Origin of the sequence: Nostoc sp. (assembly GCF_036917415.1) — a bacterium.
Lineage (GTDB): Bacteria > Cyanobacteriota > Cyanobacteriia > Cyanobacteriales > Nostocaceae > Nostoc.
On the sequence record NZ_JBALDJ010000120.1, the window covers coordinates 1 to 43,704 of the forward strand.

General features: G+C 40.2%; 42 protein-coding genes and 1 pseudogene. 25 read left to right on the forward strand and 18 right to left on the reverse strand.

The window, feature by feature from the left end; genetic code table 11:
- Positions 1–1,023, reverse strand: a 1,023-nt coding sequence (locus V7K41_RS29365; protein WP_334853970.1) for a M66 family metalloprotease, incomplete at its 3' end; no start/stop codon positions are given.
- A gap of 718 nt (positions 1,024–1,741) precedes the next feature.
- Positions 1,742–1,927, reverse strand: coding sequence for a hypothetical protein (locus tag V7K41_RS29370; RefSeq protein WP_334853972.1), 186 nt, complete (start codon positions 1,925–1,927; stop codon positions 1,742–1,744).
- Positions 1,928–2,272: 345 nt separating this feature from the next.
- Here V7K41_RS29370 and V7K41_RS29375 point away from each other — a divergent pair, with 345 nt between their 5' ends.
- The 4 genes from V7K41_RS29375 to V7K41_RS29390 all read left to right on the forward strand — a co-directional run bounded on the left by V7K41_RS29375 (position 2,273) and on the right by V7K41_RS29390 (position 8,656).
- Positions 2,273–4,393: a pentapeptide repeat-containing protein gene (locus V7K41_RS29375; RefSeq protein ID WP_334853975.1), complete on the forward strand. Its 2,121-nt coding sequence runs from the start codon at positions 2,273–2,275 to the stop codon at positions 4,391–4,393.
- Positions 4,394–4,920: 527 nt separating this feature from the next.
- On the forward strand, positions 4,921–6,435 hold the full coding sequence (gene crtD, locus V7K41_RS29380) for a C-3',4' desaturase CrtD (protein ID WP_334853976.1): 1,515 nt from the start codon (positions 4,921–4,923) through the stop codon (positions 6,433–6,435).
- Positions 6,436–6,603: 168 nt separating this feature from the next.
- Positions 6,604–7,710 (forward strand): saccharopine dehydrogenase family protein, encoded by a 1,107-nt coding sequence (locus V7K41_RS29385; RefSeq protein ID WP_334853977.1) that lies wholly within the window; start codon positions 6,604–6,606, stop codon positions 7,708–7,710.
- A 556-nt stretch (positions 7,711–8,266) separates the two neighbouring features.
- The gene (locus V7K41_RS29390; protein ID WP_334853979.1) at positions 8,267–8,656 is read left to right on the forward strand and encodes a hypothetical protein; all 390 of its coding nucleotides are present in this window, start codon (positions 8,267–8,269) and stop codon (positions 8,654–8,656) included.
- 143 nt (positions 8,657–8,799) lie between these two features.
- Here the strand turns inward: V7K41_RS29390 and V7K41_RS29395 are convergent, their stop codons facing one another.
- The gene (locus V7K41_RS29395; RefSeq protein ID WP_334853981.1) at positions 8,800–10,098 is read right to left on the reverse strand and encodes a cation:proton antiporter; all 1,299 of its coding nucleotides are present in this window, start codon (positions 10,096–10,098) and stop codon (positions 8,800–8,802) included.
- 801 nt (positions 10,099–10,899) lie between these two features.
- Between V7K41_RS29395 and V7K41_RS29400 the strand changes: the two genes are divergently transcribed.
- Both V7K41_RS29400 and V7K41_RS29405 read left to right on the forward strand, forming a co-directional pair.
- Positions 10,900–11,169 carry a hypothetical protein gene (locus V7K41_RS29400; protein WP_334853982.1) on the forward strand — a complete coding sequence of 90 codons (270 nt, stop codon included), beginning with the start codon at positions 10,900–10,902 and terminating at the stop codon, positions 11,167–11,169.
- A 541-nt stretch (positions 11,170–11,710) separates the two neighbouring features.
- The gene (locus V7K41_RS29405) at positions 11,711–12,082 is read left to right on the forward strand and encodes a hypothetical protein (RefSeq protein ID WP_104909380.1); all 372 of its coding nucleotides are present in this window, start codon (positions 11,711–11,713) and stop codon (positions 12,080–12,082) included.
- Between the two features lie 121 nt (positions 12,083–12,203).
- Here V7K41_RS29405 and V7K41_RS29410 read toward each other — a convergent pair whose 3' ends face one another.
- From V7K41_RS29410 to V7K41_RS29420, 3 genes are all read right to left on the reverse strand, one after another.
- Positions 12,204–12,602: a nuclear transport factor 2 family protein gene (locus V7K41_RS29410; RefSeq protein ID WP_334853984.1), complete on the reverse strand. Its 399-nt coding sequence runs from the start codon at positions 12,600–12,602 to the stop codon at positions 12,204–12,206.
- A gap of 100 nt (positions 12,603–12,702) precedes the next feature.
- Positions 12,703–13,851 carry a glycosyltransferase gene (locus V7K41_RS29415; RefSeq protein ID WP_334853986.1) on the reverse strand — a complete coding sequence of 383 codons (1,149 nt, stop codon included), beginning with the start codon at positions 13,849–13,851 and terminating at the stop codon, positions 12,703–12,705.
- Positions 13,852–13,914: 63 nt separating this feature from the next.
- Positions 13,915–15,084, reverse strand: coding sequence for a glycosyltransferase family 4 protein (locus tag V7K41_RS29420; RefSeq protein ID WP_334853988.1), 1,170 nt, complete (start codon positions 15,082–15,084; stop codon positions 13,915–13,917).
- A gap of 530 nt (positions 15,085–15,614) precedes the next feature.
- Between V7K41_RS29420 and V7K41_RS29425 the strand changes: the two genes are divergently transcribed.
- Positions 15,615–17,912, forward strand: a complete 2,298-nt coding sequence (locus V7K41_RS29425) for a hypothetical protein (protein WP_334853990.1) — start codon at positions 15,615–15,617, stop codon at positions 17,910–17,912.
- Positions 17,913–18,334: 422 nt separating this feature from the next.
- On the opposite strand, the gene V7K41_RS29430 is transcribed toward V7K41_RS29425, so the two are convergent.
- Positions 18,335–18,619, reverse strand: coding sequence for a DUF2470 domain-containing protein (locus V7K41_RS29430; protein ID WP_334853992.1), 285 nt, complete (start codon positions 18,617–18,619; stop codon positions 18,335–18,337).
- Between the two features lie 368 nt (positions 18,620–18,987).
- Here V7K41_RS29430 and V7K41_RS29435 point away from each other — a divergent pair, with 368 nt between their 5' ends.
- Positions 18,988–19,743 (forward strand): metallophosphoesterase family protein, encoded by a 756-nt coding sequence (locus V7K41_RS29435; protein WP_334853994.1) that lies wholly within the window; start codon positions 18,988–18,990, stop codon positions 19,741–19,743.
- A gap of 182 nt (positions 19,744–19,925) precedes the next feature.
- On the opposite strand, the gene V7K41_RS29440 is transcribed toward V7K41_RS29435, so the two are convergent.
- A complete protein-coding gene (locus V7K41_RS29440) occupies positions 19,926–20,789 on the reverse strand; it encodes a M48 family metallopeptidase (protein ID WP_334853996.1) in 864 nt (287 codons plus the stop codon).
- 189 nt (positions 20,790–20,978) lie between these two features.
- Positions 20,979–21,152, reverse strand: coding sequence for a hypothetical protein (locus tag V7K41_RS29445; protein WP_334853998.1), 174 nt, complete (start codon positions 21,150–21,152; stop codon positions 20,979–20,981).
- Positions 21,153–21,181: 29 nt separating this feature from the next.
- Between V7K41_RS29445 and V7K41_RS29450 the strand changes: the two genes are divergently transcribed.
- Positions 21,182–21,715, forward strand: coding sequence for a DUF4330 domain-containing protein (locus tag V7K41_RS29450; RefSeq protein WP_334853999.1), 534 nt, complete (start codon positions 21,182–21,184; stop codon positions 21,713–21,715).
- Between the two features lie 148 nt (positions 21,716–21,863).
- Here V7K41_RS29450 and V7K41_RS29455 read toward each other — a convergent pair whose 3' ends face one another.
- The gene (locus V7K41_RS29455; protein ID WP_334854001.1) at positions 21,864–22,760 is read right to left on the reverse strand and encodes an alpha/beta fold hydrolase; all 897 of its coding nucleotides are present in this window, start codon (positions 22,758–22,760) and stop codon (positions 21,864–21,866) included.
- A 596-nt stretch (positions 22,761–23,356) separates the two neighbouring features.
- Here V7K41_RS29455 and V7K41_RS29460 point away from each other — a divergent pair.
- Together V7K41_RS29460 and V7K41_RS29465 are read left to right on the forward strand one after the other, a co-directional pair.
- Positions 23,357–23,959 carry a hypothetical protein gene (locus V7K41_RS29460; protein WP_334854002.1) on the forward strand — a complete coding sequence of 201 codons (603 nt, stop codon included), beginning with the start codon at positions 23,357–23,359 and terminating at the stop codon, positions 23,957–23,959.
- A 186-nt stretch (positions 23,960–24,145) separates the two neighbouring features.
- A complete protein-coding gene (locus tag V7K41_RS29465; protein WP_334854004.1) occupies positions 24,146–24,919 on the forward strand; it encodes an armadillo-type fold-containing protein in 774 nt (257 codons plus the stop codon).
- A gap of 91 nt (positions 24,920–25,010) precedes the next feature.
- Here the strand turns inward: V7K41_RS29465 and ftsE are convergent, their stop codons facing one another.
- Positions 25,011–25,757 carry a cell division ATP-binding protein FtsE gene (ftsE, locus tag V7K41_RS29470; protein ID WP_334854005.1) on the reverse strand — a complete coding sequence of 249 codons (747 nt, stop codon included), beginning with the start codon at positions 25,755–25,757 and terminating at the stop codon, positions 25,011–25,013.
- Between the two features lie 202 nt (positions 25,758–25,959).
- Positions 25,960–26,715, reverse strand: a complete 756-nt coding sequence (locus tag V7K41_RS29475) for a WecB/TagA/CpsF family glycosyltransferase (RefSeq protein WP_334854007.1) — start codon at positions 26,713–26,715, stop codon at positions 25,960–25,962.
- Between the two features lie 422 nt (positions 26,716–27,137).
- Here V7K41_RS29475 and V7K41_RS29480 point away from each other — a divergent pair, with 422 nt between their 5' ends.
- From V7K41_RS29480 to V7K41_RS29490, 3 genes are all read left to right on the forward strand, one after another.
- Positions 27,138–27,857, forward strand: a complete 720-nt coding sequence (locus tag V7K41_RS29480; protein ID WP_334854009.1) for a response regulator transcription factor — start codon at positions 27,138–27,140, stop codon at positions 27,855–27,857.
- Between the two features lie 163 nt (positions 27,858–28,020).
- Positions 28,021–29,694, forward strand: coding sequence for a SpoIIE family protein phosphatase (locus tag V7K41_RS29485; protein ID WP_334854011.1), 1,674 nt, complete (start codon positions 28,021–28,023; stop codon positions 29,692–29,694).
- A gap of 3 nt (positions 29,695–29,697) precedes the next feature.
- The gene (locus tag V7K41_RS29490; RefSeq protein ID WP_334854013.1) at positions 29,698–30,123 is read left to right on the forward strand and encodes an ATP-binding protein; all 426 of its coding nucleotides are present in this window, start codon (positions 29,698–29,700) and stop codon (positions 30,121–30,123) included.
- Positions 30,124–30,365: 242 nt separating this feature from the next.
- Here V7K41_RS29490 and V7K41_RS29495 read toward each other — a convergent pair whose 3' ends face one another.
- A complete protein-coding gene (locus tag V7K41_RS29495) occupies positions 30,366–30,797 on the reverse strand; it encodes a ketosteroid isomerase family protein (RefSeq protein WP_334854014.1) in 432 nt (143 codons plus the stop codon).
- Positions 30,798–31,035: 238 nt separating this feature from the next.
- On the opposite strand from V7K41_RS29495, the gene queG reads away from it, so the two are divergent.
- Together queG and V7K41_RS29505 are read left to right on the forward strand one after the other, a co-directional pair.
- Entirely contained in the window at positions 31,036–32,010 is a 975-nt protein-coding gene (gene queG / locus V7K41_RS29500; protein ID WP_334854016.1) for a tRNA epoxyqueuosine(34) reductase QueG, read from the forward strand.
- Positions 31,985–32,620: an HAD-IA family hydrolase gene (locus V7K41_RS29505; protein ID WP_334854018.1), complete on the forward strand. Its 636-nt coding sequence runs from the start codon at positions 31,985–31,987 to the stop codon at positions 32,618–32,620. The genes queG and V7K41_RS29505 overlap by 26 nt, the downstream gene beginning before the upstream one ends.
- Before the next feature lie 269 nt (positions 32,621–32,889).
- Here V7K41_RS29505 and V7K41_RS29510 read toward each other — a convergent pair whose 3' ends face one another.
- Positions 32,890–33,267, reverse strand: a complete 378-nt coding sequence (locus tag V7K41_RS29510; RefSeq protein WP_334854020.1) for a hypothetical protein — start codon at positions 33,265–33,267, stop codon at positions 32,890–32,892.
- Between the two features lie 217 nt (positions 33,268–33,484).
- Here V7K41_RS29510 and V7K41_RS29515 point away from each other — a divergent pair, with 217 nt between their 5' ends.
- A complete protein-coding gene (locus V7K41_RS29515; RefSeq protein WP_300412130.1) occupies positions 33,485–34,015 on the forward strand; it encodes an orange carotenoid protein N-terminal domain-containing protein in 531 nt (176 codons plus the stop codon).
- A gap of 65 nt (positions 34,016–34,080) precedes the next feature.
- Here the strand turns inward: V7K41_RS29515 and V7K41_RS29520 are convergent, their stop codons facing one another.
- Positions 34,081–34,845 (reverse strand): ABC transporter ATP-binding protein, encoded by a 765-nt coding sequence (locus tag V7K41_RS29520; RefSeq protein WP_334854022.1) that lies wholly within the window; start codon positions 34,843–34,845, stop codon positions 34,081–34,083.
- Between the two features lie 474 nt (positions 34,846–35,319).
- On the opposite strand from V7K41_RS29520, the gene V7K41_RS29525 reads away from it, so the two are divergent.
- The 6 genes and pseudogenes from V7K41_RS29525 to V7K41_RS29550 all read left to right on the forward strand — a co-directional run bounded on the left by V7K41_RS29525 (position 35,320) and on the right by V7K41_RS29550 (position 38,070).
- Positions 35,320–35,775, forward strand: coding sequence for a helix-turn-helix domain-containing protein (locus tag V7K41_RS29525; RefSeq protein ID WP_334854024.1), 456 nt, complete (start codon positions 35,320–35,322; stop codon positions 35,773–35,775).
- A 56-nt stretch (positions 35,776–35,831) separates the two neighbouring features.
- The gene (locus tag V7K41_RS29530; RefSeq protein WP_334854026.1) at positions 35,832–36,335 is read left to right on the forward strand and encodes a helix-turn-helix domain-containing protein; all 504 of its coding nucleotides are present in this window, start codon (positions 35,832–35,834) and stop codon (positions 36,333–36,335) included.
- A gap of 32 nt (positions 36,336–36,367) precedes the next feature.
- The gene (locus tag V7K41_RS29535; RefSeq protein ID WP_334854028.1) at positions 36,368–36,772 is read left to right on the forward strand and encodes a transposase; all 405 of its coding nucleotides are present in this window, start codon (positions 36,368–36,370) and stop codon (positions 36,770–36,772) included.
- Between the two features lie 28 nt (positions 36,773–36,800).
- On the forward strand, positions 36,801–37,514 hold the full coding sequence (locus tag V7K41_RS29540; RefSeq protein WP_334854030.1) for an IS630 family transposase: 714 nt from the start codon (positions 36,801–36,803) through the stop codon (positions 37,512–37,514).
- Positions 37,515–37,609: 95 nt separating this feature from the next.
- Positions 37,610–37,870: pseudogene (locus V7K41_RS29545) on the forward strand (transposase); the annotation flags it as partial.
- 14 nt (positions 37,871–37,884) lie between these two features.
- Positions 37,885–38,070, forward strand: coding sequence for a hypothetical protein (locus V7K41_RS29550; protein ID WP_334854032.1), 186 nt, complete (start codon positions 37,885–37,887; stop codon positions 38,068–38,070).
- A 74-nt stretch (positions 38,071–38,144) separates the two neighbouring features.
- On the opposite strand, the gene V7K41_RS29555 is transcribed toward V7K41_RS29550, so the two are convergent.
- Entirely contained in the window at positions 38,145–38,975 is an 831-nt protein-coding gene (locus tag V7K41_RS29555; protein ID WP_334854034.1) for a hypothetical protein, read from the reverse strand.
- Positions 38,976–39,201: 226 nt separating this feature from the next.
- Complete coding sequence (locus tag V7K41_RS29560; protein WP_334854036.1) at positions 39,202–40,596, reverse strand: hypothetical protein; 1,395 nt, start codon at positions 40,594–40,596, stop codon at positions 39,202–39,204.
- Between the two features lie 610 nt (positions 40,597–41,206).
- Here V7K41_RS29560 and V7K41_RS29565 point away from each other — a divergent pair.
- Together V7K41_RS29565 and V7K41_RS29570 are read left to right on the forward strand one after the other, a co-directional pair.
- Entirely contained in the window at positions 41,207–41,383 is a 177-nt protein-coding gene (locus tag V7K41_RS29565; protein ID WP_334854038.1) for a hypothetical protein, read from the forward strand.
- Between the two features lie 73 nt (positions 41,384–41,456).
- Positions 41,457–42,347, forward strand: coding sequence for a hypothetical protein (locus V7K41_RS29570; protein WP_334854039.1), 891 nt, complete (start codon positions 41,457–41,459; stop codon positions 42,345–42,347).
- A 133-nt stretch (positions 42,348–42,480) separates the two neighbouring features.
- On the opposite strand, the gene V7K41_RS29575 is transcribed toward V7K41_RS29570, so the two are convergent.
- A partial coding sequence (locus V7K41_RS29575) for a hypothetical protein (protein ID WP_334854041.1) occupies positions 42,481–43,704 on the reverse strand: 1,224 nt, incomplete at its 5' end.

Sequence of the window (43,704 nt, forward strand, 5' to 3'; positions counted from 1 at the left end):
GACTAAATCATCTTTCCCATCTGCGTTAAAATCGCCGACTAGCCATTTTTGAGTATCCCAAAACCCACCTTGGCCAGTTGCCCAGCGCTGGATATCAAAACTCTCACCATTAGATAAATGAGTATCGATACTAGCTAGACCGCCATCATTGAAGACGTTGACTAAATCATCTTTCCCATCTGCGTTAAAATCGCCGACTAGCCATTTTTGAGTATCCCAAAACCCACCTTGGCCAGTTGCCCAGCGCTGGATATTAGGAAAGTTTAGAGTACCACTGATAAAGTACTGCCCCAAACTGCCGTAATCCGTGTAGCCAGTTGAAAGAGGATTTTCTTTTCCTATACCATCAATTTTGAGGTAATAATTTCCAGCAACGACATTTGTTGTAATACTTGCAGATAGTAAATCTGTTGGATTGGACGATGCAATTAAGGTACCAGCAGAATTGTATAGCTCTGCCAAAATGTCTAAGTTTGGCCCTCGACTAAAAGGATTCACTGTCAAGCTAATCAGACCAGTATCTGTGACAAAACTATAAAAATCTATATCTGTATTGCGCTCAATGATGCCACTATCACTGATAGACGTACCAGAAATGGTTAGTGGCTTTGCTGTCGCAATTGTATCACCACAATCATCGGCTCGGTAGGTAAACCCATTTTGGGTCGTAATAATTTGCAAATCATTCTCAGTATTGTTAGCAGAAGCATACTCGCCTTTACTCCACTGGACTAGCTCGTCGTAATACCCCAATCCCATGATCGGTCTCCAGCCAGTCTCTCCACTACCATGTCCATAGTAGTATTCTTCAGCGGGGGTTATTTGTCCATCATGCTCAAGCCCCAGCGTATGACCTACTTCATGAGAAATAATATTAATTCCCCCAATAAATGCACTAGACCAAACGACAAATTCACTGTCTCCATGTTCTCCAATCACATAAGCATGAACGTCTTGTTTGGCAACATTCAGTCGCTTTCCAAGTTGATATTTCAGTCTGGCAGTATCAAGAACAGTTCCCAAACCGAAAATTAGGTTTTCTGTGGTGGAAGTAGCGATGTCTACAACGGGCTACGCCTACGCAATAATCCGCGTAAGTACATCCACTCTTCTTGCTAACGATAAGTACGATTGAATTCGGTGCAACTCGATCCAATTCTTTGAGCGTCAAACGTATAATCTGTGCATTGTCGCTCAATGTATCTAATTGGTAAGTAGAGAAGTGGATAGTAGTCTTTGTATACTATATAGGGGAATAAAGACAGCGATGACGTGGTATGAATGTAAGCAATGCAGCGCCTGATCGTAACGTTAAGTTGATACCAATGGTCACTGCTCACACGTGCAACTTAAGCCGAAAACTATATCAGACAGGCGTTTTGTAAATCCCTCACGCCCTCATCCCCTAACCCCTTCTCCCAAGGGAGAAGGGGAATTGAATGTCTAGCTCCCCTCTCTCTTGGGAGAGGGGCTGGGGGTGAGGGCAAAATGTTTTCACCAAGCGGGTTTAGTGTTAAGTTGACACCAATGGGCACTGCTGTGCCCCTATACATCGTGATGTAATATTGTACAGCTAGAACGATTTACCAGCCTTGGAGAAATTGCAGGGGAAGAAGTTTTGAGTGAGTTGTTTACTTTGTATTCAGAACCAGTGAGTGATTCGGCTGAATTCGGTCAAAACATTAAGTTGGCAAGTACAACTTGATAGCGCATACTTTGCTTCGCCTAGAAAAGCATATCTTTAATTTAACTCTCCTGTAAGTTGTGAAACCGCTCCTATAAGTTCAGGAGCTGCTCCGGTAAATTCGGGAGCTACTCCCATAAGTTCAGGAGCAGCTTCCATAAGTTCGGGACCTGCTCCCGTAAGTTGTGAAACCGCTCCCATAAGTTTGGGAGCTGCTCCGGTAAGTTTGGGAGCTGCTTCCATAAGTTCAGGAGCTGCTCCCGTAAGTTTGGGAACCGCTCCCGTAAGTTGTGGAACCGCTACAGTTGCAATATTGATAACTACAGCTTAAGTATAGTGACAGCAACTTAAATATTGCTGATGATTTAAGCTTTCAAACGTAAGGCGTAAGGGTGCACAGTTATGCTCTTATACCGCGTATTGCATCCAAAATTTTTGTATTTTCTTTATTTCGCCAAAATCCGAAATATTGCACAGCAAACTTGTATAAAATCTCAGTGATACCAATTCTCTAAAATCTGTCACCAAATTCAAACCCCCAAACCCAGATTTAATCTGACTTTCTTAATTACGAATTAGTACACAATTATGCCGCCAGACTACTCCGGTCAAAATCTTCGAGGTCGCTCTTTTACAGGTCAAGATTTGACTGGAGTCAACTTTAGCAAGGCAGATATTCGAGGAGCAAACTTTACCCAGGCTATTCTCAAAGATGCTAACTTCACGGGTGCTAAAGCTGGCCTACAGATACATTGGGTAATTAGATTGCTAATAATATTACTCTTATTATCAGCATTATCAGGATTTGCTTCGGAGTACGTTATATACGGACTGTATTGCTTGATTGACCCTAGTCAACCTTATACAAGAACGGCTAGTATCGCTACTTTAGTAGTACTTGTATTTTTCTTTTATCTGACTATTTATAAAGGTTTAGATATATCTCTAAACATATCAATCTTTGTTAGTGCGATCGCTAGTTCCGTTGTCACCGCTACTATTAGCACCACTGTACATCTTCATGGTAACAACATGAGCAATGGTGTTTCATTTGCTGGTGCTGTTGCTGCTGCTATTGTTGATGCTGGCGTTATTGATGGCGCTATCATTATTGTTGGTATGAATAAAGTCAATATTTATAATTTTGTTAGAGTTGCTTTTATTGTCGGTTTTGCTGCTTTCTGTAGTTCCAATGTCGTAAGTGAAACAAGAGATAAAATTGATATTTTGTCTTTTCGTACCGTAACTGGCATAACGATCGCCTTTCTTATGTCATTAAGTATTTATATCGCATGGAATGCAATGAAAGGAGATGAAAGATATGACTTGATTCATAAAATAGCAATAGCCTTTGCAGCTACAGGTGGAACCAGCTTTTATAATGCCAATTTAACAAACGCTGATTTTACTGGTGCAACTCTCAAAAATACAGATTTCAGAGAAGCAAACTTGACACGCACTTGTTTTTCCAAAGTCAAAAAACTTGACTTTGCCAGACTTGACAATACTATATTAACTAATCCAGATGTTCTTAAGTTACTGGTCACGGGCAATGGTAGGGAAAAGTCTTATATTGGTGCTAACTTTAAAGGTGCTAACCTCAACGGTGTTAATTTAACACAAGCAAATTTAAAAAATGCTGATATCAGTCAAGCCACCTTCCAACAAGCTTGTTTAGAGTGGGCAAACCTAACTCTAACTCAAGCTGTTGGCACTAATTTTACTAACGCTCACATGACTGGTGTTTCTGTGGAAGCATGGAATATTGAAAGTACAACTCTGTTAAATAATGTAGATTGTCGCTTTGTTTATCTTTTAGAAAACTCCAAACTTGGAACTGATGACCGAGAACGTCGTCCCAGTAGTGGCAAATTTCAACCAGGAGAATTTACTAAGCTGTTTGAAGAGGTTTTAAATACTGTTGATTTAATTTTCCGTAATGGCATTGACTGGAAAGCTTTTGTTCAAGCCTTCCAAACAGTGCAAGACCAAAATGAAGACACAGAATTAGCTCTACAGAGTATTGAAAATAAAGGTGATGGCGTAGTAGTCGTTAAGGTCGGTGTACTTGTTGATACCGATAAAAAAAAGATTCATAGCGACTTTACCCAAAATTATCAACTGGCACTGCAAGCTGTAGAAGAAAAATATAAAGCACAATTACAAGCTAAAGATAATGAAATAGTTATCTATCGCCAACAAAGTGGAGAGATGGCAGAGATTGTAAAATTACTAGCCAATAAGCCAATTAATGTTCAAGTTGACAACAAAGTTGAGAATAAAAATATGACTAGGAGTAATGATGCCAGCCGCAAAATTGAAATTGGCAGTGTTGGCAGAGACTTTAATGCCAGTGGACAAGCTTTGAATTTGGGTGATATTAGCGGTAAGGTAACAAATACCATCAATGAATTAGCAGCGTCTCCCGAACCTGATAAACCGGGAATTAAGGAATTGTTGACGCAATTGCAAGCAGCAATTGAGGCTGATACAAACTTAGCTCAAGAAGATAAAGCTGAGGCATTAGAACAAGTGAAAGCTTTAGCAGAAGCCGGGAAAAGCCCTCAAGAGGGGGCGATGCAAAAGGCGGCGAAAACGGCTATAAAGATTTTAAAAGGGACAATTTCTAGTTTACCCAGTGCTACAAAGTTGGTTGAACAATGCAGCAATCTATTGCCGTTGATTTCAAATTTTTTGGGTTTAGGGTAATCCACCCGTGATTCACTTTTACCTCACTTCCATTCCTCTCTCCTCTTAGGCTACGGTGTACATACAAGTCTGAAACAGTTTAATCATCTGGTTTAAGCCTAAGTTTTACCCCTCCCTAACCCTTCCCTTTCCAAGGGGAGGAAACTGTATTTCTAGTTTCCCCCCTTAGAAAGGGGGGATTAAGCAGGGTGGTTTCATACAAGCAAAGAAAAATTAAAACTGGGTTTCAAAGCCTCTCCCCCCGTGGGGGAGAGGAATGGAAGTGAGGGAAAAAGCCATGCCACTTTCACGAGAAATCAAGACTTATGTATTTTTCTTTTTTCGTATGAAACCACCCTGCTTTCTAAGGGGGGATTAAGGGGGGTAATTCGACTTGTGTGTACACCGCAGCCTAAAAGGAGAGAGGCTTTGAATCTTACTCCCCTTCCCTTATAGGCTATCCATTACCCACATCTTTATAGGCACAGAGGCCGCAGAGAAGCTAAAATTATAAGTAAAAGTATTAAGAATTTTAAACAAAATAATCAATGTCCAGCATTTCTCTTGACAAAAGTAACTCTCATGTCGTGATTATCGGTGCGGGCATAGGTGGACTGACTGCTGGAGCATTATTAGCTCATAGAGGTTACAGTGTCTTAATTTTGGATCAAGCCCTCGTACCAGGAGGCTGTGCTTCCACTTTTAAACGCCAGGGATTTACCTTTGATGTGGGAGCAACTCAGGTGGCGGGGTTGGAACCAGGGGGAATTCACCACCGGATTTTCTCAGAATTGTCAATAGATTTGCCACAAGCAACGCCTTGCGATCCTGCTTGTGCGGTGTATTTACCAGGGGAAACTACACCCATCAACGTTTGGCGCGACCAAGAAAAATGGCAAGAGGAACGACAAAAACAGTTTCCTGATAGTGAACCGTTTTGGCAGTTGATGGCAACTTTATTTAATGCTAGCTGGGAATTTCAAGGACGCGACCCGGTACTACCGCCGCGTAATTTATGGGATTTGTGGCAGCTAACTCAGGCGGTGCGTCCAAGTACATTAATTACCGTACCCTTCACCTTGTTTACGGTAGGAGATGCTTTACGGTTATGTGGGCTGGGAAATAACCAGCGACTGAGAACTTTTTTGGATTTGCAGCTGAAACTATACTCTCAGGTAGATGCAGACGAGACAGCATTACTTTATGCAGCCACAGCGTTGAGTGTATCCCAACTGCCCCAAGGATTGTTTCACCTCCAGGGAAGTATGCAAGTATTAAGCGATCGCTTGGTACAATCCCTAGAGAGAGATGGCGGCAAACTATTGATGCGCCACACTGTAGAACAAATCAAAGTAGAAAACGGCAAAGCCAGTGCTGTTGTCATTAGAAATCAGAAAACTGGCGAAGTTTGGACAGAAGCAGCCGACCACATAATTAGCAACGTCACCGTGCAAAATTTGGTGGAGTTATTGGGAGAAGAAGCGCCATCTGGATATAAAAACCGGGTGGAAAAACTGCCCCAAGCATCGGGTGCTTTTGTGGTGTATTTGGGTGTAGATGCCAGCGCGATTCCGCCTGAATGTCCTCCCCATTTACAATTTCTGTACGATGCTGATGGCCCTATTGGCGAGAATAATTCCCTATTTGTTTCCGTCAGTCATCCTGGAGATGGTCGCGCCCCGGAGGGGAAAGCGACAATTATCGCTTCTTCATTTGTCGATCCTGCACAGTGGTGGCAGACTGAAGATTATGAAGGACTAAAACAAAAGTTTACCCTGCAAGCGATCGCTCATCTTGCTCAATACTTTTATCTCAAACCAGAAACGATTATTTATCAAGAAGCCGCAACACCGCGCACCTTTGCCCATTTCACAGCTCGCGATCGCGGTATAGTTGGTGGTATTGGTCAAAGAATTCCTACCTTTGGCCCCTTTGGGTTCGCTAATCGTACACCAATCCAGAATTTGTGGTTAGTTGGTGACTCCACCCATCCAGGGGAAGGTACTGCTGGGGTGAGTTATTCGGCGCTAACGGTAGTTAGGCAAATTGAAGCGCAAATGTAGTATTGACTCAAGTTAGTTTTGATAAGGACTTTAGTCCTTACTACAAACTTGTTTACAACTATTTAGATAGAGCAGAAATTTTATTAAATATTATAAATCATACTTATAACCGATTGTAAACAGGACGCAAAACTGATGAAATAAAGTTAGTGTTGCAAATCTGGAGTAATGACAGACAGCGTTTTAATTCTTGGAGGACGAGGGCGGGTTGGTAGCAGTGTTGCCGAGGATCTAGCTACCCATACGCAAGCACAAATTACGATTACTGGACGTTCTGCGGAGTTTGGGAAGGCTGTGAACTTGTCTTCGGGGGGACAAGTGCAGTTTTTGATCTTAGACTTGGCAGAAGTTGACAAGTTGCGAGATGCGATCGCAAACTCTAACTTAGTCATCCATTGTGCTGGACCATTTCACTATCGAGATACTAATGTTCTCGAAACCTGTATTGCTGAAGGCGTTAATTATTTAGATGTCAGCGATCATCGTTCCTATACTAGCAAAGCTCTTAATTATCATGAAAAAGCTGCTGCTGCTGGCGTGACAGCAATTATTAATACTGGTATTTTTCCTGGTATTTCTAACAGTATGGTACGCCAGGGAGTTGAACAATTTGAGCGACCAGAAAAGATCCATTTAAGTTATTTGGTTTCGGGTTCTGGCGGTGCTGGGATTACAGTGATGCGGACAACTTTTCTAGGGTTGCAGTATCCTTTTGAGGCTTGGATAGATGGAAAATGGGAAATAGTCAAGCCTTACAGTGAAAGGGAAGTAGTTGAGTTTCCATCTCCATATAGACACAGCGGAGTTTACTGGTTTGATATGCCAGAAACCTTTACACTGCCCCATGCATTCCCATCAGTGAAAACTGTAATTACTAAGTTTGGCTCTGTTCCAGATTTTTATAATCATCTAACTTGGATTGCGGCGCACGTTTTTCCCAAGTGGTTAATGCAGCGTCGTTACATGATTGAATTTCTGTCTCATGTCAGCCATTCAATGACAGATGTAACTAATAATTTTAGTGGAATTGGAGTAGCAGTTCGTTCTGAGGTTACAGGGCAGAAAAATGGTGAAACAGCCGTTTATTGTTCAACTGTAGTGCATGAAAATACAGCTGTGGTTTCTGGTTGTGGCACAGGTAGTATTGCCCAATTATTGCTAGAAGGTAAGCTCAAAAAACCCGGAGTTTTTCCTGTAGAAGAAGCATTAACAACAAATTTATTTGAAGAGGTAATGCAAAGCCGAGGAATTAAAATTAATCACAGTTGGTCATAAGTGTCTATCCGATAAGAAAGTAAAATATCAGTCTACTTGAGTAGACTTGAGCTATTAGTCCAGAACTTGATTTCTGGACAGTATGTTAGAGGTTGTTTTAAAAGTAGTTAGCTGTAATTTTAATCACATTATTACCCCCCTTAATTTCCCCTTGTAATGGGGATAAACAAGAAAAATCCGGTTCCCTCCCCTTGTAATGGGGAGGGTTAGGGTGGGGTAAAAAATATTTGATAGATCAATCATGACTTTTCAAACAACCTCTTAGTAAGCACAACAATTTGGGGCTATAGCGATTCTCATTTTAAAGAGGTACACGGGTAAGATTACATAATTTAGTGCTACTACTAAATCATTTGTGAACAACGAGATCCCCGACTTCTCTAAGAAGTCGAGGATTTTAGTCTTGTGAATTAAGATTACTATAACTAAAAATTAATATACCTTGAGGTAGAAGAAAGAACTGTACCTAAACACTTAGGATGCCTGTGAGCCTAAGAGATTTAATCTATCTTAATACCTAAAAAGGCTCATAACAAAAGACTAGGAGGTTTTTTTCATGCAAAAAATTCTATTAACTTTAAAACAAGCATTTAGTTCAAGCTTTTTGGTTGTTAGCTTGATGGTTTTCATCAGCTTGACAGGTTCCTTCATTTTTGTTCAGCAAAATAGTTATGCAACTACTCTTGAAGAATTAAAACTAATACCTCCAGAGTATAAACCAAATTCTGAAGAAAGAATTAATCGTGCTAACGAATACGATCCAGGTGTTGGCATTCAAGAAGAAGACAGACAACAAGCTTATGAGCAAGCAATAAAAGATTCAAAGAATCTTAATACTATAGAGAAGACTTACGAAAGAAATTTGAAGGCTGAACAAGAACAAAATCCCCCAGAAAGTTTTGGTGAAAAAGCGAAAGAAGTTATTGAAAAAGTGACAGGTAAATAGGGAATATAGACCTAACCAAACCCCTTTCCTACAAAGAAAGGGGAATTTAGAACTTAAAGCGCCTCTCAGGTTTGGAGCAAGTTCAAAAAATTAAATTGTAGCGGCTTTCAAGACAGTCGCTACATAATACAAAAAAAATGTTTTTACTCAAATTCATCTATTGTGGTGGGAGAAGTAGTATTTTTCTTATTAGCAAAATTGCGCTCATACCACTTCATTAATGGAGTTGCACTAATGCCATGCACAATTACTGAGGCTACAATAGTAGTGTAAGTTATCCAAGCAATTTGTTCGGCTGCTTCACCTTTCAAGCCATGACCAAAGGCATAGGCTAGATAATATAAAGAACCAACTCCGCGAATACCAAACCATCCAAATAATAACCGAGTTCCTGGGTGTAAGGTTCGGCGGTGTGAATCTAGAGGACGTTTACCTATTGTACTAATCCAAACTCCTACAGGTCTGATTATTAAGAATAACAAAATTATCACTAACACAGATTGCATAGCATAATTAAGCATTGGTTTCAATAATAATATTGAACCCAATAGTAAAATTGTCCCAACTTCTAGCAGTTTTTCGACTTGCTCAACAAATTCTAATTCTGCTAGCGGTTTTTCAGAATTTCTGTAACTGCGTTGGACAACTAAGCCAGCAACAAATACCGCCAAAAACCCATAGCCATTAACCATTTCTGTTAATGAATAAGTTATTAGAATTGTGCTGATAGCAATAAAGTCTTCCATTAACTCATCGGCAGGACGGCGTTTTTGGATTTTTTGTTCAATCCAAACTATAGATTTGGCAACAACAATTCCCATAATAATGCCTACTGCGATCGCCCATATTAAATCAACTGTAATCCACTGTTGAAACCAGTTACCCCAGTTATCATCTTCTAAGGCATGAATGCCAAAATAAACGAAGGGAAAAGCTAAAGCATCATTTAACCCACCTTCAGAAGTTAAACCAAATCTCAACTCATCTTGGTCATTTATACTGGTCAGTTGTACTTCTGATGCTAATACTGGATCGGTAGGTGCGAGAATTGCTCCTAATAAAATTGCTTCTTCCCAATTCATCCCTAAAAACAATTTACCCACAGCAGCCAGAGCAAAAATTGAAATTGGCATCAGAAATACAATCAATCGCACTGTAATATCCCAAACACCCAACTTTAGAGGACGAACAATTCTTAAGCCGCAGCTAAATACAGAAATAATTACGACAAGTTCTGTTATTTTCTCCAGCAGTTCGGAGTTAAAAATGTCATCTCGACGTAATTGAATTAGCCCTAAGCCATAAGGGCCTAGAAAAATACCAACCAGTAGGTAGATAATCGCAAAAGAAAGGGGTAAGCGAGTAATCCAACCTGACCCTAAAGTTACCATCAGCAAAAGTAGACCAATCACAAATAGGTCAATAATATAGATATCTACCATATAGCGATTTACATAAATATAAGGTGTTGCTCTGTAAGCTTAGTTGCAATAGCTTTGTATTAGAATTTACCTATGGGCAGATTTTCTGGGATTAGAATTTAGAGGCACCACCAAATTGAAGAAGAAAGGAATAGATAAATTTGGCCTTGGCTTTGCCCATCGTAGAAATTGCCCTTTGATTATTTATTAGAAGTCTTTTAACTAATCGAATATGGCACAGAAATATCGCTCAGACACACCTATACGCTTTTACGAATCGTTTATAAGCTAAACGACATCTAGTTTGCATATCCAAAATTTATATAACTCTTGTGGCGTAGGCCGAAAAGCCTACGCTAATTATGCAACTTAAATGTGGAACAGCTTAATCGTGTCCGGTTAAAGACTTATGATTAATATCATGTTCGGTTAAACACTTATAATATCTGTAGGTTGGGTTGAGGAACGAAACCCAACATTTGATCCTTGTTTATGTTGAGTTTCACTGGTGTTCAAACGCCACTTGCTTCAAGCCGGGGAACCCGTCCAACGCAGTAGCTCCCCAACCTACATTGATAGATTTTATTACAAGTAATAACCCGAACTTGATATAAGACCGTAGAGGAGAGTGATTTTTGGGCTTTCTGCATAGATTCGGGAATATAGCTAATTACCAGACATGATATATTTCCTACTTTCTGACTCAGATATCGCCTAATTTAGTACAAATATACTATAATAGGTATAGCGTTCACAAAGCCTAGCTAAATGCATAATGGCTCTGTGAAAACCTTCTGGAAGATGGATTCAAGGGTTAGTTCGATGATGAAGCATTATATTCTCAACCTCAATCCGACTGCCAAGCATGAATGGGATCGGTGTATTTTACGTGACCCGCTGACTGCCAAACGCCCAGACATTGCTAAACTCATTGCCGAAGCGGTTGGTGCTGATACAGGTAGTTATTTGGTCAGCGTGAATATTGAAGTTCAAGTTTTGCAGGAAGCGGCAGTACCTCAAGCCGAACAACTCTCGCTTTCATTTCCAGAGGTGAGTGTGCCCTCACAACCACAACTGCGGGAAGCAGCTTGAGCTACAGTGCAGAATTTAGCAGAAAATAATAAGCCTGCTTATGCAGGCTTACTTTGTTTTTGTTACCCGCAGACTTCAGTCTGACGGCTAAATAAGTCATGGGTATATGGGCGGACTTAATCTTAAAAGATAAAATTAATGGTGTTATTCAAAAGACATCTCCAGAAATTAATGACGATCTACATTCATTTTCACTCTTATGTCCAAAGCTAATTTGAAAAGCTTAAAAAATTGGCTATACAGAATATATATGATGAATGAGGTTTAAGTTTAAAATTTTTTGAGAGTTGATTTGAATTTGATTTCCGCTAAAATTTAGGAAAATGACTATAAACAATTAGGGTAAAATAATTGCCATACCTGCACTTCAGACATCACTTTTTTTCCCCTAATTCAGTATATTTGGACTATAATATATATATAGCTTCCACCAAGCTGAGTTAAGTGTAAAACTGCTCTGTGACAGCCTTTTGGTAAATGGATTCAAGGGTTGGTCTTATACTTAAATACTACATTATTGACCTTAGAGGAAAATTATTAAATGATGCAACTGAGTCATTATCCAGCTGCGATCGCACAAGCTGCCCAACGGGCTAATGAAATAGACTCTCAGTTGATGGCAGTGCAGCACCAAGTTAACCGATTTGAAGGGAATGCAGACCGCACAGCCGCCTTTGAGATGGATTTGAAAAATGACGCTCAACGCAAGGCTCGTCGCTTTGAGGTGCTGCTTGTGAATCAGGAATATCAAAAGGCAATAGACACCCAGATTCGATTAACTGTCGATAAAGCAAATGCCATCGCTCATTTGGAATATCTGCGTAACCAATTTAGTGTAGCTAAGTTGGAAGCAAGATTAGCGATCGCTCAACAACTCTCTGATTTTGAATCTCGTGAATTAGTTGGTTTATAGTCACACCCATCAACCTCTAAATTCAACTCCTGATCTTTACACACATCTGTCAAATCTCTTGCTTGGTAACTATCCTGCCTCGGAATCAACTCCGAGGCTAAGTCATAGTATTAGGTTGCAGTTATGTATACAGGGGTGTTGTATCAGTATAGAGTCTAACCGAAGTTACTAAGCCTGTTTGGTGGCGATCGGTGATAGCTACCGCCCTAACTGTCATGACCTTTTGATCGTTGCGTTTGTAATGATTTAAGGCTTCAAGGACAAAAGACGATTCGGTGCCGTAAATATTCAGTAAGTCGTGAGTCAAGGTATCGAAGGTAATCCAGTACTCAGAAAGACTTTGTAAAATGGCAGCCTTACCCTGGATAGGAGGATTATTGTTAGATTGCATAACACAATCATCTGCCAGAAATGTGCCGTAAACTTCTATATTTTTAGTATCAATAGCCTGCAAGTAGGTGAGATACCACTCGTAGGTATTGGGTGAAAGCTGGTTAATTGTAAGCCTATCGGTTTTCATGAGTCACTTATCCTTGCCACCTAACGAATTGGATTATCTCACGAGCGACTCATAACACTTAAACTTTGGAGTCTAGATTATATATTCATGAAGTTCTTAACTAATTACTATTAAATTTACTTACTAATAATTTAGCAATGTAATCATTAATTACTGTCATATCAAAACGCCCACTAGCACTAATCCTGGCATTCTTGGCTATAGTTGCAGTTATTTCCGCCTCCTGTAAACAAGTGCTAATTACTTGTGCAAGTTCTAGGGGTTCTCCTGGTGTGACTAGAAAACCATTAAGTCCATGTTCTACTAATTCCATTACACCCCCGGCTTTTACTGCAACTACAGGTTTTTCACATAACATCGCCTCTACAATCACTCTACCAAAGGGTTCTGGCGAAGTAGAGGTATGTGCCACCAAATCACAAGCTGCCATTAACTGGGGAATATCAGAACGAAATCCTAAAAATTTGACGCGGTTTTCTAATCCCAGTTCCTTAACTTGTTGGTGTAACTTTTGGACATAATCTTGTTCACCAAACAGTGCATCACCCACTAAAATTGCTATCACATTATGCGGACATTTAGCAAGGGCATCAATTAAAATATGCTGGCCTTTCCAAGGTGCAAGACGGCTAAAGTGTCCAACCACAAATTTTCCTTCTAATCCTAACTTTTGCTGTAATTTCTGAATGTCAGACTCATCAGTTTGATAAATTTTTGGATTAAAGCCGTTATAAACAACTTCGATGATATCTGAGCGTCCTCCTGCTTGCATAAATGCTGTCTGGCTAGCTTGAGAATTAGCAATTACTAATGATGCAAAACGATTAGCTAAGTTAATAGCAATCCGAAGATTAATTTGGCTAAAATGTTCTTTGGAAAGAATATCATGCAAATGATAAACTAAAGGACGACGACTGAAAAAACTTGCCAATGCTCCGACAACTAATGCTTTTTGAGTGTTGGCGTAGATTAAATCGTATTCACGTGCTTTTTTCACTACCTTACTAATCAAAGGTGCAAGTTGACCAAGACTCTTGAATCCTTGTACCAAACTGCTTTCTTTGCGAACTTGGATGGCTTGAGTTGCGAGGACTTCTACTGGGATATGATTTTGTTGTAATAAATGTTTGAACGATCCATCTACAAATAAACCTACTAAAGCGCGATCGCCATAAGGTTTAGCAATATCTATTAAACATAATTCCGCACCGCCTGGTTTACCGCTTTGGTCTAGAAAAAAAATTCTCATTAAACCTCTATTTTATCTAATTTGACTCACGTAGCACCCTTACTATCTATTACAATCACTTGTTTAATTTAATAAAATATGCCGTACTTGTTGGGCAATTTGATTCCAATCATAGTGTGTGCTGGCATAATGACGACAGGCTGATCTTGATGGTATGGGGATATTTCCCAATAGTGCTTGTTCTAGTTTTTCAGCAATGGATGAGGCTTCTGTTGAAGTCGTAATTAAATCGGGTGAAAATTCTGATAAAATTTCTGGCATTCCCCCAACTGGAGTACATAAAACAGGAGTACCACAGGCTAGAGACTCGATTATTACTAATCCAAACCCTTCAAAGGATTGACTAGGCATGATGGTTAATTCAGCAGCTTGGTAAGCTATGGGTAATTGCTCATCAGGGAGAAAACCTAAAAATTTAACGTTATTATCTAGCCCTAATTCTGTAGCCTGTTGTTGCAGTGCGGCTTGGATGTGACCACGACCTGCGATCGCTAGCCAAACATCTGGTATTCTAGGCTTAATTATCGCCAGAGCTTGCAATAATTTGTCAACTCCCGTTCGATGTACTAAGCGGCGTGATGTAAATATAATCCGGCGATTATTAGGCCAGCCTAGCTTTGCACAAGCCTCTTGGGGTGATAAATTTGGTTGAAACCAATTAATATCAACTCCACCGGGAATAACATTAATTTTGCTCCACGGTACTTGATATTGATCGTGCAAAATTTTCCCAAAAGCTTTGCTCAAAACAATGAAGCGATCGCAGTGATTATAAGTGTTTTGTTCTATTAGCCAATGCTTGATTAAAAGACTGAGGTTTTTATTAACTACCTCTTGCTGACTTTCAGAAGCCCAAGGGCCATGAAAGTTAAAAGTAACTGGTACTCCCTTTGGCAAAATATCTAAAATAGGAAAGCTGTATAATGCAAAGTGTAAATTAATAGCATCTGGTTTACTGGTTCTTGTTTTCTGAAAATTATTACGAATCGACCATAATCTTTGCCAAATAGCACTATCGGGAGAAGCCAAGTTAGTCAGCTTAATCGGCGAATTTAATTCAGCCTCTGGTAAACCGACTCCGCATAATTCAATCCGATCTTGATTTGCGGCTAATTTATGAGTTAGTTCATAAATATACCTTTCTAGTCCTCCGGGACTTTTGGGAAACCAGCCTAATCCAAGGGTGAGAATAGATGCAGATGCTGAATCAAAATTCTCTTTTTTATTTTCCACTAATGTGTGCCCTATAATTTATTGAGCATTTTTAAATAACAGTATAAAAATCTCATGCTTTAAATCCACAAAGAAAGATTGATATGTTTCTTTATAGCATATTTGATCAAAATATCAATTACGATAATTTACGAATATCTATTACCGATAATATTTTTTATAGAAGACTAATTTATAAACTATTTATATGCTAACGTCAACAATGAATTAAATTTTGTGTTTTTATTAACTATAGAATACTGAATAAGACATATATTATACCTGCAAATCAAGAAAGTTTAAAGGTAGATAAAGTGAGGAAAAATCATTAAAAATCACTTATTTTCAAATAGTTTTGTATTAAATATTACTATTTTTACTTGAAAATAAGTAACAAATAATACGTAAAATCAATATTAATGATTGATCGAAAGATTGTAGATATAGTGTCCCCACACAACCTATATCTTACTCAGTTAAAAATAGTTATATTTTTTTACGGATTTCATAAATAATGATTGTATATAAATAATTAAAATCTGAAAAATTATATGATAAATAAATTACTGACGCAGTTAAAAAAACTCCGTCACCAGCTTAATCAGCATATCAAAAAATTATCTAAAGCTAGATATTTACACAGAAGTAAAACTTTCAACTTTTTACTCAGCCTGACTGTTGGAGTCATTGTTACTAGCATCGGAATTACAACAGACTGGGCAACAACAGAAACACCGACAATTACATACAAAGCATCGTCGATAAGTAATACTATTGACAGTGCAAATTTGCGGGTACAAAACAATACTGAAACACCCAAGCTTAACTACAAAACATCGTGGATAGGTAATACTATTGGCAGTGGAAATCTGCGGATACAAAACAATATTGAGGCAATGTATGTTGCCCCTGATGGCACAGTTTATACCAACAGCCATTGGGATGAAGCAGCAATGGAGGCAGGAATATATAAAGATGGTAAGGTTATTGCTGCCCTTGGGGATACTCATGGCTGGAGTCGTGGCGGTGGCAAAGCTGTAACAGCAAATAGTAAATATGTTTATATTGCCATGACTCAAGGTGCGAGGGGCAATATAAAAGAAGATTACCCACCAGAAGGGACAACTTGGTATAGCGTTAGACGCTATGATTTGTCAGGAAAACCTGCACCATTTCCAAATGGGCGTGGCTGGGATAAAAGTATGTTGATTACCAGCACTAAAAGTGAAGTCACTGGATTAGCAACTGTAGGAAGCGAGTTGTATGTGAGTGATTTTGCTGCTAACCAGATTCGTGTTTATGATACTGATACGATGAAGGAACTCCGCAGCTTTACTGTTGCCAATCCAGGAGCAATAACTATCGAGCCACAAAAAAATCTGTGGATTATTCAAAGTAAAAATGGTAGTAAGCCTGCAAAAATTTTACATTATTCCCAAAATGGAAAACAATTGCCTCAACAGATTGCAGATATCGTCGAACCAACAGCGATCGCTATTAATCATCAAGGTAAGCTGTTAGTAGCAGAAAATGGCCCGCGTCAGCAAATGTTGACTTATGAGATCAAAGATCGGCCAGTGCAGGTGGGTAGTTTTGGTTCTAAAGGCGGTATCTATGCAGGAGTTCCTGGTGAAGTTCGAGATTTGAAACTTTACGGACTTACCGGAGTTGGTACAGATGCTTCAGGCAATATCTATATAAATAGTAATGGTTTCAACAAATCAGGAACAGATTTGCGGAAATTTTCGCCATCGGGAAAACTAATGTGGCGATCGCTGGGATTGATATTTGTCGATAATGCAGATGCCGATCCTAAAACCGATGGTGTAGATTTATTCACCAAACAAGAACACTATCTGATCGATTACAGTCAGGCTGCTGGTAAGCAATGGACTTACAAAGCCTACACCTTAAATGCTTTCAAATATCCTCAAGATCCACGTCTGCATACATCCCCAGATGGAACCTTTGTTCGCCGTATCCAAGGGAAGCCATTTTTGTTCCTCACAGATATGTATAACAGCTTTCTGCAAATATATCGTTTTAATTCCGCCACAGATGGTAAAGTCGCCATACCCGCCGGAATGTTTGTCGGTACTAATAGCGCAGATAAACCATTTATCACCGGAAATTGGCCACCGCATCAACCAGAACAAGGGGAATGGATCTGGCGCGATCGCAACGGTAATGGCAAATTTGAAAAGAACGAATACGATCGCAGTAAAGATTATCCTTATCTCGGCGGTTGGTGGGTAGACAGCAAAGGGGATGTTTGGAAAGCTTTGCGAACAGAAGATGGCATTCGACATTATCCTTTACAGGGAATAGATCCTAAAGGCAACCCCATCTACAGCTATAGTTCAATGGAAAAGCAAACTACTCCCAAAATATTTAACGACTTGCGGCGGATCGAATATTTCCCTGAAACAGATAGTATGTATTTGTCAGGCTTTACGGTAGATCACCCTGCATTTAGTGACGATGCTGGAGTTGCTGGATCTGAGATTGCCCGTTTTGACAATTGGAGTAAAGGAAATCGTACTCCCAAATGGCGGATTGTAATTCCCTACGACAGCACCGGTAAGCGTGAAGTGTCAACAGCAGCAATCAGTGTGGCGGGAGACTATGTATTTGCTGTGACAGTCAAAACCGCAGAGGTATATGTCTACAATGGCAAGACGGGGGCGCAAGTACAAAAGTTAAAACCAGGCCCAGAAGTTGGCGGCGAAAGTGGCTGGATTGATATACCCTACGGTATTCGCGCTTTTCGGCGTTCCAATGGTGAACATCTGGTATTTGTGGAAGAAAATTGGAAAGGAAAAGTGATTATGTATCGGCTGGCGGGGTGAGTATTTACAGTAATTACGACATAATATCATGTCCGCATAATTATACCAATTTGAAAAAAGAATGCGACAAATAGACCATTTGTAGAGACGCGATGAATCGCGTCTTTACCAAAAGATGTGTTGCAATCATTAATTGAATTGGTATTAGTTATGATTCCCCTAATTATTACACCAAGTCCGGTTAATCACTTATGATTACCGCATCTGTGCAAAAATCCCAAAAGCCTCTTTCCCCCTGCCCCCTGCGGTCTAAATGATAAGTCTTTACCCGGACATGATATTACACCCCTTTCCACTTGCGGGGCTAATGACTAATGACAGCCAACTCCAAAAATATTTCACAAATGATTCAGTATTGCAATATGTACAAAAATATGTGATTAAATGTATCGCACATTTAGTGTCAATTACTTTGTCATTTCCTATTTAGCCTTCACCCGCGCCTGCTTCACCATTGTAATCAAAGTTTGATGGGCATCTTCCGCATCTACTAAAACACGATCGAATTGAATGCGAACTGGTACAGCTTCCCCATTTACTTGCGCTGTTAAATCCATACCCTGTGAATCAATTGACAGCATTTTGGCTGCGATCGCATCAGTGACACCACCAAAAGCTTTAGCATAAATAGCTACAGCATCAGCATGATCGTCATTCATGTGCTTGCAGATACGCGAACTAATTTCAGCAGAAAAACCATTAGACATTGTGAATTTAAAAGTGATGAATATGGCAAGAGCCTAAATTATCGGCTAAGTAGTTCAAATTAGCAGAAAAAGCTAGTCTGACGCCATCATTATTATAATTTATATCTGAAAAACAATTGCCGTTGTATATATTTGATAAGTTCAGTTTATTACTCCAGGACTTACGCACAGGTAACGAAAAATCAAACCACAGAGGACGCAGAGGACACGGAGGAATAAGAGTTTGAGGTTTTTTTGCGTAAGTCCTATACTCGTACAAAAATTAAATTAAAATAACCATTATCCAGTATTTTTACCTTTCATTGCGGAAAGCAGACAGCGTAAACTGTAGCAGAAGTATTAGCCAAAATTATTGCAGCTAAGAGACAATGAGCGAAACTAGCCCCAGACGAATTGTAATTGGGGATGTGCATGGACACTATGAAGGTTTAATGACATTGTTGGAGGCGATCGCCCCCACGTCAGAAGATCGAGTCTATTTTCTGGGAGACTTAATCGATCGCGGCCCTCATAGTGCACAAGTAGTTAATTTTGTCAAGCAAAATAACTACTCATGTTTGTTGGGAAATCATGAGCAGATGTTACTAAGCATTCTGACCAATGAAAGGACTTCCTCCTCGACGATGCAAGCATGGCTGTTTGGTGGAGGGCAAGCTACCGTGGCCAGTTACCAAGAGGCTCCAATTCCTGATGACCATCTGGATTGGTTAAAAGCTTTGCCTACATACCTTGACTTGGGAGATATTTGGTTAACTCATGCTGGTGTTGACCCTTCCAAGTCGGTGACAGAACAAACTGCCGATGAACTGTGCTGGATACGAGAGGAATTTCACAGCATTGAAAAACCCTACTTTCCAGATAAACAAATTATCATTGGTCACACCATTACCTTTACCCTGCCGGGTGTTTCTCCTGGTAAACTGGCACAAGGAAAGGGATGGCTAGACATAGATACTGGCGCTTATCATCCCCGGAGTGGCTGGTTGACTGGACTAGATGTCACAAATCAGTTGGTTTATCAAGTTAACATTTTTAAAAATTATATCCGTATGTTGCCTTTAGAAGAGGTTGTAAGTACGGTCGATCCAACCAAAATTAAAGTCGTTCGCCGCAATAAGAATTGAGCAATATTTGAAATGAGGGGAAGTGGGGAGAAATTAATTCAAAATTCAAAATTCAAAATGACGCTCGCGGACTCGCTCTAAGCGAAGCGATGCCGAAGGCTTTACGCTGCGCTAACAAAATTAAAAATTAAAGAACCTCTGCCTCCTGCCTCCTATAAGCCAATTCCCAATGCCCAATTTCCTCAAGACCTTACTAATGGTCGAATATTAGCTTTATAACTAGCTTTATCCAAGCCATATTTTCCATTACTAGGTTGAGAGTTAATTGCCTGTCTGAGGGCATCAATGCGATCGCTAGTTCCGGGGTGTGTACTCAAAAATGTTGGAGTAGAACCACCCTTTTTCAGCAGCTTTTGCATAAAAGAGACCATTGCTGACTGGGCATAACCAGTACGTGTCAAAGTTCGTAGTCCTCTTTGATCGGCTTCAAATTCGTTTTTACGACTGCGTGGTAAGTCTCGCGCTAACTGTACACCAATTTGCACTGCGGAATTTCGATCTAAGCCAGCTGCTGTTAATAGACCACTTTCGAGGGCTTTTTGCTGCATCTGCTTGACTACGTGTTTTCCGCCAATGTGACCAATTTCATGGGCGAGTACACTTGCCAGTTCTGCTTCATTGTCTGCGGTTTTCAGCAAACCTGTGTGGACATATACATAGCCGCCCAAGGTCGCAAAGGCGTTAATAGTGTTATCTTCAACTATCTGGAAAGTATAGGGGAGATCGGGGCGATCGCTATTCGCTGCTAAACGCCGACCAACTTGTTCTACATAACGATTCACTTCGGAATTGCGGTAAAGTCGGACTTGACTGCCGACCAATTCCTGATTAATCTGCTTACCAAGATCAACTTCTTGATTAGGAGATATATTAGAAAGCTGAAATGCCTGAACTCCTTGGAGTAGAAGAGGCAAGAAATCTAAAGTTCTTCCAGGCAAGGGTGTACTCAGGCACAGACTCAGGGCGACTACCACTGAAATTAGGGGATAAAACCAGCGACGCCGCCATACACGGTAATTTGCAGCAAAACCTTTCCAATTGAACATAATACGCTTTGAAGATTATTTCGGAAGAACATAAAATGAGGGGACAAATTATGAGACGGATTTAGAGTATTCTAAGTTGCATTCTTAACTCAAGACCAAAGGAGTTGTCATACAGATAATCTTGACGCAAATCTACCGAATTGTGGAAGGCTAGGGATTCTCTCCAGAGATAGGCTTAAACACTAGATTTTACTTTCTAGGTGCTTCAGTATTAACTGGTAAAAGTTTGAGGGTTAGCTGCCGTTCCTCGGAAATTACGATCTCGTGATAAACTGTCGCATAATCGCAACCCCGAAGACTTTGAGTTATTACCAAATAGGGAAAATTGCCGTTACCATCGAAAACTTTCTTGTTACAATCCATTACTTCGCTATTACATCGGAAAACTTTTTATGGCTATTTTAGATTCAAAAGGTCGCTTGTTTGGCAAAATCAATCTTCTAGATTTAGGTGCTGCGCTGGTAATTCTACTAGTTATCTTTGGCATCTTTGTTTTTCCTGGCACTTCTGGTTCTGTTGCCCAAGTCGGTGCGAAAACAGTACCTATAGAAGTAGACTTAGTAGTTCGTGGTTTGAATGTACGTGACCCGGAAAAATTAATCGACAATGGTTTAAAAAAGGGTGAAAAAACTAATGTAATTATCCGCAATCAACCATACGGACAGATTGAAATTAAATCTATTCAACAGCTACCTAGAACAATCAATGTATTCCAACCGGATGGTACTGTTAAAGAACTGCCCGATCCAAAAAGAAACAATTATAGTGCAGATTTTCTTTTGACTTTAGATGGGAAAGCCCAAGTTACTGAAAGTGGGCCAGTTTTGGGTAATAGTAAAGTGAAAATTGGGATGCCATTTGAGTTAGAAGGCTTTAACTATAACTTCAATGCAACTGTCATTGATATCAGATTGAAAGACAAATAGTATTATCACTTTTATTGATAATATTTTCTCTAGCAATCTTATTAAACATCTGGTGAAAAAGAATGTAGAGACGCGTTAGCAGAGCGGGGCGTTCGCGATAGCGTCTCGTAGAGAGGCCCAGTCCAATTTTGCGTCTCTACTACTCATGTTAATTAAGCAAAGGCAAAAATTTGCGAATTAACCCGATTGTCACTGCTGGCAATTCTAACTGTGGTGTTAATCCGACATCTTCCAACTGTTGAAAAAATCGGATTGCTTGGGGATTGATTTCGGCAAGGCGGCGACCAATTGAGGGGCCTGTAAATTCTGACTTTTGTCCCCAAATAATGGCGGTGGGAGTGGTTAATTTTTGAATGTAAAGGGATAAATCAAAGCACAAATCGCCACGAACAAAGGACAGTGCTGCATACTCAGCATTAGGCTGTTGGGCGGATTGTAGATAAGCATCTACAATTTCTTCGTAGACTCGATTGGATTGAGCAAATTGCCGTTGTTGTAAGAAGCCGCGAATACCACTACTAGTAGCAACTCCAGTGCTGTAAAGTAAACGATCGACAATGGGAACGCTAACTAACTGAGCAAAAAAACTACGGGAATAGTCTTCGCCAAAGTCGGAAAGTCCGGCGGGGGTGGTAAGAATTAAAGACTTGAATAAATCAGGACGATCTGCTGCTACCCGAATTGTAAATGCTGCGGTCAATGAAGAAGCGATCGCTGTTACTGGCCCAGTACAAGTCTGCTCGAAAAACTCCCGAATTGTGGTCAAATAATCCTCAATCTTATAACTCCGTGCTGGATGTTCAGACCTACCCCAACCGAGCAAATCTGGCGCAATAACCCGATATTCAGCCGCAAAAGCCGGATAAACTTTCGACCACTCATAAGCAGAAGACCCACCACCAAAGCCGTGCAGGAATACCAAAGTTTCCCGATCGCCTTTGGCAGTCACATCGTCCTGCCAAGGTGCTCCAGCAGCAGTATAATATACCATTCTACCTAGTGAGGTATCTATAGAGCGTTGTTCAAATCCTAGTGGTTGAAACATAAGTATTTTTTGTTGACTGTAGTGATTCGTTGGCATAAGTAAGACAAAATACCTGGGACGCAAGCACACGAAGAGAAGATTTGATAATTTATCTGCCTCCCCTTTAGTTACCCTAAATGTTTACCGCAGTCAGTACTGAGTAAATGAACAAGCACTTAATACTTGCGTACTTAGTCAGAGCAACGTCCCTTTTAGGCAGTCTTTTAACTCAGCACTCTTCATATGTCTAGTTCAAACTCCCGACTGATTGTTATTATCAGCGAACCAATCACTCTAAGACTTCTCGCTAGCGTCAGATTAAGTAGATATAAAATTACTGGATTACTTGTAAAGATTTGGTGCTTTTTTTCATAAAAATAAAGTAACTGAACGTTGAAATTACTGTTTTATAAGGGTTTTTCATGGTAGGGAGGATCGCTCCAGCGTCAATCCAACATAAGTTTTTATGGTAGTCTATCAAAAAACCCATAAATAATTTTGAGCGTCAACACGTCAACAATAGTTAAAACGCTTATTTTAATAAGCTGTTAATTCTACTTAATATATGTAGAAACAATAGCTTTTGATGTATAACTAATCTGATTATTATCTAAGTAATGGTAAGGCGGGATGTCATGGTAGAGCAGGCTACTCTTCAATCAAATAAGCTACCAACGATTGAAGACACTAAATTTGCGCTTGACAACTTTAATATAGAAAACGAAATTAAAGCTTCAGCTAGGCGGGGTCAGGTCGAGCCAGTTCTTGATGCTACCAGACTTACTGCACCTACTTCTATTTGTTTAGACTTAGAAGACTTGAAGTGTTTTGAAGCAGTAGAGCGCCAATATGAACGTTGGGGAGTCATTTTTCACAATTCTCTAGCAATACAGCCATCAAACCCAGCATTTCCAACCTATTCAGGGCTAATAGTCTTAATGGGAGCGCCCAAAAGCGGATTTTTAGAAGCTACTTTTTTGCGTCCAGTTAACTCAGTTAGCGCCTTTGTCACTAGTTCGCAACGGCTAGTGCTTTCCGCCTACGATCGCGATCGGCAACTACTCGCTCAAACTGCACTACCAGGCTCTAATCTTGCCAATTCCAACTCGCCAATTTCCCCCAATACCTTATTATCTATAAATGTGAATAACATTTACAGCGTTACCTTCTCTACTTTTGATGGTCAATTCACCCTTTATAACTTTCGTTTTTGTCTTTAACTAAGACTTACGTACAAAATGCCCTTGCTCTGAGCGATTGAAAATGGTATCTTAATTTGCGCTCTGCTGTATTAGTCTACTATTCGTCTATAAAATCAAGTATTTTGTGATTTGAGCCTCGATCCTTTCTTCATCCATAGTAAAACTTATACAATAGGTAATTTCGTAATCAAGTAGGTAAACACTGTGGCACAGGCTTCGTCTTCTTGGCAGCAATTGATCAACCAAATCCCCAACTGGAACTGGTCGCTTCCAAAATTCAAGACAAAGGGAGCCATAAAGCAGCAAACATTTAAACGTTTCTCTGGCCCTGGGGGCTTTCTTGGGTTCCTGACAATTATCATTGCCATGTTGTTATGGAACTGGAAACTGCTATTGGCTCTCTTAATCGGCATTGGAGTAATGGTATTGGTTTACTCAATGCAGGAGTGGGACTGGCAATTGCGCTGGTCTAAAATACGTAAGTTCTTAAATAGTTCAAATCGTCGGTTAGTTTTAGCAGTTATCAGTGGTGGTATTGCTACTGTCAGCACTTACATGGCAGCGGCAATATGGGTTGACTCTCACAGTCACTGGATTGCTACTGGTGCGATTGTACAAGGTGTAGGAACCCTGTTAACTTTAATTTTATTGGTATGGCAAATTGTCAACTTCTATGAAAATCGAGAAGAAAACCACCTCGATCGCTTGTTGATGAATTTAACAGAAAAAGATCCATTGAAGCGGTTGATTGCTCTAGGTCAACTAACTAAATTGATCAGCCGTAAGCGAGTTGATTCTTCAGTGCAGCAAGATATTGTCCAATGCTTGCAACTCCTACTCAGTCGAGAAGAAGAAGTTGTAGTGCGAGAGGCAGCTTTTAAGAGTTTACAAGTCTGCGATCGCCTACAAGTGCTACCCCCCAAAACAGCAACAACTTTCACACCCATATCAGCAAAAGTCAAACACCACGTTTATTAGTTATTTGTCATTTGTCCTTTGTCCTTTGCAAATGACCAATGACCAATGACTAATAACTAATGACCAATGACTAATGACTAATGACTAATAACTATTTTTGAGACAACCTTCCATTACGAACTTGCACTACTGGATGATTGCACCGCCGTACCAATTGTTCATCGTGGGTGGTGACAATTACCGTAGCTCCAAAAGAATTTAACTTCTGGAGAATCTGGATCACTTGCCAGGAATTATCTGGATCGAGATTTCCAGTCGGCTCATCTGCCAACAACAAGGGTGGTGTACCAACGATCGCACGGGCAATACTCACCCGTTGCTGTTCTCCTCCAGACAGTTGATCTGGAAAACAGTCAGCTTTACTCAGCAAACCTACCAGCTTTAAGGTTGGTTCTAAACGTCGTTGAATTTCTTTACGGGTATACCCTTGAGCTTGCAGCACAAAAGTGACATTTTCTGCTACTGTTCGTTGGGTAATGAGTTTATAGTCTTGAAACACAATACCAATCCGTCGCCGCAATAATGACAAGCGATCGCCCCGCAAATCCGCTACATTACATTCATCAACAACCACTTTTCCCTGTGTAGGCAACTCCTGGCCATACAGCAGTTTCAAGAGCGTTGATTTACCAGAACCACTTGGCCCCGTGATAAACAGAAATTCTCCCTTTTTTACCTCAAGGTTTGCATTCAATAAGGCGTGAGTGCCGTTAGCATAAGTCTTGGTTACAGATTGCAATTGTACCTTTGTAGTAGTATTGCTACCGTGCTGTTGAGTTTTACTGTCCTCTCCATGAACGGAAAAGTCTTTCTTAACTTGAGTTGTTAATACTGGCATTGTTAAATTTTCCTCATACCCACAACCAAACATTTTGACTGCTTAGATGTGACATTCTCCCCAAAATAAGGATTCCCAGGTTTTGCCTGAGAATTTAAAATTTAACAAAGAAAATTTAAAATTTTTTCAATATTTTAATACTAACCAAGTAATAACACTCGGAATTCAGAACTCTGAACTCAGCACTGAGCACTCAGCACTCTTAACTAATTGCACCCCTTGCTGTCAAACGATAAACAAACGCTTTCACCGCAAATGCTGGCAAAGCCAACATCCGTCGCCAGCGCCAAGGTTCTTGATAAAGGCGATACAACCATTCCAAATTATTATTTCCTAACCAGGCGGGAGCGCGAGTTTTAGTTCCCGACCAAATATCAAAACTGCCACCAACACCAATCCAAATTGCTTGGGGACACAAATGGCGGTTTTCGGCAATCCATAACTCTTGACGTGGCACCCCCAAACCGACAAAAATCACTTGTGGCTGCAATTGAGCAAGAGTTTGTCGCAATTGTGCTTCTTCTTCTGGAGAATGGTAGCCTGAGTGAGTGCCGACTATATTCAAATCTGGAATTTGCTGCTGCCAAAAATCTGCCGTTTTTGCAGCCACTCCGGGCGCTCCTCCATAGAAAAATATCTTTGTCCCTGTCTTTTGTTGCCCAAGGGCTTGCAAAAGTTTTTCTGCTAATTCAATCCCTGGAAAACGTTGCACTTTTTGCCATAACAGCCACCGTAAATACAAAACAACCCCGGCTCCATCTGGAATCACGAGTTCAGCATTTCTAATCACCTGAGCTAATAATTGATTTCGCTCTGCCTGCATAGTCATTTCTGCATTGAGCGTTACTACATGAGTTCCTCTGCCTGTGTGCAGGCATTCTAACAACCAGCCTGGATAGTCAGCCATCACATGAACTGGTATTCCCAACACTGAAAATGCTTGATTGCCGTTAGACATAGCCTATTCTTAAGTAATACTCACACCAGATTTTGCATGAATGTTAAGTTTATCAAATTTTTTTATATTAGAACTTAGGCAAAAGAGATTCCCTTATGCCCGGCAACGAGAGAAAGCATAATTAAACTAAATAGACATAAGAGTGAACAAGAATGTATATACGTAGCACTCCTAAGTATATACAAGGGTTTTAAGTAATACATAATTAATTTCACTCCTATGTCTATTAATCTTGGGCGCTTGTACTTGGGCTGAACCAGTCCAACTTTTATTGTTACAGTGTCGTATTCACTTAGTATAAAACGCTCAACTCGCAACTCTGGTTCCGGGAATAGAAGCTCCACTATACTGCTTGCAGTTAGTGTGGGAATATGTCACGAAACTCGACTTTATGGTTATAGTGTAACGGGCTGAAGTTGGCTATGAGTAAAATTCGTATCGCTCTGATTGAAGATCATGACCTAACTCGTGTGGGTATTCGCACAGCACTACAGCAAAAAGATGAAATTGAAGTTGTAGGTGAAGCTGCTAATGCTGTTGAGGGTCTAAAAATGTTAAAAATGCTACAACCAGATATTGCCATTGTAGATATTGGTTTACCAGATAAGGATGGCATTGAGTTAACACGGGAGGTAAAATCTACTACTAATGCACAGCAGCTACTCACAAAGGTGTTAATTTTGACGCTGCGGGATAACAAAGAAGCGGTGTTGGCAGCTTTTGCTGCTGGTGCAGACTCTTACTGTATGAAAGATATCAAATTCGATAATTTGCTGGAAGCAGTACGAGTAACTTACAATGGCAACGCCTGGATCGATCCAGCGATCGCTCGGATTGTATTACAACAAGCGCAACAAAATCCTCAAAAGTTGGAATCGGCTTTGGTCGATTCTAAGACTATTGCTCCTAACCCAGATTCTTTTGAGAATTTGTCAGAAATTCCACCTTACACCCTGACAGAAAGGGAATTGGAAGTGTTACAGTTGATTGTCGAAGGTTGTAGTAATGCAGTAATTGCGGAAAGACTTTACATCACAGTTGGCACTGTTAAAACTCACGTTCGCAATATTTTGAATAAGCTATGTGCCGATGACCGTACCCAAGCAGCAGTCCGCGCCTTGCGTTCTGGGTTAGTTGGATAAATTTAATTTTGGTGTGGATCGATTGAGGATAATCAAGGGAAACTCACAACTTTGAAAAGTTATATTTTCAAAGTGAATGGCTTCTCTGATTTTCTCTTATTTATTAGGTGGGATAAACATCATATTATCTCGCCATTCAAATATATAAAAACAAAAGTCAAATATGGCTGAGATTGGTACGGACAAACTTAAACTCATGGTGGTAGATGATGAGCCAGATAACCTAGATTTACTCTACCGCACTTTTAGGCGAGATTTTCAAGTATATAAAGCCAATCATGCCTTTGGTGCTCTGGAGATATTGGATCAATTTGGCGAAATGGCGGTAATTATTTCTGACCAAAGAATGCCAGAAATGAATGGGACTGAATTTTTTAGTCGCACTGTAGAACGCTTTCCAGACACGATTCGGATTTTGTTAACTGGTTTTACTGATGTCGAAGATTTGGTAGATGCGATTAACTCCGGTCAGGTATTCAAGTACATTACCAAACCCTGGAATCCAGAACGGCTCAGAGGCTTAGTTGAGCAAGCCACTGATACATATCGTCTAGTAAAGAAGCGCACCCAAGAGTTACGTCGGGCCCTACGGCGAGAATCTTTGTTTAATGCGGTAACAACAGCAATTCGGGAATCTTTAGACTACGATAGTATGCTGCAAAAGATTGTCGCAACTATTGGAGAAACATTTGAAGCTACCAGTTGCTTGCTCAAACCAGTAGAGGGCGATCGCCTTACACAAGACGAGTTTTTCTACCGCGATCCGAAATCTGATCTATTAGATTGCTTCTTCGACTCAAGTGTTTTAATACAAAAGGTGCTGGAAACCCGTCATTATCAACTTGCTCAAGATATATATAACGGTAATCCTGGTCATCACCTAGTTGTGCCACTTAGCTACCATCAGCATCTGTTGGCTGTGCTAACCCTGCACCAATGGGGACGCGATCGCCCTTGGGAAGACGAAGACATCCAACTAATTGCAGGTGTTGCCGAACAAGCAGCCTTAGCCCTCTCGCAAGCAAAACTCTACCAACGCCTCCAAGAAAAGCAACAGCAGATTCACACTGAGTTAGAGGTGGCTCGCCAAATTCAATACAACCTGCTACGCCAAAGTTTACCTGACATCAAAGGTGTGAAGGTACAAGCTTGCTGCTATCCGGCGCGAGAAGTAGGAGGCGATTTTTTTGAAGTTTTTGTCCATCCCAAAGGCGATTTGTGGTTGGCAGTGGGTGATGTTTCTGGCAAGGGCGTCCCAGCAGCTTTATTTATGGCTAGTATTATTTCAGTTTTGCGCCGAGAATTATCTCAAGAGACACCAGCAGAGCCGAATGTGGTCATGCAAAATCTCAACCACGCTCTCAGTGAAGATTTGATTAGCAACAATTATTTTGTCACTCTTGTGTTAGCTTGTTATACCCCTAGCACTAAGGAACTGGTCTACACTAATGCCGGTCATATTTACCCAATATTATGGTCACGCCAAGGTGCTTTAGCCGAAAATCCCAATTACCTGAAAGTTCGCAGCGTTCCTTTGGGGATTTTGCCTAAGTGGCAGGCACAGTCTGGTCGATTGGTTCTCGCTGCTGGAGACACATTGTTACTAGCCAGTGATGGAATTACAGAAGCAATGGTATCAAGTAATCATGATTCAACAGTAAAAACTGAGGCTGGGGTTGAGCCAGTGAACCGTTCGATGCTGAATCAAGATGGTCTTTGGCAACTCTTACAACAAGAGCAACAACCACTTTCTCTTAACCATTTACTAGCTCGCATCCAGGCAGATAATCACGTTCAAGAAGACGATCAAACTATACTTTCACTGGAGATTTTGTAAGTCATGAAAAGTGAGCTTCATGTACCAAGCGACTTGAATTTTCTGAATATTGTTGAAAACTGGTTGTTGGGATGTTTGAAAATTCAGCTAGGGGAATCTGTAGATTGGTCGCGGCAATCAAGTCGTTTGAGACTGGCTTTAGTGGAAGCCTACTCTAATGCAGTCCGTCATGCCCACAAGGATCAACCAAATTTACCCATATTACTACGTTTAGAAGTGAAAGACCGGGATTTTGCCCTAGAAATTTGGGACTACGGCGAAGGCTTTGATATGTCTAACTACTACGCTCCAAATCCGATGGAAAAGCAAGAAGGTGGTTATGGTTGGCTGATTATGAATCGTCTCATGGATAAAGTAGATTACAAGTTGCAAGTGAATGGTGCCAACTGTCTGAAGTTAGAAGCTACTTTACCCGAATTAGCCCAATAGACAAAAGTTATACCAATTCAAAATTCAAAATTCAAAATTCAAAATTAAGAAAGCTAGACATAACAAAGGTTTGGGAGTATGTATCTGTCGCATTCTTTTTTTAAATTGGTATTACTATTTTTCAAGTCATGCTATTTATGAGGAAGAACTCAGAACTCAGAAGTCAGTAAAAAGGCATGAATCCTGTGTGATTCGGTGATAAATATTGGTTTAAAACTTTGCCCTTTGCAGTTATTTGCTACTTACTTTTCACGACGTAAAGAAAGTAACTCTTTGGGGGAAGCTAAAAGTTTGATTCTAGTATACAGAATTTGCCGTTGTTGGTTGAGGATAAATAGCCACAATACATTGACACTACACCACGAAGTTTGTGCTTTGCCTGTTACCTGGACTTGGATATCACCATTTTCTAAAGTCTCGGCTATTCCGGTGTTTGGGTAAGCTTTGATGTTTTGACCTTCTTGTTTTAAGTAGGCTGCGATCGCATCTGTCCCCACAATATCAGATTCAAATGGCGGACGCATCACACCATCTATCGCAAACAAGGCAGCAGTTGCCTCAAATTCTCCTGCATTTAAGGTTTCAAAATAACCCAGTACGCTTGGTTCTGTAATTCCCTCAATCTGGAATTCTTCTTTAAACTGCGCTGGCGATATAAATTCAGCAGAGGTCATAAAATTACCTGTATTATGGTGTCTGAATATTAATTTCAATACAAAAATAAGTAAAAAAAAAGCTGCTGTTGAGATAGATTGCTACATATTAATAAATCTTCCTGACGATGGAAGTCTTGAGCTGCTACGCAACTTAAGACAGGCTATATATCGGTTAATTAACAAATCTTAATTAAAGATATTAGCTACATAATGTACAATTGGAGCGCCTTTATTTAGGCAGAATTCAAATAAAAAAATGAATCAGTATTCCGTAACGAGCAGCAGTCTGGTGAAAGAAAAAGCCAGCGAGTTGGGCTTTCACAAAGTTGGAATTACTGCTGTAGATCGGGTAAATGCCACAGAAGCGCAGAGGTTGCAAGCATGGATTGAACTGGGTTATCACGCTGAGATGAAATGGATGGCTAATCCAAAGCGTCAGGATATCCGCTTTGTGATGCCAGAGGTGCGATCGCTAGTGTGTGTAGCCCTGAATTACTACACACCACATCAACGTCCTGAAAGTGAGGAATACGCCAAAATTTCCCGTTATGGTTGGGGAAGGGATTATCACAAGATAATGCATAGAAAACTCAAGCAGCTATCTATATGGCTAAAATCACTTGATGCAAGCGTATTAGCTCTTTATTATGCAGATACTGGCCCAGTGCAAGATAAAGTGTTGGCTCAACTTGCCGGAATTGGTTGGATTGCCAAGAATGGTAATGTGATTACACGGGAATATGGCTCTTGGGTATTTTTGGGAGAAGTGTTGACTAATTTAGAATTAGAGAGCGATCGCCCACACACAGAACACTGCGGTAGCTGTACTCGTTGTCTTCAGGCTTGTCCCACAGGTGCAATTACTCAGCCTTTTGTTGTCGATGCTAATCGTTGCATTGCTTATCATACAATTGAAAATCGGGACAAAGAATTGCCAGAGGCGATCGCACCTCATTTGCAAGGCTGGGTTGCTGGTTGCGATATTTGCCAAGATGTTTGTCCTTGGAATCAACGTTTTGCCCAAACAACTGATATTGCAGAGTTTCAGCCTTATCCTGGGAATATTGCTCCCCACCTGTTAGAATTAGCCCAAATCTCAGATCGGGAGTGGAATAAACGATTTCCAGCATCTGCCTTGCGGCGGATTAAGCCAGAAATGTTACGACGCAACGCCCTAGCTAATCTTGACGCATCCAGGCACAAGAATGACCCAGAAAGTAATTATTTTTGATTTTGATGGCACAATTGCTGATACAGTAGATGCCCTTGTAAGTATTGCTAATCGTTTAGCTGGAGACTTTGGTTATAGACAAATAAGCCCAGAACAATTAGCCTTCCTCAAGAACTTAACATCTAGGGAAATCATTAAGTACTCAGGAGTTTCTTTATTTAAAATACCTTTTCTAGTTAAGAAAGTTAAAGGGGAATTAAAAAACAAAATCCCAGAATTAAAGCCAATTCCGGGAATTAAGGAAGCATTAACAGAACTCCAAAATCAAGGATATAAACTGGGTATTATCACTTCTAATTCTAAAGAAAACGTTACACAATTTCTCACAATCAATGATTTAAATCACCTATTTGATTTTATCTACTCAGGAATTACAATTTTTGGCAAAACAACTATTATAAATAATGTCTTGAGGCAAAAGCAACTCAAACCTCAAGAAGTTATTTATGTTGGAGATGAAACCAGAGATATAGAAGCATCAAAAAAAGCAAATATCCAAGTGATTGCAGTCACTTGGGGCTTTAACTCACCGGAAGTACTAGCCAAGCAAAATCCAGATTATTTAATTCAACAACCTAGCGAACTACTAGAAGTTATGAATAGTCGTTAATTAATAGTCAAAAGTCGATAGTGATAATTTTAACAATTGACGATTGAGCAAACAATAGAGTGGGCAATATCTACCAATGCCGATAATTTCAATTCTCTTATTTTGTGACATTGCCCATCTTATATCATGTCCGGTGAAAGACTTATCACTAAGACCGCAGGGGGCAGGGAGCAGGGGGAAAGAGGGTTTTCCGGTTTCTGCATAGATTACGGGAATTATAACTAATTAACCGGACACGATCTTACAAAATAGCAAGATATTACGAAAAACTAATTTTTCCGTTCACCCTTTTCCAAAGCTTCTTTTACTAAATCATCACTAACATTATCTACACCCTCAGCCGGAGAATTCCCAACTTCCTTTGCTGACTCTAGAAAATCATTAGGATTACCAGTTGACTGAGTTTGAGTTTTTGTCTTTTGTGGCTGAGAGGTTTTCTGGTTAGGTGCAGTGGCTGCTTCAGCTGATGCTGCACCTTTACCTGTGCGGTCAACTTCACTCACACTGAATTGTTGTGCAGCTGCATAATCAGCATCAAAATCCACCGTTGGCGCTTTTTCTTCACCACTAGCTATGCTATCGGCAGCTAATTGGGCATCCTGGGTGGAAGCTTCGTTTAAATTGGGCTTCACTTCTTCATCAGGCATAATTAAAACCTTAGGTAAATTTTTTATTGCTGCAATCAATTGTAGCAAAGTAATGTGCTGCTTTATTGCTTCCTGGGGGAGATTTTTACCTCTATTAAAAGGTAGATTAAAGCTGCAATTTTCAATTAATTTAACTCTTTCTATGGGTAGTAGAATCTGATGCTTAAATTTTGGTAAGCCTTAGTTTGGCCTGTAAAATTTCTTTGGAAACAAATTTATGACTGCAAGTTACGATAAAAATATTTCTCAAGCCCAGAGCAATGAAACTCAAAACTTGGTAGATGCGTTTAACGCCTTAGACACCGATGCAAAATTAGCCTGGTTCTATTTGGTTTATAAAAAAATGGGTGACTCTGTGACTCCAGCCGCTCCAGCTGCTGCTGAACCAGAACTATCACCAATTTTATCAGAAGACTATTTTAAATTGTCAGATGAGGAGCAACTGGCAATTATGCGAGATATAGTCAACCGCAAAGATACAGAGCATTCCCGTGCTTATGGGGCAATAAAAGAAAACAATCAACTGTTGGTTTGGTATGCTTGGGCGGTAGCTATGGGAGATACGGTGGTTGATTTACCAAGCACCTACCAGCCAACTAAAGAAATTAATGATTTGCTTTCGCAAATTGAAGGATTAGAATTTGAAGAGCAAATTTCGGTGTTCCGCACAATATCTGGTGAATTGGGTTACACCGATGTCAAGCCGATCGCAACGCAAGCTGAAACTGGGAAAACGTCAAGTTTGTAATCAGTCTTGGCGACTAGAAGTCGTGGCTACACAAACTAAAGTCCGCGTAGGCGGACTTGAAGAACCTACGAGACAGCTAACTGACTCAAGTCGGCTGGGGTGAGGTTGGAATGGACTACTTGACCATCACGGAACCAAACGATGCGATGAGTTTGACGAGCGACTTCTGGTTCATGAGTTACCATCACAACTGTAATTCCACTGGCATTAAGTTCGCCAAAAATATCTAAGACTTCTTGGGTTGTACGCGAATCAAGTGCGCCTGTGGGTTCATCGGCGAGGAGTACTACGGGACGATTGACGATCGCGCGGGCGATCGCTACTCTTTGTTGTTGTCCACCAGATAGTTGAGTTGGTTTGTTGTTGAGGCGATTTGCTAAACCTACTCGCGTCAAGGCTTCTGTTGCGCGATCGCTTCTTTCTTTCGGACTCACACTAGCATAAACCATTGGTAGCATCACATTTTCTAATGCTGTAAGTTGGGGTAATAAATGAAATTGTTGGAAGACAAAACCCAGCTTTTTATTACGGATATGTGCTAAAGATTTATCATCCATTTGCGCCACATCAATATTATCTAAGTAATAATGTCCGCCTGTGGGTCGGTCTAGACAGCCAATAATATTCATAGCTGTGGATTTACCTGAACCAGATGGCCCCATAATTGAACAATATTCGCCTTCGTGAATAGTCAAATTCACATTGTTAAGTGCTTTGACTTCAGTTTCGCCACTGCCATATATTTTAAAGATATCCTCCAAACGAATAATTGTTAATTTCGGGACAGGATTAGGAACTAGAGAATCGGTAATTGAAATAGTGTTTGCCATAAGAATTTATTATTAGTTGGTAATGCAATTATAGCGATGTTTTAAGACAAGCCGCTTTGCGTCTATACTCGTTTGTATGCAATATATTTTGACCTCACTCCAAACCTCTCTCTTAAAAGGAGAAAGGTTTTGAATCTTCTCTTCTTCTCTACAAGGGAAGGGATTAATTCTGTATTAGACTCAACTGCAAACTGCTATAATTGCATCTTTACAAAATTTCCATCATTTCTCTATTTACTTCTTATCTCTAGGATAATACGCTTAGTTATCAGCCAACCTATGCCAATAAAGTTTGGGCATGGTTGTAAAGAAAAGCAATGCAGGTATAAACTTCCAAAGCAGCATTATAGGCAATGCTTGGGTTGGGCTACGCCTAAGCATTCTAATTTTTGGTGAGTTATACCAATTCTATATGAGGATGCATAGAACTATAGAATAGTGTGATAGTAAAAATTAAACACTGCTTGGCAAGTAATGGGACGCCCTTTTAACTTAGAAATCAGTGAGAGCGCTGAATATTTGTCTAAAAGTCTCAAGAAGGCTCGGACTGCTTTTGAGAAAGAACGGTTGCAAATGCTGTGGTGGATAAAAACAGGACAAGCAACACAGCATCAGGAACTAAGCCGCATGTTGGGCAGAGATGGCTCAACGGTAACACGATGGTTGCAAAAGTATCGACAAGGGGGATTAGCGAAACTATTAGAGGTCAAAGCTTCTCCTGGAGCAACTCCGAAGATTCAAGGAGAAGTGCGATCGCAGTTGGAGGAGAAACTCAAATGTTCCGAAGGGTTCAGCAGCTATGGGGAAATTGTAGAGTGGCTCAAGCAGGAATTTGATTTAGAAGTCAAATATCAGACGGTATATCGTTTGGTACACTATCAACTCCAGGCGAAACTCAAAATACCTCGACCTCATACCAATTCTATGTGAGGCTGCATAGAACCGTAAAATAGAGAGCAGGAAAGAATCAAGGCTAGAGGTAAACGATGGTACGCCCCTTAAATCTAGAAATAAGCGAGAGTACAGAGTATTTGTCCAAAAGCCTGAAAAATGCTCGCACTGCGATCGAGAAAGAACGCTTACAAATGATTTGGTGGCTAAAAACAGGACAAGTTACACAGCATAAGGAATTGAGCCGCATATTGGGTAGAGATGGCTCAACCGTCACACGGTGGTTGCAAAAGTATCGACAAGGGGGATTGGCAAAGTTACTGGAGGTCAACGTCGCACCTGGAGCAATGCCAAAGATTCAAGGAGAGGTCTTGTCTCGGCTCAAGGAGAAACTGCAATGTCCGCAGGGATTTAGCAGCTATGGGCAGATCGTTGAATGGCTAGAGAAGGAATTTAATATGCAAGTCAAATATAAAACGGTTTACCGTTGGGTACGCTATGAACTCAAGGCGACACTAAAAGTGCCTCGACCAGTAAGTAAGGAACAGGATGAACAGGTAGTGAGCCTGTTTAAAAAAACATTCCCTTTGCCTTACTAGCTCTAGAAAACTTGCTGGGTAACGGTAAGCGATTGCGTTACTTATGCCAAGATGAAACTCGAATTGGTCTGAAAACCGAAACAGGGCGAGTAATCACGGCTCGTGGTGTGAAACCGACAGTATCAGTACAATGGCCACGTGAAGCATTCTGGCTATATGGAGTAGTTGAGCCATTTGCCGGTTGGCAGTTTTATCAGGAGTATGATCATCTCAATGGTGAAACTTTTCAGAAGTTTTTAGATGCCCTCTCATTAGAACTGGGCAACGATATGGCACTGATTCAAATGGATCAGGCTTCTGCCCATCAAGCGTTAGCGTTAATCTGGCCTGATAATCTTATCCCAATATTTCAGCCTGCTCATAGCCCTCAACTGAATCCTATTGAACGATTGTGGCAGCATATTATACCAAATCCGGTTATCATAAACCACTTATAATCAAGGAAAAATAACCTCAAAAGATGAGATGCCTAAAAAAGCGTACTTAGCCAACCACTTTAATTCAGATGAACTAAAGCAGAAGTATCTCAAAAGTCAAGATACTGTGGAATCAAGACGATGGCATTTACTTTGGAAAGTCTCTTTGAATTGGACTCTCAAAAATAGTGCGATCGCCGTAGGCATAAATTATGATTATGCTAAAAAAATCCTCAAAAAGTATAACGAATTAGGAGCAGAAGGAGTCAAAAATCTTAAAAATCAACATCATGGGTCAAAAAGAGGGAAGAAATCCCTCTTAAGTGACGAACAACTAGAAAAATTAGGGAAAGAATTAGAATCGAGGCCGGCAGATGGGGGTATCTGGACTGGACCAAAAGTAGCTTGTTGGATAGAAAAAGAAAATAGTTTAGAAAAAGTTTGGAATCAAAGGGGATGGGATTACTTAAAAAAGCTGAGATATTCATGTCAGAGTCCCAGACCCAAACATAAAAAAGGAAATCCCTTAGAACAAGCAGAATTTATTCAAACGTTTCAACTATTGATTAAAACCTTACAAGAACAATATCCAGAATCTGAGATTGATGTATGGTTTTTTGATGAGCACCGAGTCGGATTAAAACCAATTTTAAGAAAAGTTTGGGCAAAAATTGGGGAAAGACCAAGGGCGATAGTTAGTCATCGTTATGAATGGTTGTATGTTTATGGATTTGTGAAACCTCAGACTGGAGAAACTTTATGATATTTAATTCCTAGAGTCAATACCTTATGGTTAAATCTGGTCGATGAAAGCTTTGCAATTGATGCTGCAATTTCTGAAAAAAAAAGGTCTTCTTAGTAGAAGATAATGCGGGCTGGCATCGAAGTAAAAAAGTAAAAACTCATGAAGGAATAATAGTAGACTATTTACCACCTTACTCCCCAGAATTGCAACCTGCCGAAAGACTATGGACTTTAGTAGATGAACCTTTAGTGAATGAATATTTTGAAACAATTGATGAAATGGAACAAGTCTTAGTAAAGCGTTGTAATATTCTCAGTGAAATGAAAGAAGAAATTAGAAATCTAACTAATTATCATTGGCTAAATGTCATTTAATTTATTAGGGGTTTATGGAAACCGGATTTGGTATTAAACGTCAATGGAAGGGTGAAAATTTTTCTTCTTTGCAGCAGCTGCGTTACCGGGTTCAATTGGAATTGGCTCAAATGTCTTCTGAATTGATCTCGTCTTTGACTAGTTATGATTTCATCCTCGAAGCTCTATTTCATGAAGCTTTATTCTATGCAGCTTCTTAGAGAATTGGTATTACGAGGGTGTTGCTGTTAGCAGAGCGCGAGAGGCTATTTGCAAACTAACAAGCACAGAAATCTTAATAATATACTTCAATTTCGTACAGAGGATCAAGTTGCCGATAATGTTCGGCAGGTTGGAAATACAGCAACCGTGCCCCGTCCGCAGCAAGTTGCTGTTGCTGGGTGTAAGCTAGATAAAACAAATTATTCTTCCAGAGATGCCAATAAGAGGGGGAACCCCCCAGCAGAGGCTCTAAAGCTTCATCTATTCGCCAAGAATGGCCCTTGAGTAATTCTCCGATTTCTGACTGGGCATCAAATGGCTCCTCCTCGGTTCCTATCAACATATCTAATTCTGACAACCTTCTTTCTTTCTCCTGTTGCTGTTCAGGGGAAGGTGCTTTCACAACTGCCTGTATTTCCTCTGGCACATCTAGTAAGAAGAATTGTGAGTACCCATTTGCATTAATCTGTTCGTCATAAAACTGGTTTTCTTCTTCTTCTATACGGTCAACGCTACCAGAAATAAACGTCTGACCCATAGCATCTGCTTCCAGAAGGATACCATTGTGACCGTATGCGCCGAAGTGAAAAGCATTGCAACCAATTTGCATAGCTAGTTCTGATAGCCGAGGGCGAGAAGCACCCCTAGCTCGACGGCATAGTAGTTCATTCGGTTCGGTTTTCACTATAGTCCATCCCGGAGTGCTAACGAATAGTCCGACAATCCATAGGTCGGGTAATAGCAGCCAGGGAGTTTGGCGCAATTCCTCATTTGATAAGGTTTGAGGTAGTTGGGAAATGCGACGGCAACCTTCAAGCTCAAAGATACGGCTTATAGCCAGTTCGATTGAATCTAAATTATTTGACTGGATACAAGTAGTGTAATTTCGGAACTCGATAAACAATGACAACCTCCTAAATCGTTAAAGTTATTAAGGTCGCACGCATTACTAGCTTATGCTTAATTTAAAACTTGGCATTGTCTGTGTTGGAATAGCTAGGGAAGGAATGCGGTAGTTTTCAAAGGAGATGGCAGCAAGCTTCAATTAGGAAGTGACTTCCTGTGACTCTAATGTTCTATTTATAGAACTAGATTTACAGTGCAATGACTACATTCGGATATTAAGAGCATTATAGATCCGCAGGGGAACCAGGTTTTATATAATAAATATCGAAATTCGGATACTTGGTTGCGTACAAGCTCTCAGCGGCTATAGCAACGTTTTGATTATCAAAAGCAAGGAAAAATGTACGTCCACACAATTTTGCTACCAAATCTCTGTAATAGAGTTCTCGTTCTAGTAGTTTTTTATTATACTGTTCTCTAGGACTTAGTTGTTGACCATTTGCTGCTTTGATTAAGAAAAGCTGAGATGTTTTAACTTCCGCTAGGGCTTTTAAAGGTACTGATTCTTGTGTATGAATTTTTCCTTTATCTTTAACTTCGCCGTCGTAAAAAGAATAAGACGCTAGTGAATTATTTGCTATTACAAGGTAATCACCTTTAGCACCCGTAACCCATTCTGCAAAGTCATCATGTGGTTTATAACCACCTAAATGCCTATCTAATTCAAGATTAAAGCATCCATCGTCAGTTTCTACTTTACCTTTAGTGAAAACTTCTTGTTGTGTTATTCTCTCCGAATTGTTTCGGTCATTGATAAGCGTAATCAACTTTCTTCGCTGTGCTTCGGTTAGCTGCTCAACTAGCTCACGTTCTTTATCATTACTGTAAGGCTTGTTTGTAATCGGATTTGTATCAGCTATATGTGATGGATTTTTTGTAGGTTGATTATCGTTTCCTTCAAAAATTTCGTACAGTAGTCGCAGAATTATAGCTCCAAAATCTGTGATAGGTGACTTATCGCCTTCTGAGATATAAGATCCATATATGTCAGCAGCAGTACCGTTAGTCCTTGAATTTCCTATACTGAAATTAGTAGACTTATTGGATTTAAGAGTGCCGCTTTCGTAGGCAATGTTGACCCAACCTTCTTGATTGACACCAGTGTAGATGCTGTACTTAGCATCGTTAATGGAGACAGAACCAGTAACTCTAACCAAGCCATCAGCTTGTACGTAAATTTTGCCACCAGTGAGATTGCCGTCAGACCGGAGATACCCAGTTCTAACTCCTCCAGAGGAGCTGACGATAGTAATGGCTCCACCGTTTGAAATGACATTTCGGCTAACAACATTGCCAACAGAAGAGATATATACATCACCGTTATTGGTCGTGATATCGCCTTGTGTAGTAACTGTACCCTGTTTGGCAATTAAAGTAACTGTGCCCCACTCGGAACTGATTTTACCTGTAGTAACTTTCTGATTAGCTTGTATGGCTACGTGACTACCACTATTAATTTCGCCAGAGGCAATGACATTGTTTTGGCTACTTACTAAAGCAACTGTACCGTATGCTGATGTGATATCTTGAGCAAATACATTCTTGGCAGCACCAAGAGTCACATTATCAACGCTAGAGATCGTACCTTGGGCTTTAACATTACCACTGCTGCTAATCAAAGCAACTGCACCATCAAGTGATGTAATACCTTGAGTAACTACATCTTTAAAAGCCCCAAGAGAGACATCACTATTACTCGTAATTGCACCATTGACAGTAACTGCGCCCTGACTGGAGTTAAGAAGAACTACATCATTGGCAGACTGAATTTCCTGGGTAGTAATGTTCTGTTTGGCTAGAGCAGTTACACCATAATCACCATAGACAGCAGCCGCCAGAAGAATTAGTCGAAATTAGCCCAGAAGATAGACAAGAAACTAGACCAGATTATCAAGCTGTGCGCGATCGCGTTTTGAAATCATTCACAACAGGGCGGGGGAGAATTGCCCCCTCAGCTCCTCAATATAAAAGCGCAGTCAAAGTGTTGGACAGGTTTATCGCTGAAATACAGGGAAACGCAAAAACTTGAGTCAGCTAATTACAAATGACTCTTTTGCTGATATCAGTTTTGAAATATTCAATGCCCTAACTCAACGCTCAACGCTTACAATCTCGTTGGTCAGACTTTCCATCACAAAGCATTGGCACAGTTCACACTTTTCAAGGTGTCAGAAATCAGTAATCATTTTCTCGACGCGCCAATGTCAATCAACTGATAGCCTCTGGTTTATGAATCGCCGACCTAATTTACTGAATGTGGCTGTCAGCAGAGCGCGAGAACTGTTTATCCTGGTGGGGAATTTGGGGCGAATTTCTGAAGGGGGGCATACCAGAGAATTAGTGAAGTATATCAAGGAATTTGGCGTTTGTGATTATGACTCGCGCAGTTTTTGGGGCGAGAGATAGGTACTATGAATTTATAGCTATTATGATGCTATAAATACATAAACTATGCTTAACCTTTGAATCGAAAATATTTATGAGTGAATTCAGTGACAGTTATCACCTGTCAACCTCAAATATAAAAGATGTCAAGCTTTTAATTCGACAGTCAGACCGTTATGGAGTGGTTATTCCCAGTTCAACAAAATACATTCCCTTTATTCTAGAGGGACTAGAAGAGGTAGGTGGATCGATTGATCAACTTGTCCAGCACAATACTAAACTTTTGATTCACTATGCGTTTGCTGAAGACCACGGTTGTTGGATCAACTTCTTCGACAAAGATAGAGAACTAGCTTGCCTTTCCTATCAAGCAGGAGATAATCAGTTGTTCAAAAAACTTGCAGCACCTTTGGATAATTTGCTCAGTCGAGCAATCATCAATGAATCTACTGCATCTAGTTTACAAGAACTAGCAACCGATTTAGTTGTTGAAGAAATAGGGCCTAAGATTGCGGGAGTCTTAGGTTTACAGCACGTTTCCTGGTTGAGCTGTGCTGATCTAACCTACCAGAGTAAAAAAGACCTTCAAAAACGATTTCCAGGTGCTGAGTTCATCAATTTTTCTAAACGAGGTCAGATTCAAACTTCTGCACAGTGTATCCCCAATGAATGGTGTTCAGAACCAGATCAGCCATCATTTATGTACCTTCCTGTACCAAGTCTGCAGTTGACTGTGGAAGAAGAAGCTATGGTTAATCGACATTTTCAATATTGGACTAAATTTGGTGACTATAATAACGAGACTCAAGAAGGGTTTTGGATGTACGAGCATTACCGGAAGTATTTGCCATCACGATATCGATATCTCAGTAACCGACTGATGAACTTGTACGGACAGCCTACCAAACTTTTGGAAACCCTTGGTGCAATCATTAAGCTGATAGGCACAAACGTAAACTGGGAAGAAGACCTTCGTGGTTTCTAAAACATAACCAAATTTTATTTTTTTCACCCTATAAAAGTTTCTAATTCATCCACGTCCAGTATGAAATATCATGGCAGATATACTCAATTTTTGTAAAAATAACAGGTTTTCGTAATGCAACACTGTATTTTTGTCATGGAAGAGGTATAAAGTTACGTGGTGGTACAAGAATTCGCAACGCCTCGGAAACAATTAAGTAGGCGAAGAGCGCTGCCCCAGTTAAACCTGTAATCTCGCTTATTATCGTTATAGGATCTGCCGGATTTGATTTTTGTTGTGTTTGGTTTTCAGGTATATTTGAAAAAGTCCCTCTGTTATACTTATAAATAATAGTCCCAGCTTGGGGTGATGCAAAGGTATAATATCCCCCAGGAGCAGGAATAACACCGAAAGTCCCTGGCTCAATACTCGAACCCAAATTAATTGTTATACCTGCTTTTTTGAAAAGAGCAGCATATCCCGTGGCAACAGGAAGAGCGAGGCTCTGCTGATTTTGTGACTTGATTTCATAAAGATCATGCTTATCTACATTTAGAATGTCAAGTTTTTTCTGCTGTTTTTTTTCAGACAGTGCATTTATATTGGGTTTCTCTCCCCTTTCTTGAAATGTATTTAAGATTGTACTTATGGGATAGTAGTTGACGAATACTTTGTCGTTTCTATGTTGATCCTTGTAGAAAGCTGCAATATCATTATGCGCTTCAATGCCCAGGTAATAGGGTATTGGCTGATTGCCAGGTGGATTGAAAGGCCCAGGGCCAATTCCAGGAGGGTTACTCGCTTCTAGTGTTCCTTTGATATTACTTTCGATTAAAGCATCAAAATTTTTAGTGACAAGGTTTGATAATGATTTATCTTTATCAATACCTAGAGCAATAATTTGAATATTACCTAAATCATAGCTGCCAACAAGTGATTCTAGTGGTGCAATTGTGTAACTGCTGGCGATGATATTTCCTTGAGTAGTAACAGCACCTTGGTTGCTAAACAGACCAACTATTCCATGTCGTGTTTTGATGCTATGAGTAGTAACATCACCGTCTGCCGCAATAATTACACCACCAAGGGTATTGATGTCACCCTTATTGTTCACACCTCCAGAGCTAAGAATCGCTAATTGATTTGCATTGATGCTACCAGTGGTGACATCACCACTGTTTTGATTTTCAAGGTTCGCATTTTCATCTAAAAAAATGCTGACTTTACCTGAGCCATTAGTGAATAAGTTAGCAGTGGAGATATCAGTAGCAGCCTTCAAGGTAATATAGCAACCGCCAAGGCGGTTTGGGCATAAACTAGAAATAGTTTCTTTCCTTTTGCTGGGAGCGCGATCGCTGTACATATGCCGAAACCCTAC

Excerpts from the sequence above, each read along its gene's own strand:
- V7K41_RS29370 (WP_334853972.1), bottom strand. The coding sequence starts at position 1,927 with ATGGAAGCAGCTCCCAAACTTACCGGAGCAGCTCCCAAACTTATGGGA.
- V7K41_RS29375 (WP_334853975.1), top strand. The coding sequence starts at position 2,273 with ATGCCGCCAGACTACTCCGGTCAAAATCTTCGAGGTCGCTCTTTTACA.
- crtD (WP_334853976.1), top strand. The coding sequence starts at position 4,921 with ATGTCCAGCATTTCTCTTGACAAAAGTAACTCTCATGTCGTGATTATC.
- V7K41_RS29385 (WP_334853977.1), top strand. The coding sequence starts at position 6,604 with ATGACAGACAGCGTTTTAATTCTTGGAGGACGAGGGCGGGTTGGTAGC.
- V7K41_RS29390 (WP_334853979.1), top strand. The coding sequence starts at position 8,267 with ATGCAAAAAATTCTATTAACTTTAAAACAAGCATTTAGTTCAAGCTTT.
- V7K41_RS29395 (WP_334853981.1), bottom strand. The coding sequence starts at position 10,098 with ATGGTAGATATCTATATTATTGACCTATTTGTGATTGGTCTACTTTTG.
- V7K41_RS29400 (WP_334853982.1), top strand. The coding sequence starts at position 10,900 with ATGATGAAGCATTATATTCTCAACCTCAATCCGACTGCCAAGCATGAA.
- V7K41_RS29405 (WP_104909380.1), top strand. The coding sequence starts at position 11,711 with ATGATGCAACTGAGTCATTATCCAGCTGCGATCGCACAAGCTGCCCAA.
- V7K41_RS29410 (WP_334853984.1), bottom strand. The coding sequence starts at position 12,602 with ATGAAAACCGATAGGCTTACAATTAACCAGCTTTCACCCAATACCTAC.
- V7K41_RS29415 (WP_334853986.1), bottom strand. The coding sequence starts at position 13,851 with ATGAGAATTTTTTTTCTAGACCAAAGCGGTAAACCAGGCGGTGCGGAA.
- V7K41_RS29425 (WP_334853990.1), top strand. The coding sequence starts at position 15,615 with ATGATAAATAAATTACTGACGCAGTTAAAAAAACTCCGTCACCAGCTT.
- V7K41_RS29430 (WP_334853992.1), bottom strand. The coding sequence starts at position 18,619 with ATGTCTAATGGTTTTTCTGCTGAAATTAGTTCGCGTATCTGCAAGCAC.
- V7K41_RS29435 (WP_334853994.1), top strand. The coding sequence starts at position 18,988 with ATGAGCGAAACTAGCCCCAGACGAATTGTAATTGGGGATGTGCATGGA.
- V7K41_RS29440 (WP_334853996.1), bottom strand. The coding sequence starts at position 20,789 with ATGTTCAATTGGAAAGGTTTTGCTGCAAATTACCGTGTATGGCGGCGT.
- V7K41_RS29445 (WP_334853998.1), bottom strand. The coding sequence starts at position 21,152 with ATGGATTGTAACAAGAAAGTTTTCGATGGTAACGGCAATTTTCCCTAT.
- V7K41_RS29450 (WP_334853999.1), top strand. The coding sequence starts at position 21,182 with ATGGCTATTTTAGATTCAAAAGGTCGCTTGTTTGGCAAAATCAATCTT.
- V7K41_RS29455 (WP_334854001.1), bottom strand. The coding sequence starts at position 22,760 with ATGTTTCAACCACTAGGATTTGAACAACGCTCTATAGATACCTCACTA.
- V7K41_RS29460 (WP_334854002.1), top strand. The coding sequence starts at position 23,357 with ATGGTAAGGCGGGATGTCATGGTAGAGCAGGCTACTCTTCAATCAAAT.
- ftsE (WP_334854005.1), bottom strand. The coding sequence starts at position 25,757 with ATGCCAGTATTAACAACTCAAGTTAAGAAAGACTTTTCCGTTCATGGA.
- V7K41_RS29475 (WP_334854007.1), bottom strand. The coding sequence starts at position 26,715 with ATGTCTAACGGCAATCAAGCATTTTCAGTGTTGGGAATACCAGTTCAT.
- V7K41_RS29480 (WP_334854009.1), top strand. The coding sequence starts at position 27,138 with ATGAGTAAAATTCGTATCGCTCTGATTGAAGATCATGACCTAACTCGT.
- V7K41_RS29485 (WP_334854011.1), top strand. The coding sequence starts at position 28,021 with ATGGCTGAGATTGGTACGGACAAACTTAAACTCATGGTGGTAGATGAT.
- V7K41_RS29490 (WP_334854013.1), top strand. The coding sequence starts at position 29,698 with ATGAAAAGTGAGCTTCATGTACCAAGCGACTTGAATTTTCTGAATATT.
- V7K41_RS29495 (WP_334854014.1), bottom strand. The coding sequence starts at position 30,797 with ATGACCTCTGCTGAATTTATATCGCCAGCGCAGTTTAAAGAAGAATTC.
- queG (WP_334854016.1), top strand. The coding sequence starts at position 31,036 with ATGAATCAGTATTCCGTAACGAGCAGCAGTCTGGTGAAAGAAAAAGCC.
- V7K41_RS29505 (WP_334854018.1), top strand. The coding sequence starts at position 31,985 with ATGACCCAGAAAGTAATTATTTTTGATTTTGATGGCACAATTGCTGAT.
- V7K41_RS29510 (WP_334854020.1), bottom strand. The coding sequence starts at position 33,267 with ATGCCTGATGAAGAAGTGAAGCCCAATTTAAACGAAGCTTCCACCCAG.
- V7K41_RS29515 (WP_300412130.1), top strand. The coding sequence starts at position 33,485 with ATGACTGCAAGTTACGATAAAAATATTTCTCAAGCCCAGAGCAATGAA.
- V7K41_RS29520 (WP_334854022.1), bottom strand. The coding sequence starts at position 34,845 with ATGGCAAACACTATTTCAATTACCGATTCTCTAGTTCCTAATCCTGTC.
- V7K41_RS29525 (WP_334854024.1), top strand. The coding sequence starts at position 35,320 with ATGGGACGCCCTTTTAACTTAGAAATCAGTGAGAGCGCTGAATATTTG.
- V7K41_RS29530 (WP_334854026.1), top strand. The coding sequence starts at position 35,832 with ATGGTACGCCCCTTAAATCTAGAAATAAGCGAGAGTACAGAGTATTTG.
- V7K41_RS29540 (WP_334854030.1), top strand. The coding sequence starts at position 36,801 with ATGCCTAAAAAAGCGTACTTAGCCAACCACTTTAATTCAGATGAACTA.
- V7K41_RS29550 (WP_334854032.1), top strand. The coding sequence starts at position 37,885 with ATGGAAACCGGATTTGGTATTAAACGTCAATGGAAGGGTGAAAATTTT.
- V7K41_RS29565 (WP_334854038.1), top strand. The coding sequence starts at position 41,207 with ATGAATCGCCGACCTAATTTACTGAATGTGGCTGTCAGCAGAGCGCGA.
- V7K41_RS29570 (WP_334854039.1), top strand. The coding sequence starts at position 41,457 with ATGAGTGAATTCAGTGACAGTTATCACCTGTCAACCTCAAATATAAAA.